At 60.0% G+C, this 57,671-nt stretch carries 40 protein-coding genes and 1 pseudogene (1 of these 41 running past the window's edge); 29 read left to right on the top strand and 12 right to left on the bottom strand.

Annotated elements, in window-relative coordinates:
• The 3 genes from HMPREF3149_RS11175 to HMPREF3149_RS11165 all read right to left on the bottom strand — a co-directional run.
• Nucleotides 1-289 carry the beginning of an ABC transporter ATP-binding protein gene (locus HMPREF3149_RS11175; protein WP_070538213.1) on the bottom strand. It extends 1,655 nt beyond the left edge of the window, so 289 of the gene's 1,944 nt are visible here — the first part of the coding sequence; it begins with the start codon at nt 287-289; its stop codon lies beyond the left edge, outside the window.
• Nucleotides 290-2,008, bottom strand: coding sequence for an ABC transporter ATP-binding protein (locus HMPREF3149_RS11170; protein ID WP_070538212.1), 1,719 nt, complete (start codon nt 2,006-2,008; stop codon nt 290-292). It abuts the gene before it with no gap.
• A 174-nt stretch (nt 2,009-2,182) separates the two neighbouring features.
• Nucleotides 2,183-2,599 carry a methylenetetrahydrofolate--tRNA-(uracil-5-)-methyltransferase gene (locus HMPREF3149_RS11165; protein WP_070538211.1) on the bottom strand — a complete coding sequence of 139 codons (417 nt, stop codon included), beginning with the start codon at nt 2,597-2,599 and terminating at the stop codon, nt 2,183-2,185.
• Nucleotides 2,600-2,761: 162 nt separating this feature from the next.
• Here HMPREF3149_RS11165 and HMPREF3149_RS11160 point away from each other — a divergent pair, with 162 nt between their 5' ends.
• From HMPREF3149_RS11160 to HMPREF3149_RS11150, 3 genes are read left to right on the top strand one after another with little or no spacing between them, the layout of a single operon-like run.
• Nucleotides 2,762-3,544 carry a phosphoadenylyl-sulfate reductase gene (locus HMPREF3149_RS11160; protein WP_070538209.1) on the top strand — a complete coding sequence of 261 codons (783 nt, stop codon included), beginning with the start codon at nt 2,762-2,764 and terminating at the stop codon, nt 3,542-3,544.
• Nucleotides 3,544-4,440 carry a sulfate adenylyltransferase subunit CysD gene (cysD, locus tag HMPREF3149_RS11155; protein WP_070538207.1) on the top strand — a complete coding sequence of 299 codons (897 nt, stop codon included), beginning with the start codon at nt 3,544-3,546 and terminating at the stop codon, nt 4,438-4,440. Before HMPREF3149_RS11160 ends, cysD begins: the two co-directional genes overlap by 1 nt.
• Nucleotides 4,440-5,732 (top strand): sulfate adenylyltransferase subunit 1, encoded by a 1,293-nt coding sequence (locus tag HMPREF3149_RS11150; protein ID WP_070538205.1) that lies wholly within the window; start codon nt 4,440-4,442, stop codon nt 5,730-5,732. The genes cysD and HMPREF3149_RS11150 overlap by 1 nt, the downstream gene beginning before the upstream one ends.
• A gap of 21 nt (nt 5,733-5,753) precedes the next feature.
• Here HMPREF3149_RS11150 and HMPREF3149_RS11145 read toward each other — a convergent pair whose 3' ends face one another.
• Both HMPREF3149_RS11145 and HMPREF3149_RS11140 read right to left on the bottom strand, forming a co-directional pair.
• Entirely contained in the window at nt 5,754-6,398 is a 645-nt protein-coding gene (locus HMPREF3149_RS11145) for an LppP/LprE family lipoprotein (protein WP_070538202.1), read from the bottom strand.
• A 59-nt stretch (nt 6,399-6,457) separates the two neighbouring features.
• A complete protein-coding gene (locus HMPREF3149_RS11140; protein ID WP_070538200.1) occupies nt 6,458-6,949 on the bottom strand; it encodes an LppP/LprE family lipoprotein in 492 nt (163 codons plus the stop codon).
• A gap of 110 nt (nt 6,950-7,059) precedes the next feature.
• Between HMPREF3149_RS11140 and HMPREF3149_RS11135 the strand changes: the two genes are divergently transcribed.
• Entirely contained in the window at nt 7,060-7,626 is a 567-nt protein-coding gene (locus HMPREF3149_RS11135; protein WP_070538198.1) for a nucleosidase, read from the top strand.
• A 126-nt stretch (nt 7,627-7,752) separates the two neighbouring features.
• Here the strand turns inward: HMPREF3149_RS11135 and HMPREF3149_RS11130 are convergent, their stop codons facing one another.
• The gene (locus HMPREF3149_RS11130; protein WP_070538196.1) at nt 7,753-9,048 is read right to left on the bottom strand and encodes an AI-2E family transporter; all 1,296 of its coding nucleotides are present in this window, start codon (nt 9,046-9,048) and stop codon (nt 7,753-7,755) included.
• A gap of 51 nt (nt 9,049-9,099) precedes the next feature.
• A complete protein-coding gene (locus HMPREF3149_RS11125; RefSeq protein WP_070538194.1) occupies nt 9,100-12,543 on the bottom strand; it encodes a bifunctional proline dehydrogenase/L-glutamate gamma-semialdehyde dehydrogenase in 3,444 nt (1,147 codons plus the stop codon).
• A gap of 849 nt (nt 12,544-13,392) precedes the next feature.
• On the opposite strand from HMPREF3149_RS11125, the gene HMPREF3149_RS13195 reads away from it, so the two are divergent.
• The 10 genes from HMPREF3149_RS13195 to HMPREF3149_RS11080 all read left to right on the top strand — a co-directional run bounded on the left by HMPREF3149_RS13195 (nt 13,393) and on the right by HMPREF3149_RS11080 (nt 24,414).
• A complete protein-coding gene (locus HMPREF3149_RS13195; protein WP_246820003.1) occupies nt 13,393-14,121 on the top strand; it encodes an LGFP repeat-containing protein in 729 nt (242 codons plus the stop codon).
• 29 nt (nt 14,122-14,150) lie between these two features.
• Nucleotides 14,151-14,894, top strand: a complete 744-nt coding sequence (locus tag HMPREF3149_RS13465; RefSeq protein ID WP_141741522.1) for a hypothetical protein — start codon at nt 14,151-14,153, stop codon at nt 14,892-14,894.
• Nucleotides 14,891-15,961: a hypothetical protein gene (locus HMPREF3149_RS11115; RefSeq protein WP_070538190.1), complete on the top strand. Its 1,071-nt coding sequence runs from the start codon at nt 14,891-14,893 to the stop codon at nt 15,959-15,961. The genes HMPREF3149_RS13465 and HMPREF3149_RS11115 overlap by 4 nt, the downstream gene beginning before the upstream one ends.
• A gap of 10 nt (nt 15,962-15,971) precedes the next feature.
• Nucleotides 15,972-17,012, top strand: coding sequence for a hypothetical protein (locus tag HMPREF3149_RS11110; protein ID WP_070538189.1), 1,041 nt, complete (start codon nt 15,972-15,974; stop codon nt 17,010-17,012).
• A 63-nt stretch (nt 17,013-17,075) separates the two neighbouring features.
• Complete coding sequence (locus HMPREF3149_RS11105; protein WP_070538187.1) at nt 17,076-17,744, top strand: hypothetical protein; 669 nt, start codon at nt 17,076-17,078, stop codon at nt 17,742-17,744.
• 499 nt (nt 17,745-18,243) lie between these two features.
• Nucleotides 18,244-20,088, top strand: coding sequence for a molecular chaperone DnaK (gene dnaK / locus HMPREF3149_RS11100; RefSeq protein ID WP_070538185.1), 1,845 nt, complete (start codon nt 18,244-18,246; stop codon nt 20,086-20,088).
• Nucleotides 20,089-20,091: 3 nt separating this feature from the next.
• Nucleotides 20,092-20,796 (top strand): nucleotide exchange factor GrpE, encoded by a 705-nt coding sequence (gene grpE, locus HMPREF3149_RS11095; protein WP_070538184.1) that lies wholly within the window; start codon nt 20,092-20,094, stop codon nt 20,794-20,796.
• A 92-nt stretch (nt 20,797-20,888) separates the two neighbouring features.
• Nucleotides 20,889-22,097 (top strand): molecular chaperone DnaJ, encoded by a 1,209-nt coding sequence (gene dnaJ, locus HMPREF3149_RS11090; protein ID WP_070538182.1) that lies wholly within the window; start codon nt 20,889-20,891, stop codon nt 22,095-22,097.
• Nucleotides 22,098-22,110: 13 nt separating this feature from the next.
• Nucleotides 22,111-22,527: a heat shock protein transcriptional repressor HspR gene (locus HMPREF3149_RS11085; RefSeq protein ID WP_042532502.1), complete on the top strand. Its 417-nt coding sequence runs from the start codon at nt 22,111-22,113 to the stop codon at nt 22,525-22,527.
• Nucleotides 22,528-22,893: 366 nt separating this feature from the next.
• Complete coding sequence (locus HMPREF3149_RS11080) at nt 22,894-24,414, top strand: acetaldehyde dehydrogenase ExaC (protein ID WP_042532500.1); 1,521 nt, start codon at nt 22,894-22,896, stop codon at nt 24,412-24,414.
• 28 nt (nt 24,415-24,442) lie between these two features.
• Here the strand turns inward: HMPREF3149_RS11080 and HMPREF3149_RS11075 are convergent, their stop codons facing one another.
• Both HMPREF3149_RS11075 and HMPREF3149_RS11070 read right to left on the bottom strand, forming a co-directional pair.
• Nucleotides 24,443-25,591, bottom strand: a complete 1,149-nt coding sequence (locus tag HMPREF3149_RS11075) for an alpha/beta hydrolase (RefSeq protein ID WP_070538181.1) — start codon at nt 25,589-25,591, stop codon at nt 24,443-24,445.
• Nucleotides 25,588-25,848, bottom strand: coding sequence for a hypothetical protein (locus tag HMPREF3149_RS11070; protein ID WP_042532496.1), 261 nt, complete (start codon nt 25,846-25,848; stop codon nt 25,588-25,590). Before HMPREF3149_RS11070 ends, HMPREF3149_RS11075 begins: the two co-directional genes overlap by 4 nt.
• A 102-nt stretch (nt 25,849-25,950) precedes the next feature.
• Between HMPREF3149_RS11070 and HMPREF3149_RS11065 the strand changes: the two genes are divergently transcribed.
• Nucleotides 25,951-26,760: a carbon-nitrogen hydrolase family protein gene (locus HMPREF3149_RS11065; RefSeq protein ID WP_070538179.1), complete on the top strand. Its 810-nt coding sequence runs from the start codon at nt 25,951-25,953 to the stop codon at nt 26,758-26,760.
• Between the two features lie 30 nt (nt 26,761-26,790).
• On the opposite strand, the gene HMPREF3149_RS11060 is transcribed toward HMPREF3149_RS11065, so the two are convergent.
• Complete coding sequence (locus HMPREF3149_RS11060; protein WP_070538177.1) at nt 26,791-27,987, bottom strand: FAD-binding oxidoreductase; 1,197 nt, start codon at nt 27,985-27,987, stop codon at nt 26,791-26,793.
• A 167-nt stretch (nt 27,988-28,154) separates the two neighbouring features.
• Here HMPREF3149_RS11060 and HMPREF3149_RS11055 point away from each other — a divergent pair, with 167 nt between their 5' ends.
• The 10 genes from HMPREF3149_RS11055 to HMPREF3149_RS11010 all read left to right on the top strand — a co-directional run bounded on the left by HMPREF3149_RS11055 (nt 28,155) and on the right by HMPREF3149_RS11010 (nt 41,667).
• Nucleotides 28,155-29,525 (top strand): sodium/glutamate symporter, encoded by a 1,371-nt coding sequence (locus HMPREF3149_RS11055; protein ID WP_042532490.1) that lies wholly within the window; start codon nt 28,155-28,157, stop codon nt 29,523-29,525.
• 357 nt (nt 29,526-29,882) lie between these two features.
• Nucleotides 29,883-31,259, top strand: a complete 1,377-nt coding sequence (locus HMPREF3149_RS11050; RefSeq protein WP_070538175.1) for a TetR/AcrR family transcriptional regulator — start codon at nt 29,883-29,885, stop codon at nt 31,257-31,259.
• Nucleotides 31,260-31,550: 291 nt separating this feature from the next.
• Entirely contained in the window at nt 31,551-34,109 is a 2,559-nt protein-coding gene (clpB, locus tag HMPREF3149_RS11045; protein WP_070538173.1) for an ATP-dependent chaperone ClpB, read from the top strand.
• 46 nt (nt 34,110-34,155) lie between these two features.
• Nucleotides 34,156-35,007 (top strand): sulfurtransferase, encoded by an 852-nt coding sequence (locus tag HMPREF3149_RS11040; protein ID WP_070538171.1) that lies wholly within the window; start codon nt 34,156-34,158, stop codon nt 35,005-35,007.
• Nucleotides 35,008-35,145: 138 nt separating this feature from the next.
• Nucleotides 35,146-36,342 (top strand): type III secretion system chaperone family protein, encoded by a 1,197-nt coding sequence (locus HMPREF3149_RS11035; RefSeq protein ID WP_070538169.1) that lies wholly within the window; start codon nt 35,146-35,148, stop codon nt 36,340-36,342.
• 174 nt (nt 36,343-36,516) lie between these two features.
• Nucleotides 36,517-37,062, top strand: coding sequence for an orotate phosphoribosyltransferase (gene pyrE, locus HMPREF3149_RS11030; RefSeq protein ID WP_042532479.1), 546 nt, complete (start codon nt 36,517-36,519; stop codon nt 37,060-37,062).
• Complete coding sequence (locus HMPREF3149_RS11025) at nt 37,055-37,774, top strand: TrmH family RNA methyltransferase (RefSeq protein WP_371440981.1); 720 nt, start codon at nt 37,055-37,057, stop codon at nt 37,772-37,774. The genes pyrE and HMPREF3149_RS11025 overlap by 8 nt, the downstream gene beginning before the upstream one ends.
• Nucleotides 37,775-37,837: 63 nt before the next feature.
• Nucleotides 37,838-39,034: a glycoside hydrolase family 76 protein gene (locus HMPREF3149_RS11020; RefSeq protein WP_042532475.1), complete on the top strand. Its 1,197-nt coding sequence runs from the start codon at nt 37,838-37,840 to the stop codon at nt 39,032-39,034.
• A 186-nt stretch (nt 39,035-39,220) separates the two neighbouring features.
• Nucleotides 39,221-40,255, top strand: a complete 1,035-nt coding sequence (fbaA, locus tag HMPREF3149_RS11015) for a class II fructose-bisphosphate aldolase (RefSeq protein ID WP_042532473.1) — start codon at nt 39,221-39,223, stop codon at nt 40,253-40,255.
• A 188-nt stretch (nt 40,256-40,443) separates the two neighbouring features.
• The gene (locus HMPREF3149_RS11010) at nt 40,444-41,667 is read left to right on the top strand and encodes an FUSC family protein (protein ID WP_070538165.1); all 1,224 of its coding nucleotides are present in this window, start codon (nt 40,444-40,446) and stop codon (nt 41,665-41,667) included.
• Between the two features lie 50 nt (nt 41,668-41,717).
• Here HMPREF3149_RS11010 and HMPREF3149_RS11005 read toward each other — a convergent pair whose 3' ends face one another.
• Together HMPREF3149_RS11005 and HMPREF3149_RS11000 are read right to left on the bottom strand one after the other, a co-directional pair.
• On the bottom strand, nt 41,718-42,809 hold the full coding sequence (locus HMPREF3149_RS11005) for an Abi family protein (protein ID WP_083280864.1): 1,092 nt from the start codon (nt 42,807-42,809) through the stop codon (nt 41,718-41,720).
• A gap of 248 nt (nt 42,810-43,057) precedes the next feature.
• Nucleotides 43,058-43,948, bottom strand: a complete 891-nt coding sequence (locus tag HMPREF3149_RS11000; RefSeq protein WP_070538163.1) for a hypothetical protein — start codon at nt 43,946-43,948, stop codon at nt 43,058-43,060.
• A 191-nt stretch (nt 43,949-44,139) separates the two neighbouring features.
• On the opposite strand from HMPREF3149_RS11000, the gene HMPREF3149_RS10995 reads away from it, so the two are divergent.
• From HMPREF3149_RS10995 to HMPREF3149_RS10980, 4 genes and pseudogenes are all read left to right on the top strand, one after another.
• Nucleotides 44,140-45,213: a hypothetical protein gene (locus HMPREF3149_RS10995; protein WP_246820002.1), complete on the top strand. Its 1,074-nt coding sequence runs from the start codon at nt 44,140-44,142 to the stop codon at nt 45,211-45,213.
• 158 nt (nt 45,214-45,371) lie between these two features.
• The gene (locus tag HMPREF3149_RS10990) at nt 45,372-46,664 is read left to right on the top strand and encodes an adenylosuccinate synthase (RefSeq protein ID WP_070538159.1); all 1,293 of its coding nucleotides are present in this window, start codon (nt 45,372-45,374) and stop codon (nt 46,662-46,664) included.
• Nucleotides 46,665-47,216: 552 nt separating this feature from the next.
• Complete coding sequence (locus HMPREF3149_RS10985) at nt 47,217-51,734, top strand: YPDG domain-containing protein (protein ID WP_070538157.1); 4,518 nt, start codon at nt 47,217-47,219, stop codon at nt 51,732-51,734.
• 546 nt (nt 51,735-52,280) lie between these two features.
• A pseudogene (locus HMPREF3149_RS10980) lies at nt 52,281-57,671 on the top strand (hypothetical protein); the annotation flags it as partial.

Genomic DNA, 57,671 nt, shown 5'->3' with positions numbered 1-57,671 from the left:
TGGCCTGCTCTTTGCTAATCCCAGCGGGCAGCTGGCGCGAAATGACGCCGGAGAAGATGACGTCGGTGGCCTTACCCATCACCTTCGGCGCGGCCACGGCGAGGAACACGCACACGATGTTCATCGCAGCAATCGCCCACAGCTGCACCTTGAACGGAGCAAGCAGGCCAAAGAGCCGTTTCGCAGAAGGCCAAAAGTTCTTCGCCTTGCGCGGAGCGTTTTCGCCGGTCTTCTGCTCAAACTCGGCGGTGGTCTCCTCGTTCAAGGTCTCGGCACCGTGCTCAGCCATTTATGCCACCTCCGCGGTCTGCTGGGATTCGACAATCTCGCGGTAGGTCTCAGACTCCTCGAGCAGCTGCGCATGCGTTCCGCGCGCGACGATGCGTCCAGCATCCATGACCAGAATCTGGTCCGCGTCCACAATCGAGCTCACGCGTTGCGCCACGATAATCGTCGTGGCGTGGGCGGTGTATTCGCGCATGGCCTCGCGCACGGCGGCGTCCGTCAACACGTCCAGCGCCGAGAAGGAATCATCGAACAGGTACACCAGCGGGCGCGCGACGAGCATGCGGGCAATCGACAGGCGCTGGCGCTGGCCGCCGGAGACGTTCGTGCCGCCCTGCGCGATGTGCATGTCGAGGTCCTCAACAAAGTCCGCCTGCGCGGTGCGCAGCGCCGCCCACAGTTCCTCGTCGGTGGCGTCCGGGGCGCCGAGGCGCAGGTTGGAGGCCACGGATCCGCTGAAGAGATACGGTTTCTGGGGCACGAGGCCCACGCGCTTGACGACGTCCCCCCGCTTCATCTCGGCCACATTTGTACCGTCGAGAAGCACCTGGCCCTCGGTGGGAAGGTAGAGGCGCGGGATGAGGGAGAGTGCCGTGGATTTGCCGGAGCCCGTCGCGCCGATGAGCGCGGTGGTGGTGCCGGGGGTGGCGGTGAAGGAGACGTCGCGAAGCACAGGCTCCTCGGCGCCGGCGTACTGGAAGGTGACGTTGCGCAGCTCCACCACGCCGTCGGAGCGTTCCGGGGTGATGGGAGTGGTGGGTTCGTCGATGGAGGGTGCGTGGTCGAGGACGTCGGTGATGCGGCGCGCGCAGATGATGGAGCGCGGCAGGATCATCGCCATGAAGGTACCCATCATGACGGCGGCGAGGATCTGCAGTAGGTACTGCAGGAAGGCCGTGAGCGAGCCGACTTCCACGAGGCCCTCATCCACGCGGTGGCCGCCAAACCACAGCACTGCGCCGGTGGCTACGTTGAGGATGACGGTGATGATGGGGAACATGAGAATGAACAGCTGACCCACCTTGAGGGAGAGGTCGGTGAGGTCGCGGTTGGCGGTGCGGAAGCGCTCCGCCTCGTGGTCCTCGCGGACGAAGGCGCGCACGACGCGGATGCCGGCGATTTGCTCGCGCAGGGTGCCGTTCATGGTGTCGAGCTTGCCCTGCCAGGCGCGGAAGAGCGGCATGAGCTTGACGATGAGCACCGAGATGGCCGCCAGCAGCACGACGACGGAGACAACGACGAGCCAGGACATGCCGGCGTCCTCGCGCATAGCCATGATGATGCCGCCGATGGACATGATGGGGGCGGTGACCATGAAGTTGAGGATCATCATGTAGACCATCTGAATTTGCTGGACATCGTTGGTGCCGCGGGTAATGAGCGTTGCGGTGCCGAAGTGGCTCATGTCCTCGGCGGAATAGCGGGTGACACGGCGAAAGACGTCCGAGCGCAGGTCGCGGCCTAGGCCCATCGCCGTGCGTGAGCCGAACCAGATCGCGGCAATGGCGGCGATGACCTGAACGAAGGCCACGCCCAGCATGATGCCGCCGGTGTGCCAGATGTAGTCGATGTCGACCTTGGCCACGCCCTGGTCGATGATCCTCGCGTTCAACGACGGCAGGTAGAGCGTTGCCGCGGTGGAAAGTGCCTGAAGGAGCAGGACCGCGATGACGTAACCGGTATAGGGCTTGGAGCGGGATAAAAGGATGCGAACGAGTTCCATGTGCCAGCGTTTCGTATGGAGGGTGTGGCCCGGCGGATTCCGCGCTGGGCCGCGAGGTGCATTGACCGCGCAATTTTATCCTCTGTGGTTGCGCGGGCGCCAGCCCGGCGCCTAGCTCGCACCTAGCTCGCGCCTAGCCCGCCCGTCTAATGCGCGGGCGCCAGCCCGCGCGCGTTAGAAGCAGACCGGGGCGCGCTGGGCGCGGGCGGTCACGGTTTCCCAATCCTCAATGTCGGCGGTGGGGCGGCACAGTCCCTCCCACGTCGTGATGGCCACGCCGCGGGCCATGAGCTCCAGCAGGACCATGTGGCGGTCGCCGGAGGCGGACAGCTGGTTGAGGTCCGTGTGGCTGATATCAGCATCGGGGCCAGAGCCAACGCGGACGTTGCCGATGAGCCTCAGGCGCGGCGTGGTTCCCTTCGGGCACGGCGAGGCCGCGGACTCAGCGCCGGATAGCCCGGCGAAGCGGCGCAGCAAGCCGAAGGGCGCGGGGCGCTCACAGTAGAGGTCCACACACAAGCCGGCCGCAATCAGCCGTTCCGCGGTGGAGAGCGCCGCCGGGCTATCGCCGACGATGGCTACACGCTGCATGAGAACCCCTTCAGTTCAGAAGAAATAGACTGTCTAGTCTGTAAATCTAGTCCGCTCTGTTCACTCCGGCCAAATTTTATTCTCTCCAGTGCCCAAGCTCACGGCAGTGAGACCCCCATGCAGGGCTGCGCGCCGTCCCCAACGGCCCTAAAGTGAAATGCCATGACCGAATCCATCAACCTGCTGGACGGCGGCGAGTACCGCGACCCCAGCATCAGCCCCGAGGGCACGCGGGACACAGCACCGCTCGACCCCGCGGTGGCTCAGCGCAACCAAGAACTCGTCGACGAGTGGGCCGATAAGCTTTACGACGCCTCCGCCGAGACCATCACCGAATGGGCCGCCGAGCACGCGCCGGGCCGCCTCGCCGTGACGATGTCCATGGAGAACACAGTTCTGGCGGAGCTCGCCCACCAAGCCAAACTCGACGCCGACCTGCTCTTCATTGACACGGGGTGGCACTTCGAGGAGACGTTGGGGGTGGCGGGGGACGTCGAGAAGCGCTATGCGGACCTGCCCCTGGTGAGGGTCCTGCCCATCCTGAGCCCCGAGGAACAGGACAAGGTGTACGGCCCGCGCCTCTATGCGCGTGACACTGCGGCCTATAACCGCATGCGCAAGGTCGAGCCGCTCAACATGGCCATGGACCCCTACGTTGGCTGGGTCACCGGGCTGCGCCGCGCCGATTCCGAGCACCGCGCCACCGCCCCGGCGCTGAGCCTGGACCGCACCGGCCGGCTGAAGATTTCCCCGATTATTACGTGGGACCTTGAGCAGACCGATCAGTACATCAAGGACCACGACCTCATCATCCACCCACTAACCCTCAAGGGCTACCGGTCCATCGGCTGCGCGCCGCTGACCTTCCCGGTAGGCGAGGGGGAGGACGCGCGCTCCGGGCGCGTCTTCGCTGACGGCAAGACAGAATGCGGGTTGCACGAATAATGACTCTTTCACCACACCTTAAAGACCTCGAGAACGAATCCATCCACATCCTGCGCGAAGTAGCCGGACAATTCGACAAGGTTGGCCTGCTCTTTTCCGGCGGCAAGGACTCCGTCGTGGTCTTCGAGCTGGCCCGCCGTGCCTTTGCGCCGGCGACGGTTCCTTTTGAGCTCATCCACGTCGATACCGGCCACAACTTCCCGGAGGTCATCGAGTTCCGCGACCGCCTCGTTGAGGAGTCCGGCGCGCGCCTACACGTAGCCCTGGTCCAAGACTGGATTGACCGCGGTGACCTGCAGGAGCGCCCTGACGGCACGCGTAACCCGCTGCAGTCCGTGCCGCTGGTGGAGACCATTGCCAACCGCGGCTACGACGCCGTCCTGGGTGGCGCGCGCCGTGACGAGGAGCGCGCCCGCGCCAAGGAGCGCATCTTCTCCATCCGCGACTCCTTCGGCGGCTGGGACCCGCGCCGCCAGCGCCCCGAACTGTGGGACCTCTACAACGGCGGCAAGATGGCCGGCGAGAACGTTCGCGTCTTCCCCATCTCCAACTGGACCGAGTCCGACATTTGGGAGTACATCGGCGCCCGCAACCTCGAGCTGCCCTCTATCTACTACTCCCACCAGCGCGAGGTGTTCAAGCGCAACGGCATGTGGCTGACCCCTGGTGAGTGGGGCGGGCCGCGCGAGGACGAAGAGTTGGAAACCCGCACCGTGCGCTACCGCACCGTGGGTGACATGTCCTGCACCGGTGCCGTGGAATCCACCGCCTCCACGACGGATGAAATCCTCGCCGAAATCTCTGTGTCTACCCTCTCCGAGCGCGGTGCCACCCGCGCCGATGACAAACTGTCCGAGTCCGCCATGGAGGACCGCAAGAAGGAAGGCTACTTCTGATGACGACTACCACCGCGCCGAATGTCGGCGCGCTTAAGCAGCGCGACACCCTCTGCCTGTGCACCGCCGGCTCCGTCGATGACGGCAAGTCCACCTTCGTCGGCCGCTTGCTCTATGACACCAAGTCCGTGCTGGCGGACCAGGTGGAATCCATGGAGCGCTCCTCCGCCGACCGCGGCTTTGACGGTATGGATCTTTCGCTGCTCGTCGACGGCCTGCGTGCCGAGCGCGAGCAGGGCATCACCATCGATGTGGCCTACCGCTACTTCGCCACGGACAAGCGCACCTTCATCCTGGCTGATACCCCGGGCCACGTGCAGTACACGCGCAACACGGTCACCGGTATGTCCACGTCCCAGGTGGTGGTGCTGCTTATCGACGCCCGCCATGGCGTCGTCGAACAAACCCGCCGCCACCTCAACGTCGCAGCGCTTCTGGGCGTGCGCCACGTGGTGCTGGGCGTGAACAAGATTGACCTCGTGGACTATGACGAGGCCACCTTCCGCGCCATCGAGTCCGAGTTCAACGAGATTGCCGCGCGCCTGGGTATTACTGACTCCGTGGCCGTCCCGATTTCGGCGCTCAAGGGCGACAACGTGGTGGAGCGCTCCTCCACCATGGACTGGTATGAGGGCCCGACGGTTCTCGAAGTCCTGGAGACCGTCCCCGTGGCTTCGGGGCGCGCCGATGACCTGGATTTCCGTTTCCCCATCCAGTACGTCATCCGTGAGCACGCTTCTGATTACCGCGGTTATGCCGGCCGCGTGAAGGCGGGTTCGGTTTCGGTGGGCGATACCGTCAGCGCCCCGGGTGGGCGCACCACGACCGTCACCGGCATTGATACCGCCGACGGCCCGCTTGCGGAGGGCGAATCCGCCACGGCGGGGGACTCGGTGGTGCTGTTGCTTGCCGACGACATCGACCTCGCCCGCGGTGACCTCCTCGCCGGATCCGAGCGCCCCGAGGCCGTGCGTGAATTTGCCGCCACCGCGGTGGTGCTCACGGAAAAGGATCTCACCCCGGGCCAGATGCTCAAGCTGCGCTACGGCTCTGACCTGGTCAAGGCCCGAATCGCGTCGGTGGACCGCATCCTGGACCTCGACGGCGTGGCTGACAACGAGGCTCCTGAGAAGGCCACGCTCAATGACATCGCCTACATCACCGTCCAGACCCAAGCGGAGCTGCCAGTTGAGGATTACGCCGCCCGCGGCGCGGTGGGCAACTTCCTGCTCATTGACGCCTCCAGCGGCAACACCGTGGCGGCGGGTTTCGTGGGACAGCGGCTGCGTTAGGGGCGGACGCGCGAAAAGCGCTTAGCCTACCGGCGGGACGTTGCCGCTCATGATGACCTTCTGCTGGGCATCGTCCCAGCGGAAACCGGCCTCCGTCGTTCCGGTGTGTCCCGCATTGGATTCACCCTCGCGCGGCCAGTGGTACGTCACAGCAATCTCATTGCCGCTGACCTGCTCGATGGTGGGGAAGAATCCGTAGGGCTCGGCGGTCGCGGTGCCAAGGTATTCGCCCTTGTGAAAGAGCATGATGTGGAACGGCGAGGAGGACGTTCCTCGCTCAATGGTGATGATTTGCCAGCTCAGGTCTGCGCAGGGATCGAAGTTCGCGAAATCCACCAGCGTCCAGTTGTTGTCCTTCCACGGTGGAATCGTGCCAATTCCTGATTCATAAGCGGCGTGGGCGTCGATATCCTGGCAGGATTCCGTGTCCTCTTCTTGTGCCGGGGACTCGGCAGGAAGCGTCGGTGAGGCGCCGGCGGCCGGGGACTCCTCCGCGGGGGCATCAGTACTTTCTGCGTTATCCGGGGTGTTGTCCGTCGCGCTGTTCTGGACGGTGGCGAACACGGGCGAGTCCGACGTGTCCTGCGCTGCGTCGTCGTTGGAGCAGGAAACGAGCGGGAGGCAGATAAGGGCAGCACCCATGAGAGCACAACTGCGCTTGAGCATTGATGTTCCTTCCTTAAATTGTGCGCCTCATCTACGGCGCACGACTGGCTCTATCTTATCTAGCCCATCGGCGGAACATCGCCGCTCATGATGACTTTCTGCTGGGCCTCGTCCCACCAGAAGTTCGCCTGCGACTGACCCGTCGGTGTGGCATTGGCATCGCCTTCTTGTGGCCAGTGGTAGGTCACGGAAATCTCGTTGCCATTGACCCGCTCCACGCTGGGGAAGAAGCTATAAGGCTCAGCGGTGGCGGTGCCGAGGTAGTGGCCGTAGTGGAAGAGCATGATGTGGTGCGGCGAGGAAGCCGTTGCGCCCTCGATGGAAATGGTCTGCCAGCTTAAGCTCGCGCAGGGATCGAAGTGGGAGGAATCAACCAGCGCCCAGTTGTGGGCATTCCACTGCGGAATCTGGGCGATGTTGTCGTTGAAAGCCGCCTGGGCGTTTCCTGCCTCGCAGACTACGGGGCTGGCCTGGGCTTCTGCAGGGCTGCTGCATGCCATAAGGGGGAGGCAGAGCAGTGCGGCTGCGGCGAATACTCGTGGGGTGAACATGGTGTTCTCCTTTCTGAGGTCTCGGTGTGGTTCCAGACCCTACAAGCGGCCAGGGCCCCGGACTAGAGCCGCGGAGAACATTCCTCGGGGCACCGGGTAGTCTCGCAGGCATGGAGAATGTCTTGTTTGTTGCCGCCGTTGACGCCGAAGCCTCCCACGTCCCGGAGGGAGCGCCGCTGCTCATTACGGGTATCGGCACGGTTCCGGCCGCGATTGAGCTCACCAACGCGCTGGCGTCCGCGCAGGTGCTGCCGGAGCGCGTCATCAACATTGGTACGGCGGGCGCGCTTGTCGACGATCACTCTGGCGTCTTCGAGATCTCCCACGTGAGAAAGCACGACTTCCACCTGGACGTGCTCAGCGATGTCTCGCGGTACCTCCTGCCGGAGGTCATCGAGTTGGAGACCTCCGGAAAGCTGCCGACGGCCACGCTGGCCACGGGTGATTCTTTTATCTCGGACACTAAGACCCGCACGCGGCTGGCGGAAGAGTCGCAGCTGTGTGACATGGAAGGCTACGCCATCGCGGCGGTGTGCAGAAAGTTTGGGGTGCCGTGCACGTTGCTCAAGCAGGTGTCGGACACCGCCAATGAGGAGTCTTATGGCACGTGGGCCTCTGTGCTGGACCGCGCGGCGGAGGAGCTGGCAGAGGCCTTCGACACGGTGTCCGCAGACTAGGCCCTACATATGGAAAGTGCCCTAGTTGCCACAACCATTGCTCCCGCCGCGGGTGGTGGGGGAGAAGTTTGGCAACTAGGGCAGTAGCACGGCCGAGAAAGCTCGAGCCATGCGCCGGTTGTGTGGCTAGCGGGCGCCGCTGGCCTCAAGGTGCTCGTAGAGCTCCATGACGGTGTCGTGGCCCTCTGACGTGGAAATCTTAATGTTCTTGGCTTCGATCTCACCGGCACGCAGGCTGGCCATTTCCTGGTGGTAACGGAAAACCACGGCAATCGTGGCGGCGACCGGCACGGCGAGGAAGGCACCGATGATGCCGGCGAGGGCGGAGCCTACGGTCACGGAGAGCAGCACCATGGCCGCATGCAGACCCATGGCCTTGGACTGGAGCATCGGCTGGAGGACGTTGCCCTCCACCTGCTGCACGATGACGATGAGCGCCAAGGCCAGTAGGGCCTTGGTGAGGCCGTCGGACACCAGCGCGATGATGACCGCGAGAGCGCCGGCGGTGACGGCGCCGATGACCGGGATGAAGCTGGCGAAGAAGGTGACCACGGCAATGACCAGGGCCAGGGGGACCTGGAGGGCCCAGAGGCCGAGGCCGATGAGGATGCCGTCGACGGCCGCGACGGCCGCCTGGGCCTGGATGAAACCGGACAGCGTATTCCACACGCGGGTCAGCAGCTCAGTGGCGTGCCAGCCGGCGGAGTAGCCGGTGTAGGTACGCAGCCAGGGCAGGAATTTGTCGCCATCCTTGAGGATGAAGAAGGCCACGAAGAGCATGATGACGATGGCCATGACGATGGAGCTGGCAATCGACACACCGGAAATCACGCCGGTGGCAATCTGGGAGGCTTGGCCCTTGAGGAAGGTGATGACGTCATTGATCACCTCCTGGACTTGCTCGGTGTCAATGTCGACAGGCAAGTCTTTGGCCATATCGCCCAGCTTGTTGAGGCCGTCCTCTGCCTGGCTCACCAGCGCGCCTCCCTGGGAGGATACGACTGGGGCCATCGCTGCGAAGACGCCGCCGATGATGGCCAAGAAGCCGAGCAGCGTGGTGATGGCAGCCAGCGCGCGGGGGAATTTCTTGCTCCGCAGCCACGCCGTGACCGGGTACAGGACGGTGCACACCAGGATGGCCAGGATGACCGGTAGTAGGCCTACCCAGATGAACTTCAGCAGGTAGCCAGCCAGGCCGACGCCTGCCACCACGATGATGAAGATCAAACACACCTTGGCCAGGGAGATGGCGTCGCGGCCGAGGACGCGGGACTTGTCGTCGGTTTCCGAGGGGTGGATGGTGGCATCTTCGCTAACTGGTGTCGCCGCAGCGCCCGAGGTGCGGGGCTGCGGCGCGGTGGTGGCCTCGTCGGCCAGGGAGTCAGTGCCCGGCAGGGCACCGTCGCCGTTGTTTTTACTCATGCGCTATATCTTTGCACACAAGATATCTGTGCACATAAGCAGAAGAAACGACTATGCGCGGATGCTGCCAACCTCACGGATGATGCCGAAGCGGTGCATGGTCACAGACACTGCCTGCTCGAGGAGGAAGGGGAGGAGCTCGCGGCGGCCGTCGGCAAGCACAGGCTGGTCCAGCACCACGGAGTTGGACTTCACTGCGGCCTCGTACACTCCTGGCTCCACCGAGCCGACCGTGCGCACGCGGCCGGACTCCAAGCCCGCAACCTCACGGGTGAAGGCCTCCAGCGCCACGCCATCCACGCCGAAGCCCAGCTCACGCAGCTCCGCAGCCTTCTCCGGGGCAGCGCTGAAGCGAACCGGGGAGTTGGTGCGGGTGGCAGCGAGGGCGAGACGGGCAATGTCACGTAGCGAGGCATCCGCCCCAATGCGCACCTGCAGTGGGGTGAGCGCCGGACGGTAGCGGAAGACGTTGGCCTCGCAGACCAGGCCAGCACGGTCGTGATTGCGGCCGAACTCCTGCTGCCAGGCCAGCTCGTCGAGCTCCGCAGCGCGCCACAGCCAGGCGGTGTCTTCATCAGACAGCGACAGGACATCGAAGGCGCGCAGCTGGGCAGCCACCGGCTGGGAAATGTCGACGTCGAAGGGGCGCAGCGGACCATCGGCCCACGTGCCGAACTGCGCCACGTAGTTCGGGCCGCCAGCCTTGGCACCCGGGCCCATGACGGACTGCTTCCAGCCGCCGAAGGACTGGCGCTGCACAATCGCGCCGGTGATGCCGCGGTTGACGTAGGCGTTGCCCACCTCAACACGGTCGAGCCAGAAATCAATCTCATCGTTATCCAGCGTGTGAATGCCGCCGGTGAGGCCGTAGCCGGTGGAGTTCTGCCACTCGATGGCCTCCTCCAGGGTCTCTGCGTGCATGATGCCCAGCACCGGACCGAAGCACTCATTGACGTGGAACCAGGAGCCCGGGCGCACGTTATCGCGGATACCCGGGGACCACAGAGTGCCCTCCTCGTTGAGCTTCTTCGGCTTGATGAGCCACTTTTCACCCGGCTCCAGCTGGGTAAGGCCGCGCAGGAGTTTCTCACCCGGGGCCTCGGCCAGGCCGTTCATCGTGGTGGTGATGTCGTGGCCGGGGCCGGGGATGAGGGTCTCGACGGCGTCGACAAGCTGCGAGCGCAGACGCTCCGACTCGCCCGCCGCACCGACGAAGATGACCAGCGAGGACGCCGAGCACTTCTGGCCGGAGTGGCCGAAGGCAGACAGGTAGAGATCCTGAATGGCCAGGTCCGGGTCCGCCGAGGGGGTGATAATGAGGGCGTTCTTACCGGAGGTCTCCGCCATGATGTTCATCTGCGGGTCCCAGGAGCGGAAGAGCTGGCCGGTAGCGGAGGCGCCGGTGAGGATGACGGCGTCGACATCCGCGTGGGAGATGAGCGCGCGGCCGGCATCAGACTCATCGGTGAAGACGAGCTGCACCAGGTCCGGGTCGAGGCCCTGGGATTCCAGCGCGGTGCGGAAGGCATCCACGACGAGCTTCGCACAGTGCACGACCTGTGGCGCAGGCTTGATGATGACGGCGGAACCAGCGGCGAGAGCTGCGGCAATACCGCCGGTGGGGATGGCCACGGGGAAGTTCCACGGCGGGGTCACCACGGTGACGCGATGCGGGGAGAACTCGGCGGCGTAGCCCTCAAGAAGGCGCGCGGACTGGGCGTAGTAGGTGCAGAAGTCGATGGCCTCAGAAATTTCAGGGTCGGTCTGCGTGACGGTCTTGTTGGCCTCATAAGCGGCCACGGAGATGAACTCGCCGCGTCGATTGGCCAGCTCATCGGCCACGGCCTCTAGGGCACGGGCGCGGTCCTCGGCGTCGCGTGCGCCCCAGTCTGCACCCAGTTCGGCGGCGCAGGCCACGTGCTTGTCGACGTCCCCCGCATCCGTCACCTGCTCCACGCCATGCGCGCCGGGGTCGGTGCCCAGAGCCTGGATGGCCCACTCGCGGTTGGGCTCCAGGGCCGGGTCGGTATCCGGCTCGTTGGCAAAACGTCCGGTGCGCGGAGCCTGGCGGCCGGCTGCGTGCGTGGCTTCCTCCAGGCGGTTCTGGGTACGGCGAGCACCGGCGAAGGTGTCCCAACGGTTGTCTACTGCCTTGCGGAAGACGGACTCCTGGTCCTTGAGCGCCTGCTCTTCCGGGGCGAAGAGGGCGTAGAGGAAGTTCTGCGGGGCGGCGTTCTCCTCCAAGCGGCGCACGAGATAGGACACGGCAACGTCGAAGTCCTCCATATGCACCACCGGGGTGTAGAGGATCTGGCGGCCCTCGAAGGCCTTGCGCACTGCGGCCTGCTGGGCCGGGGACATGCCCTGGAGCATCTCGGAGTCCATCATGGACAGCACGCCACGCTTCTTACCCAGCTGGTAGGCAAAAGCCGCGGTGTAGAGGTTGTGGGTGGCCACGCCGATGCGCACAGCACCATCGAACTCTGGGCGCAGGATGTAGTCGAGCAGGCGGTAGTAGTTAGCATCCACCTCATCCTTGGTGGAGTACGGCGCGGAGGGCCAGCCGTGGATTTCTCCCTGGACGTGCTCCATGGAGAGGTTGGCGCCCTTGACGATGCGAATCTTGATGTGCGCACCACCGTCAGCCACGCGCTGCTTGGCAAACTCCGCCAGGTGTGCCAAGGCGTCGAAGGTGTCCGGCAGGTAGGCCTGGAGCACGATGCCGGCCTCGAGGTTCATGAATTCCGGTTCGCTGAGGAGCTCGGTGAACAGGCGCACGGTGAGGTGGAGGTCGTGGTACTCCTCCATGTCCAGGTTGATGAAGACCTTGTCCGGGCGGCGCACGGCGGCTTCATACAGCGGGCGCAGGCGCTCCTTGAGGCGGACCAGCGATCCCTCGATGTCCCACGGGTTGAGCTGGGCCACCATGGAGGAGGCCTTGACAGACACGTACGTCACGCGCGGGTTCTGGATGAGCTTCAGGGTGCGCTCGGCGCGGGAGCGGGCTTCCTTATCACCAAGCACGGCCTCACCCAGCAGGTTGAGGTTGAGCTGCTCGCCGGACTCGGCAGCCTTGTCGAGGGTCTTGTTGAGAGCCTCGCCTTCGGCGTCTAAAACCAGGTGGCCCACCATCTGGCGCATACGCAGGCGCGCCAGTGGCATAACCAAGTTGGGAAGGATGGGGCCGAAGAAGCCGCCCAGGCCCACCAGCGAGCCGTTGATGAGGCCGAGGAAGGACGCGTCATAGGAGGTGGTCACGGACTTCAGCGCTTGGGCGGCCACCTTGTCATCTTCCGGGCGCATGACGCGGTCGACGAAGTCCATGGTGAAGGCCACGCCATCCGGGTTGCGCAGCAGGTCCGCGAGCTGCTCGGTGGCGGGGTCCTGCTCATCGGCGGTGGAAGCGAGCCAGGAGTGGGCTTGGGCCGCGGAGGCGTCGACAAGCGCGGCGTCAATATCGGTGGACTCGGGTACAGGGGTGTTGGCGTTCGTCATTGGGATTCCTTGTGTGTCGGTGCTGGTCAGGGCTGAATATTAAGCCCGGCGGACCGGCGGGCGGTCGCCATCACGACGTGTGCGGAGAACGGGAGAAATCATCGGATCCGTGTCCCTTTTCAATGAGTGCTGAGGTGTGACAACACTGGCGCGAAAGGTGTGTCACATCGAATGTGCGGACAGTATATGAAATCCCCATCACTTAAACCAGAACGGGGGTTGTGATGCGAGCGGGGGTGCTGGGGCGAAGCGCCGCAGCGGTCATACGCGTCCAGGTCCCACGGGTGCGTGGGCGCTGTGGGGTACGAAAATCAAGAAAGGAATGAGGAAAGCCCGTTTCTTATTGTACCGGCGGCCGATCGCTTAAACGACGAGTCCGCGTCTGAAAAATGCGCACTGCCTGCCGTTTCCTTTCTTATCCGATGGTGGGGCGACCTATGGCGCGCAGCCATCGAATGTGATACTGGTCAAAGTAGTTCAGAAAAGTAATCTTTCCACGATGGGGGCGGGGAGGGGGACCCCCTCGGGCGTGGGCACGATCCACTGTGGCGCACATTGGTCTAAATGTTGGGGGAGCCTTATGGCGTTGGCATGGATGTTGGCAGACAGGCACTTGGGCCATATGGGAGGCGACTGCCCAATATGTGCATAGTCGGATAAGTGGAAGCGTCTGGATGAACGCAGGCGATAAGTGATGGTGCATTTTTGGTCTATGGCTACTGTGGGGGTAGGCGAAATTGGACGAAAGGTCTCAAAATGAGGCTTGTTACCCCCGCATGCGGGGGGGGGAGACGGGGATTCTTTGCGGTCTGCCGCCTCGTTGAGGGTGGACTGGGTAATAATTACTGCGTGTTGAATATCTCTCTTAGGCGAGGATATCTTGCCTCTCTCATTGCTATTTTTTTCGTTATTGCTTGCGTAGCGACTGCACAGGCAGACGTCTTTCATCGCTATTGGATTCGCGGACCTATTTATGAGGCGTACGTCCGCCTCGGAGGTCATGGATTTTTCGGTGATGCTATTCGTAATGAAGCTCAGCTTCCTGATGGTGGCAAGTTTCAAGAGTTTCACAAGGACACATCGATCTATTGGCATCCTGATGCAGATAGTGGAATTGCGCATCAAATAGGAGGGGCCATTAGGGGGAAATGGGGTCAATTGGGGTGGGAAAAAGGACGCCTCGGTTATCCGGTAACTGATGAGTTGTCTCTGCCGAACCGAGAGGGAAAATTTAACCATTTTCAAAATGGTTCGATTTATTGGTCGCCAGAGACCGGGGCTCATGTTATCGACGGCCGCATTCGCGAAAAGCGCCCCGATTTACAATTCAGGGTTAATAAAAACATGGAAGATACAGGGGATGTGAACCTCGGCCTTTACAAAAACGGAATCTTTACTGAGTTTGATTCACGCTCGAGTAATCGAGCTTTTGGTCATGGAGGAAGCGCGCTCTTTGCTAATCCTGGCGGAACGGTTTTGCTGGTGGGGTTAGATTCTTCAATGCTGTCGAAGCAGGCGCAGGAGGCACTGAAAGATTATGCAGAACGAGTAGCGCAGGAGGCCAAAGCGAAAGGATGAGTGGAGCTGGAAATGGAAAGGACAATACAGTGAAGAAACCAGAGTATATATTTGAATGTGGTAAGGGAATCTACGACTATGTCACTTTTGTTGACTGTGATATTGAGGAGGCATGGGAGCATTGTATTTCGAGGTGTATCGGCGATCCGGAGATCTTGGCTCAACCTCTGCCGTTGCGTGATGGGGGCGTTGAAGCGTGGAAAAGGGATACTCGCGAGGAGCTAGAGAAAGCTCCTGAGCAAAGGGTAAAGCGAATCTTGACTGAAACGTCAGCTCCTGGTTGGTGTGCATTTGTAAGACCAGCCGTGGTGGGGGAGCCTACTCCTCGGTATGACCGGTATTCGCTGTGTTGTCCAAGTCCTGGGATCCATCTAACTCCCTGGGCGAGGTATATAACTGCACAGTATATTCGAGAAGAGGATACGAGAAAATCACGTTCAATCATGATTAACTACACGGATCGTCGGCGGGAGGTATTTTTTCAAGGTGGCATGATTGGTGACCAATTTGCGGCCGAGGTGCAGAGGGGGGTGGACAGTTTTCAAGACTCCCTCTGGGTTGACAACCCTAGGCGACGGGTGCCCTCATGGATTAATTGGGACCACGATATGAGCTTTGAGGGCAGAGGGTTTGCTCAGTTGAAAATTGAGCAGATTCGGCTCATGCTTGGCCGCCAAGGGATTGATTGCAGTGATGAAGAGTTGTTTTGTGGTCGCTTCCGTCAAGTAGGGGGATGGGATTTTAAGAAATCTTTGAAAGAGGCAGTGGAATGACGTTCAATTTTGGGCAACTCCCAGTCGGTAAAGATGTTTGTTTTGTGCGAACGACTATTGAAAATGTCGAGCAAGCATTTATGGAATATCCCTATGCCGGAACTCACCACATGACTGATGACTTTCAGTTAGGAAAGAAAGAGTGGGAATCGTTGTATGTTGGGGAGTCGACGGTGGATGATTGGTGTAGGTTGCTTCTTCCACAGAATTTTTTGCATTCCGTCATGTTCATTGATGTCGATCTTCCGGGATGGGTTGCCGTTGTTTTATGTGAGCCTTTCCCGCTTGGAGTGGATTGGGGCTATAAGATAGCCGATTTGGATATTCGTAGAAGTCGATCAGTTGGTATTCCGGATGACGGTGTGGTCGGCATTCAAATCGGAGGTTGGCCTGGTGCGCGGCGGCACCGCTCCCTCCTTGGACTCGATAAGGCCGACAGACTTTTTGTCACGGTTACGGGAATGGTTGATAAAGGATATGATCCACCTCCATTTGGTTATTACGATGATCTTACGGTTGCCAGGTGGACTTTTGAAGCGTGGGGGATGGAAAAGTATGAGGGCTTAGACTCCCCGGTGTGGCGGGATATGGATAGGGAGATGAAGCCTCCGGCTATAACCGAGGAGTTTAAAGGGCGGCGTGAAAGGATGTTCCACTATGAGGTCGCGGGACGGTCGGCACCGACGTCTGTATTTTTTGATAGCGATGTTGTATTTTTTGATAGCGATGGAAATCCAACGAATGGATACGGAGAAGAGGATAGCTACAATACCAAGCTTCTAGATGAGATACTGGACCGCGTTCCGTTCGATTATCGTGGTCATGAACGTTTCAATGAGTTCTTTTCTACTGCACACGTTGCGCGGTGGCTGCGTGAGGGTTATGGGATTCGCTGGGATGATCCGGAGTTCTATTCCGGTAAGACATTGGTATATGCGGCTGTGGAACCTGAGGTATCGAGCCTTGACGCCATCACAAGTCCTCGAATGCCAATCGAAGAGTTTCGCGCTCTGTGGAAGATCGATACGGATAAAGTAAATGACCTCATCTCACGTGGAAAATTCTAGGGGGACTGCCATGATTGATACTTTTGCAGCTACGCGCCCGGTTATTGCCGCGCTGAGCTATTTGGGCTATAAATTTATGATCGTGCCCGTTGATGATGAAGGCGGTGCCTATTTCCAAATCCCCACACCTTTGTCGACGGTGTACATTCGGCACGTACCGGGCACCGACATCATTATGGGTGACATCGTAGAGACTCAATTTCCGGAGTCAGCTATGCGAGCGGACTATGATCGTGTCGCGCAACAGCTTCGCGAACTGCCTTTTGCTGTCTTTTTCCTCGTGGATGAACAAACCCCCGCTGGAGTTAAGATAGCGCTGCGAGCCATGCTCCGTCTCGAGTCGGGGTGCACCTGGGAACAGGTGGTTTCTTTCGTACGAATGCTCGTCGAAGTGGGGGAGCACAGGTTTGCACAACTCCGCAAGGCTACGTGGGAGATATCTCCTCTGACGGAAGATGTATTCGATCTGGAGACAGCGGAGATTAATTCCGTCGTTAAACTGCCGGAAGAATTCCGCTCTCCGGCGTTCGGAATTTCACATGAACCAACATCTCCGGTGACAATGGCGCGGCTGCGCGAATACTTGGATGGAGCTGGGGCTGCGGTCAGCGTGATTAATGAGACCATGCTGCACGCAGAATTGGATGATGCCTATACCTTTTCCTGGGAAAGGTTCGCAGCACGCAACGGTGAGATAGAAACTCTGCGAATTTCGACAGCGGGCCCGCTCGCGGAGCCGACACGGCGAGGTTGGCTATCTAAACTATCGCGGCGTTCTGTGGCGTCGGCGGATGAGATTTTCGCTCGCCTGAAAGACAAGGACATCGCCCCAGTGGAAGAACGATTTGCCCAGTATGCCCCGGCAAGTCAACTTCATTGTGAAGGTGACCAGCTTCGCATTGCGCGTAGTCTCGATATCACCGAAGGTTGGGATGAAACGCAACTGGCGGTGGCGATGTATCGCGCGACGAATGAACTCTTGGAAAGTTGGCAGATTGCGCAGAAGTTGATGAGCCGTCACCTTGATGGCCGCAGTCTTGACTTGGCGTAACAACGTGGACGTGGCGAAGTAGGACGCCGCGACTTTATAGGACTCTGAGAATGGAGAAGCACTATGTCTATTGATTGGAAACAGTTTGGACTCCCGGATCCGATTGGAGAGCTGGCGCATGGGGGTCACACCATCTATACATTTGATTCGGGGTTGCCTGAGTATTCAGTGCTTGATGAGTTGCATGAGCAAGGATTGCACGGTGCCCTGTGGGCAATGTGGAACGAGAGTATTGATCCCGATGATGTCGAAGAAGAGGACCTTGCTCTGGTTGGTGGATTGAAGGAGTACAAGGAATTCATCGGGCACGAGGATGAGGCGCTCGCAGCGTTTGGCTTGAATCCTGACCTCTCGGTGCGCGCTGAGGCTGAGGTTGATGAGCCGTCTGTCTGGACTGATCCGGGGGATATTTGGGAAGAGGAAATTGCCAATTCTCAATTTGCGGTGGTGGAAGGATCGGTAGGACAGGCGGCAATGACTATGTCCTGTACAGCCTGTGCGAATGTTCTTCCACTGGGAGCCCTGGGACATGTGTTTGATGCTCTGGATACTCGTTTCGGTGTGCAATTGCTGGGACTTGGGGACCAAGAACTCCCAAATGTGATTGTCCGTTTCCCCAACGTTGACGGGCAGCGCGAAGACATTGTGGCGGCCTTGAGCGCTGTTGCCGATTGGTTCGATATCTATGAGGAGCCGAACGGGGCGCTGCAGGCAAACCTGTGCTGGGATTAATGCAGATTGGCGTTGAAGTGCGCGGGGTACTTGCGTCGGGAGGGCGGGGCGAGATGTTCCTAAAAGGTGGTAAGGCTCGCGCACGCATCTGTCGGGCGCTTCTCAGGGTGAAGAAGTGCCTACAGTCGTTGCACCTGACTTTCACAATTTGTCTTAGTCCGTGAAAGTCCGTTCAGCCTAACCTAACCCAGGGACACCGCGCTACTGAAAGTTAGGATGCATTGCCTGCCGTGTCTCGGGCGCGGAAATCGGGGTTTCGGGGAGGAAGCGTGTGCAGATTTTTCATAGGTTGACCAGCCATGTTGTGGGCGTGGATAAAAAACTTGAGTGCGTCGGGAACAACTTTTGGGGACTTGGCGTTGTAAGGGTTGAGTGACCGGCGCTCAGGTTTGGATGACTTTGAGTGCTGCTTCTGTTAGAGTCGCTGACTGGACGCGGCAGAAGTTGAGTCGCGCACTATCAACTTAAAACAAACCCCAACACGCAAGGAGAAAAGATTATGGGACGCGCAGTAGGAATTGACCTTGGTACCACCAACTCGGTTGTATCCGTGCTCGAAGGTGGCGAGGCAACCGTTATCGCTAACTCCGAGGGTTCCCGCACCACCCCGTCCGTCGTGGCTTTTGCCAAGAACGGCGAGATCCTCGTCGGTCAGTCCGCCAAGAACCAGGCGGTCACCAACGTTGACCGCACCATTCGCTCCGTCAAGCGCCACATTGGTACCGACTGGACCATCGATATCGATGACAAGAAGTACACCCCGCAGGAGATTTCCGCCCGCACGCTCATGAAGCTGAAGCGTGACGCCGAGGCTTACCTGGGCGAGGACGTGACCGACGCCGTCATTACCGTCCCGGCTTACTTCGAGGATTCCCAGCGCCAGGCCACCAAGGAGGCCGGCCAGATTGCAGGCCTGAACGTCCTGCGTATCGTGAACGAGCCGACCGCCGCCGCACTGGCTTATGGCCTGGAGAAGGGCGAGCAGGAGCAGACCATCCTGGTCTTCGACCTCGGTGGCGGTACCTTCGACGTCTCCCTGCTGGAGATTGGTGACGGCGTGGTTGAGGTCATGGCTACCGCTGGTGACAACCAGCTCGGTGGTGACGACTGGGACCAGCGCATCGTCGATTGGCTCGTCGATAAGTTCAAGGCTTCCCAGGGCGTTGACCTGACCAAGGATAAGCGCGCTGTCCAGCGTCTGCGTGAGGCTGCTGAGAAGGCCAAGATTGAGCTGTCCTCCTCCCAGTCCGCCAACATCAACCTGCCGTACATCACGGTCGATGCTGAGAAGAACCCGCTCTTCCTGGACGAGACCCTGTCCCGCACCGAGTTCCAGAAGATCACCCAGGATCTGCTGGACCGCACCAAGGCTCCGTTCAACCAGGTCATCAAGGACGCTGGCCTGTCCTTGTCCGAGGTTGACCACGTGGTCCTCGTCGGTGGTTCCACCCGTATGCCGGCCGTGTCCGACCTGGTGAAGGAACTCACCGGCAAGGAGCCGAACAAGGGCGTGAACCCGGATGAGGTCGTGGCCGTGGGTGCTGCCCTGCAGGCAGGTGTCCTGCGCGGTGAGGTTAAGGACGTGCTGCTTCTCGACGTCACCCCCCTCTCCCTCGGCATCGAGACCAAGGGTGGCGTGATGACCAAGCTCATCGAGCGCAACACCACCATCCCGACCAAGAAGTCTGAGACCTTCACCACCGCTGATGACAACCAGCCGTCCGTGCAGATTCAGGTCTTCCAGGGTGAGCGCGAGATGGCTTCCGCTAACAAGCTGCTCGGCTCCTTCGAGCTCGGTGGCATTGCCCCGGCACCGCGCGGTATCCCGCAGATTGAGGTCACCTTCGACATCGACGCCAACGGCATCGTCCACGTGACCGCCAAGGACAAGGCCACCGGTAAGGAAAACACCATCAAGATTCAGGATGGTTCCGGCCTGTCCCAGGAAGAGATCGACCGCATGGTCAAGGACGCTGAGGCACACGCCGAAGAGGACAAGAAGCGCCGCGAGGAGCAGGAGACCCGCAACCAGGCAGAGTCCACCTCCTACCAGACCCGCAAGTTCATGGATGAGAACTCCGACAAGCTGCCGGAGGACCTCAAGACCCGCGTGACCGAGGCTGCTGACGCCGTCGACGAGGCCCTCAAGGGCGATGACATCGAGGCCATCAAGTCGGCCGTCGAGAAGCTGGGCACCGAGTCCCAGGAGCTGGGCAAGGTCCTGTACGAGGCCCAGGCTGCTGAGGCAGGCGCCGAGGGTGCCGCTGCTGGTGAGGCTGCTGGTGACCCGAACGTCGTCGACGCCGAGGTTGTCGACGAGGACGACGAGAACAAGGAGAAGTAAACCATGACCTCCCCTCAGGACCCGGGCAACCCGGCCAACACCGACCCTGAGGCAACCTCCGCCGACGCCGCGGAGGCTGCCGCCGCCGAGGCCGCTGCTGCCGATGGTGCTGCTGACGAGGCCGCTGAGGCCCAGGCTGACGCCGCGACCGCAGGCACCGCTGAGGCTGAAGCCGCCGTGGATGATGCCGCACGCGACATCGCCGAGGAAGAAGCGGCTGACCCGGCTGCCGATGCTGCAGAGAATTCCCTGGAAGCTCAGCTGGCTGAGCGCACCGAGGACCTCCAGCGCCTCAATGCGGAGTACACCAACTACCGCCGCCGCACCGAGCGCGACCGCCAGGCCGTGATCGAGACCACCAAGGCCAAGGTCCTGGCAGATTTCCTGCCTATCCTTGATGACCTGGAACTCGCACGCCAGCACGGTGACCTCAACGAAGGCCCGCTCAAGGCCATCGCGGACAAGCTCAACGGCGTGCTCAGCAACAACCAGCTGGTGCCTTTCGGTGAGGAAGGCGATGCCTTCGACCCCGAGGTGCACGAGGCCGTTCAGGACCTCTCCACTGGTAATGAGCAGGCAGTGGGCACGGTGCTGCGCCCTGGCTACAAGGTAGGCGAGCGTGTTGTGCGTACCGCCATGGTGATTATCGCCGACCCTGCCGGCCAAGCAGAGTCTGCTTCTCCGGATAGCCCGGATAGCGCAGAATAATGGCAGATGGTGGCGTCAGGGTGTTTCTTCCTTGACGCCACTCTTCTTTTAGATACAACTTTTGAGATTCTCCTGAAAGGAGGAGATGCCCAGTGAATGCTAAGCCAGAATGGGCAGACAAGGATTACTACGCGGATCTGGGGGTCTCCTCGTCCGCTACCGCCGACGAGATTAAGCATGCTTACCGCAAGCTCGCCCGCGAGAATCACCCCGACGCCAACCCGGACAACCCGGAGGCGGCGGAGAAGTTCAAGCAGGTGGCTGAGGCGTACGACGTGCTGTCTGATGCGTCCGACCGCAAGGACTACGACCAGTTCAAGGCCATGATGCGCAGCGGCGGTGGCTTTGGGCGGAGAGGAGGCGCCGGATTTCCCGGCGGGTTTCGATCCCCGAACATGGGTGGACCGGGTGCGCAAGAATTCGACCTCTCCGACATCTTCGGAGGATCCCCTCGAGGAGCGTCTCAAGGCGGCGGTTTTGGGGATATCTTCGGTGGCGTTTTCAACCGCGGCGGTGGTGCTGGCCACACAGCTCGGCCGTCGCGGGGGGCCGACGTCGAAACGCAGATAACCCTCTCCTTCCGCGAGGCAGCCAAAGGCACCACGATCCCGCTGCAGCTCAGCGGCGAGGCGCCGTGCACCACCTGCCACGGTTCGGGCTCGAAGACCGGGAAGCTGTCGACGTGTAAGACCTGCGATGGAACCGGTTTCACCTCTGAGCAACGCGGTACCTTCGGCCTCTCGGCGCCGTGTACCGACTGCGGTGGCACCGGCCAGCGCGCGGAGGATCCGTGCCCGGATTGCTCCGGCTCGGGAACCGTGCACCGCACGCGCTCCATCACGGTGCGCATCCCCGCCGGTGTTATCGACGGGCAGAAGGTGCGCCTTGCTGGCCAAGGCGAGGCAGGCCCCAACGGCACGCCGTCTGGTGACCTCTTTGTGGCCGTGACCGTGAAACCCGACGAGGTCTTCACGCGTGAGGGCGATGACCTGCACGTGACCGTCCCGGTCTCCTTCGCGGAGCTGGCCTTGGGGGACACCATCACGGTGCCCACCCTGGATTCGCCGGTACGCGTCAAGGTGCCTGCTGGTACCCCGGATGGCCGTACCTTGCGTGTCAAGGGCCGCGGTGTGCCGAAGCGCTCCGGCAAGGCTGGTGACCTTATGGTGAGTGTCCAGGTCGCTGTGCCCACCAATCTGGATGCCGCTGCCTCCTCGGCGCTGCGCAGCTATGCGCAGGCGGAGAAGGATTCCGGCTTTGACCCGCGCAAGGGTTGGGCCGGAAACCCGGTAAAGCGCTAGAGGGAGGTGTGTGATGAATAAAGACGCAACAGGCCGAAGCGACTCTGCGAAGCCGAAGGCGATGTACGTCATTTCCGTCGCAGCGGAGCTGTCTGGCATGCATGCCCAGACTTTGCGCACCTATGACCGCATGGGGCTGGTGTCCCCAGCTCGTACCTCCGGTGGCGGACGTCGCTACTCCGAAAGCGATATCGAGCTGCTGCGCAAGATCCAGGCCCTCTCGCAGGATGATGGCGTGAATCTGGCCGGCATCAAGTCCATCATCGAGCTGACAGCGGAGCGTGACCGCCTCGCCGCCGAGCGCGACGAGCTCCAAGCCGAGGTCGAGCGCCTCCGCAGCGAGTCCCGGCCGTCCCGTGGCGAGCTCGTGCACGTGCCGCGCTCCACCTCCGTGGTGATGTGGAAACCGCGCCGCGGCCGCCGCAGCTAGGCACCTTCACCCCCTCCTTGATGGAGGGGGTTCTACTGTTTTCGGCCTTTCCCAGTCTCGGCCGGCCCTGCCCGGCCACCCGTTTGGGCCTGGCCTGCGTGCCTGCTGCGCTCCCAGGGGCCCTAACTGACGCAGATCCTGCCCCACATTGCTCTGGGGTCCAGATCCCCGTCAGTTAGGGCCCTTCTTCTAGGCCAACTTCTGCGCTAGTTGCCCAGTGCCAAAAGCTTTCTTGTAGAAAAACGTGAGTTTGGCAGAATATATCGCTACACTCGCATTCAATGGTGTGTTGCCCGTCACTTTCTATGAATTTTGTGCGGGCGGCCGCCGTGATGGAAAAGAACCCACAAGAAAGGCACTACGCGCATGACTTTGTATGCAAACCCCGGAACTGACAATGCCATCGTCTCCTTCCGCGAGCGCTATGACAACTACATCGGCGGCGAGTGGGTTGCGCCCGTCGATGGCGAGTATATGGACAACATCACCCCGGTCACCGGTGAGGTCTTCTGCCAGGTAGCCCGCGGTAAGGAAGCAGACATTAACTTGGCTATCGACGCCGCCGAGAAAGCCTTCGAGACCTTCGGCAAGACCACTCCGGCAGAACGTGCTCTTTTGCTGCACCGCATTGCGGACCGCATCGAGGAGAACCTGGAGAAGATTGCTGTCGCGGAGACCTGGGAGAACGGCAAGGCTGTGCGTGAGACCCTCGCCGCTGACATCCCACTGGCCGTGGATCACTTCCGTTACTTCGCCGGCGCCATCCGTGCCCAAGAAGGCCGTCTTTCCCAGATTGACCAGGACACCGTGGCGTATCACTTCCACGAGCCGCTGGGCGTCGTGGGGCAGATTATTCCGTGGAATTTCCCACTGCTCATGGCCGCATGGAAGATTGCCCCGGCCCTGGCTGCGGGCAACACCATCGTGATGAAGCCGGCGGAGCAGACGCCTGCGTCCATCCTGCTGCTCATCGAGATTATTGAGGACCTCCTGCCCAAGGGCGTGCTCAACATCGTTAATGGTGTTGGCGACGAAGCCGGTGCGGCATTGTCCGGTTCTGACCGCATTGCCAAGATTGCCTTTACCGGCTCCACCCCGGTGGGCAAGATCATCAACAAGACCGCTGCTGACAAGGTCATTCCGGTCACCCTGGAGCTGGGCGGAAAGTCACCGTCCATCTTCTTCGCTGACATCATGGATAAGGACGATGACTACCTAGAGAAGTGCGTCGAGGGCTTTGTCATGTTCGCCCTCAACCAGGGCGAGGTCTGCACTTGCCCGTCGCGTGCGCTTATCCATGAGGACATCGCGGACAAGTTCCTTGAGCTGGCCGTGGAACGCGTAAAGAAGATCAAGATTGGGCATCCGCTCGATACCGAGACCATGATGGGTGCCCAGGCCTCACAGGAGCAGATGGACAAAATTACGGAGTACCTCGAGGTGGGCCCGAAGGAAGGTGCGGAAACCCTCGTCGGCGGCCACGTGAACAAGGTGGAGGGCCTGGAGAACGGCTACTACATCGAGCCCACCGTGTTTAAGGGCACCAACGATATGCGTATCTTCCGCGAGGAGATCTTCGGCCCGGTGCTCTCCGTGGCCACGTTCAAGGACTTCGAGGAAGCTATTCAGATTGCTAACGACACCAACTTCGGCCTCGGTGCCGGTGTGTGGTCGCGCCACCAGAACACCTGCTACCGTGCTGGCCGCGAAATTCAGGCCGGCCGCGTGTGGATTAACCACTACCACGTGTACCCCGCTCACAGTGCCTTCGGTGGCTACAAGGAGTCCGGCATCGGACGTGAGAACCACCTTATGATGCTGGGGCACTACCAGGAGACCAAGAATATGCTCGTGTCGTACTCAGAGGAGCACGCCGGCCTATTCTAAAACGCACTGCGCAGCGGCTAGGTAAGTCCTAACGGCGCTGAGCAATAGAGCCTAGACCCCGCAGGAATGCGGGGTCTTTCCAATAGGTGCCGTGGTCGCCCGGTAAGCCGTTCGCGCCGGGGAGGGGAGAAGCACCGAAGTTGGGGGAGGACGGACTAGGCCCGTGGATGCCGCCGAGGGGACCGGTGGTCAGAGCAATGGGATCATCGGCATTGGTGGCACTCCACACACGGCCGTGGAGCTGGTCCGCGCTCGTGGTGGAAGCGCCAGGGCTGCCGACGAGCACGATGTCATCAGCAACCTTCTCCTCGTGGGCGGCCTTGCCCACGACGACCGAGCCATAGGAATAACCGATCAGCATGTGCTGCGCCCGAGGGAAGCGAGCGCGGAGTGCACGTTGAAAGCGAGTGAGCTCCGCCGCCCCGCGCCGGGCCGGCTCCTCGTGCACGGCGCGCGACAAGGAGGAAGGGGCGGAATAACCGAGCCACGCCACCGTGGGCCCACCGGTGGCATGGGCAATGGAGCGAGCACGCTCAAGCGAGGTTGGCCAACCTGCGGGATCGGAGGAACCTACACCGCCCACGAAGGTGCTGACGTTTAACACCTGCGCGGGCTGAGTGGCTAGTCCGGAGGGGTCGATAAGAGCCACGAGGCGCCCGGGACTGGTTTCCAGAATGGTCATATCTGGATTCGCGGCGGCGAGCATGCGGACCTCGTCGCTGGCGAGGGTGAGTTGCACCTGATGGAGCTCGGCAAAGGAGAGATCAGCATAATCGTCGAGGCGGGTTGGGGGAGCGGACATCTCCGGTGTGCACAGGGCGTGGAGTTGGCGGGCGCAGGCCCAATCGAGGGCGTCGGCAAGCGCATCGAGCTGGCCCATGAGACTACTGCGTGGATGGGTAAGAGGGGAAGCACTGAGGCGGGCGCGAAGGTTCTCAATCTTCTCCTGGAGGGGAGCGTAGAGCGACACGATCTGGGCGGCCATACGCATCTGCTGGGCGGGGCTGAGAAGGCTATCCGTGCCGCGGCGAAGAGCGGAGCGGGCAGCATCGCCAGCGGCGCCAGAGATAGCTAGAGCCACCCAATGATGGTGGGACTCATCGATATAATTATCCAGCTCACGGGATAAAGCGGAGAGTTCAGACGAGGTGGCATAGAGGGTCTGCGCGGTGCTCATCGGAAACCTTCCAAACGGGCGGACAGCTCGGAATCGATATCGTTGGCCGCCACCACGAAACGCTCAAGGTCCTCTAAGTGGGCCATGCGCGCGGCGTCGCTGGAGCGGCGAGAAGATTCCCACTGGGAAGCTAAACGCGCGAGCGCCGCAGCGGTGCGGGGCGGGGCATCTAAAGCTGTGGGGCCGGGTGGCGGGCGGTGGTCATAGAGGTTGCGGATCTGGGTGAGGGCAGCATGGTCAATGTCGAGGTGGTTCATAGCATCGAGACTGCGCCAGGTGTCCTATCGCCGTAAAGAGCGGCAACCGCGAATCCACGAAATCTGTGGATAACTAGTCCGGGCTCGTCTACCGTAGGCCGCATGAAGGTAGCAGCAGTACAGTTCACCAGCACCGGAGACGTGGAGGAGAACCTGGCCGTAGCGCTGGGGAAAATCCAGGAGGCGGCGGAGAATGGCGCCCAGCTCATTGTCTTGCCGGAGGCCACCACGCAGAGCTTTGACTCCGGGCGTCTAGACACGCATGCGGAGGGCTTCGACGGTCACGTGGTGACTGCGGTGCGGGCGCTGGCGGAAGAGCTCGGCGTGTACGTGGTGCTGGGCATGTTTGCTCCCGCCGATACTGTCGAGCGCGGTGAGAAGACCATCAACCGCGTCACCAACGTGGCGCTCATTGCCGGCCCAGGTGTGCTGGGAGGCTACGAGAAGATGCATACCTACGACGCCTTCAATTACCGCGAATCCGATACCGTTCGCGCGGGCGATTCACTTGTGACCTTCGAGGTTGAGGGCATCACCGTTGGCGTGGCCATTTGCTATGACATTCGCTTCCCCGAGCAGTTCAAGGAGCTGGCCCGCCAGGGCGCGCAGCTCATCGTGGTGCCCACGAGCTGGGCGGACGGTGAGGGCAAGCTAGACCAGTGGCGTCTGCTCACCGCTGCTCGCGCCTTGGATTCCACCAGCTATATTCTTGCTGCGGGCCAGGCGCGCCCCGGCGGGGAGGCGAAGGCCGGGGAAGACTCAGGGCCGACCGGTATCGGGCACTCGGTGCTCGTGGCCCCCGACGGCACCCGCGTGGCCGAAGCCGGTTATGAGCCTGAAATCCTCTACGGCGAGGTTGACCCGGACACCGTGGCCTCGGTGCGGGAATCCCTCCCAGTGCTTGACGCCTAAGCGCTTCGAGCGCTTAGGCGCTTTGAGCGCTTAGGTCCACTGGGATTTCTTCCACGCCGCCCAGGCCTCCCAATCACCGCCCCAGCCATCGAGCTCGGCTGCCGACGCCGTCCATTCACTACCGCGCTGCCAGCCTTCCGTGATGATGGATTCCGGCTTTACCCCGCCCTTGAGTAGCGCGGCCTGGGCCACCTCCACGCGGTCAGCCGCGCCGATGAGCACGAAGCGCCGGTTGGTGCCGTGGGCTAGGACCGGGTCCATGGGCTCTGCAGCGACGATGGGGGAGAAACCCGCTGCCGGGGCGGTTGCGCCAAGCAGCCACGGATCGGTCGCATCGCGAACAATGTGCTGAATCTTTAGGGAGGGCACCAACGCTTGCAGGTTCGCCCGAAACTCTGTGTCATAGTGCTTGCCCGGGGTAGGTGCGACGACGACCACGCGCAGGCCCGAGGGGAGGTCGGGGAGGGCGTCGAGAAGCAAGGCGCGCGCACCGGCCCACCCAGTGCCGAAGGCGATGAGGGTCGTGGAAGGGCCGAGACGCACCGGATCACCCGTAGGGGCGCCGAGCGTCCACCAATCGCCCGGTTGGGCCTTCGCCAACATGGATGAGGCCTCACCAGCCAGGGCCACGTGGAAGGTCAGCTGGCCTGAGGGATCGGCCGGAGCGGCAGGGGTGAGCAGGCGCCACGTGCCTGGGGTGAGCTGCGACGTGACTGGCACAGACTGTCCCGCGCGGTACTCCACTGGCACACCTGACTCGAGCCGCACTACGGCCGTGCGCCGATTCGGCTTCTCGACGGCCACGACTTGGGCGCTATGGGCAGGAGCAACACCGGAGACGTCGGCAAGCGCGGCGGCCTCCTGCATGAGCGAACAGATACGAGAAATGGTGCGCGTGGCCACGCTGTACTGATGCGGCGTGAGCCCCAGCACGCTGAGGCCGTGGATAAGCGAAGCCTCAAACTGGGGATAGATCTCCGGTGGGAAACCATGCCGGCGGTGCTCGCGGCCCAAGCGTCCTAGGCGTTCGGCCACATCGGGGGGAATCCTGCCCTCCTCGAGGTTCTCCAACACCCACGCCAAGGCCGGCGCCATCGAGGGATGGGTGTCTTTCATAGAGAGAGCAAAAATCTGGCGGGCCTGCGCCACGGTGGCGAAAAAGTGACCGTGTACTGCGTCGCGGTACTCCTCGGCGTGATTGCGCAGATGCTCACCCAGTTCCCTCATGCCCGCCCATCATAGTCGCCGGGGGTAGCCATTAATTACCCACGGATTATAAGCAGGGGTGGCATAGCGGGCATGTGGTTGTAGTGTAATCTACGGTTCATTTCCCGGAAGAGGGTGACTCTTATCTCTATGACGCCGCCATGAGCGGCACGGAAGGAAGATTTCGCATGGAAGAATTCTCTGCGTATACGATCATGGTCGATGTCGGCTGGATCTCGTTGCTCATGGTCATCGGCAACGTACTGCGCCACAAGATCAAGTTCGTATTCCAGGATCTGCTCCTGCCCGCCCCCATCACCGCGGGCCTCCTCGGCCTCATCCTTGGCCCCAACGTCCTGGGCTGGGTAGGCCTGTCCGATAATCTCGGCAGCTACACGTCGCTGCTTATCGCGGTGGTCTTTGCTTCTATGGCCTACTCCATGGAGATGGGCGGCAACATGGGCAAGGGTGCTCGCAACATGTGGGGTTATTCCACCATGATGTTCACCGGCCAGTGGGGCTTGTTTATTGTGCTGGGTCTGCTCCTGTTCAAGCCCACCTTCGATACCCCGGACTGGTTTGGCATGATGCTGCCTGTGGGCTTCACCGGTGGCTTCGGTACCGCAGCAGCCGTGGGCGGCGCCCTGGAGGGCGTGGGCGCAGATGCCGCTTCCTCCCTGGGCTTTACGTCCGCAACGGTGGGCACGCTGGCCGCCATTGTCGGCGGCATTGTGGCTGGTAACTGGGGAATCCGCAAAGGCAAGGTGTCGCATGTGCCGAAGGAGCTTCCGGAGGAACTGCGCCGCGGATACATCTCCCGCCTTGAGGACCGCCCGTCGGTGGGCCGTGCGACAACCAACCCCTCCGCCATTGAGCCCATCACCCTCCACGTCGGCTTCATTGCGCTGACCGTCATGACCGCCTACGGCATCAACCAAGGCATCGCGTCCCTCTGGGAGAACGTTTCTATCCCACTGTTTGCCATGTCCATGGTCGTGGGCCTTATCTTCCGCGCCATCATGAACATGGTGGGCGCCAAGGACTACTTGGACAAGGACACCGTGAGCTCCGTGTCCGGCGCTGCTACCGACTACCTCATCGCCTTCGGCGTGGCGGCCATCGTGCCGGCAGCTGTCGCGGCCTACTGGCAGGCACTCCTCCTCCTCTTCGTTCTGGGTACCATCTACTGCGCGTTCTTCCTTATCTGGTTCCCGGCGGAGTTCTTCGGCGAGCGCTGGATCGAGCGCGGCATCTTTGGTTGGGGCTGGGCCACCGCTACCGTGGCCACCGGTATCGCCATCCTCAAGATCGTGGACCCGAAGCTGAAGTCCGGCACTCTTTCGGAGTATGGCATGGCCTACATCGGCTTCGGACCCTTTGAGATCTCCTGGACCATCCTCGCCCCGATGGCCGTCATGTATGGCTTCACCGCAGGCTTCGGTTGGGTCTCCTTGGGCATTGCGGTGGTCATCTACCTCGTGTTCAAGTTCACTGGCATGATGCCGCCGCGTGGCACCATCTTCAAGGAGGGCATCGGACACGTCGGCGAACGCAAGTAATCTCGCGCTATTCTAGCCCCGGCTGCGGCCGGGGCTTTTATTGTCTAAATATTTTTATGGTGGATTGCGGACTTCGAAGCGGTATTGCCAATTAAGTGCATGCGATCGTAGAAAGGCGAATCTGCGAAACTCTGACGAGGAAAAAGCTGAAGTTATTATATTTTTCCGGGGATGTTTATGGTGTGAAGACTTGGGGTAGGATGTTGTGGTGGCGTCACTGTCCCGCGGCAGTGTGATGTTGAAACTAACTGTCGCCTGCACATTGCTGTTTATATATTATTCGGGCTAAAATCTGAGAAGCTGTTAACCTAGTCCTATCCCTCCTCTTACCCATCGGGCTCAAGCTTAGGAAAATGCATGAAGTATCTATTTGCGGATTCGCCTCGTGAGGCCATCCTCGAGGCGGCGGTCCATGTTGCTGCTGCTCATGGTGATGACGCTGTCACAGTGGAGTCGGTGGCCAAATATGCCGGTCTACAGCCCTCTGATGTTACTGCTGTATTTTCCGATCGTGCCGAGATTGTTTCCGCTATCTACGAGTACTTGTCCCAGCGCAAGGTGTCGTTTCTCAAGGAAACCCTTGAAACTAATCCTGGCTACGCCGATCTTTTCACCAAGCTCACGACGTTTACTGAGGCGTACTACGAATATGCCGAGCGTGAGCCGGAACTATTCCGCTACCTCTTCGAGCAAAAAGCCTGCGTTTTGGAGGATGAATGGCGGACCATCTGTGAGGGAAAACCATCCAACAATATGGCGCTCGATCTTGTCTACGAGAACATGGTGGCCATCGCCGAGCATGCGGGGCTTGAGGTGGGACCGGATGTGTGTCCGCCGACGTTGGCAAAGTTGAGCGTAGCCAGCTGGGCCACTGTCCATGGCATGGCCCACCTCAGTGTGCTGGGAGTCCTGCGCCATCAGCATTCGGTAGTCCGCCGTTTCAACCTGCGTGAAGTGGGCAAGGCGCTTATCGGCACCCTTTTTCAAGCCGCGGATACCTGCGAGACGCCGGATATGAGGGCACCTATGGAGGAGTACCGTGAGCGCCTGCGTCAGTATGATTCGGGCCGCGATAATATTCCGGATATTTCTGCCATTGAGGATCTCACTGCGCTACCTGCTGACGAGGCTCGCGTTGCCATCATGGAACGCGCTATTCAGCTAGCCGGCAAGAATGGCATGCACGCTGTGACCATTGAGAACGTTGCTGAGTACTTTAACGTGTCCGATGTTTTCGTGGCCTCCCTTGCAGATAATGACTTTGTTCTGCGGGAGCGCGTCGAGCAGGAAACGGACCGTGAACTTGAGAGTCGAATTCTGTATCTCCTTGACCAGCTCCCGGAGGATGCTCCTGCGCGCGAGAAGCTTCTGTGCATTGCGGTGGCGTACTTTGCGTACGCGATTTCGGAACCGGAACGCTACAGCGCATGTATTGCAGCGGCGTCTGGCTCCGTTGTCCCGCTCAGTGAGGATGGTGAGGAGCAAACCCAGATGGGCGAGTCCTTTGCTCTGCTCATGCGCTTCACGCGTGAAGCGCTGCGGGAGGCCGGCCACGAGCCGGAAGATCGCTTGGTCTATATCAAGAACTTCACCCTGTGGGCTGGTGCTGATGGCATGTGCCACCTAGCTTCTGTGGGCGAGTTCCGCACTATCGATATTGAAGAGAAGTGGTCCATCTACTACGCCGTGGTGGGTATCGTCTTCGCTTCCTTTGCGTACAGCCTGCGCAGCTAAACGCCCCGCAACTCTGATGTCCGCGCGCCTGTGGCACGCGGATTTTTTATGCCCATCCTGCCTCCACCGGCGGCATCCAAGAAAGTTGAGCGCACCAGTATCAACCAGGGGCTGAAAAGTTTTCCAAAAAAGATCTACTTGAGTGGAACAGACTCAAGTTCTTTGGCGTTATAGTCGGTGAAGCTTCCTTTTCCTCCCCATACCGCACGGGCCGACACTGCACGGGCCACCATCGTACGAGTTGTGGGAAGGGGAGGGGAAGGACTGAGAAACACAAGGAGAAAACTAATCATGAGTTCGTTCAACCCCACCACTAAGACACAGGAGGCGCTGCAGCAGGCGCTGCAGGTAGCCTCCACCAACGGCAACCCGGATATCCGTCCGGCACACCTTTTAGCAGCAATCCTCGAGCAGAAGGATGGCATTGCCGCCCCAGTGCTCAAGGCCACCGGCGTGGATCCGGAGACCGTCCTGAAGGAGGCCCGCCAGCTCGTTGATGCCCTGCCCAAGGCAGAGGGCGCCAACATGGCGAACCCAAACTTTAACCGCGACGCACTCAACGTCTTAACCCGTGCCCAGGAGCTGGCCGGGGAGCTCGGTGATGAGTACGTCTCCACCGAGGTTCTCCTAGCCGCCATTGCGGGTTCACAGTCGGATGCTGCGGAGCTTTTGACCTCTCGTGGCGCTACCTATGATGCGCTCAAGGGTGCTTTCCCCTCCGTGCGTGGTGCTGCGAAGGTGACCTCGGAAAACCCCGAGGATCAGTTCCAGGCCCTTGAGAAGTACGCGACCGACCTGACTGCCCGCGCCCGTGAGGGCAAAATTGACCCGGTTATTGGCCGTGATCAGGAAATCCGCCGCGTGGTGCAGGTGCTCAGCCGCCGCACGAAGAACAACCCGGTCCTCATCGGTGAGCCGGGCGTGGGTAAGACCGCCATTGTGGAGGGCCTCGCCCGCCGCATCGTGGCCGGTGACGTTCCGGAGTCACTCAAGGGCAAGACCCTGCTGAGCCTAGACCTGGGCTCCATGGTTGCTGGCGCGAAGTACCGCGGTGAGTTCGAGGAGCGCCTTAAAGCCGTTCTCGATGAGATTAAGGCTTCTGAGGGCCAGATCATCACCTTCATCGATGAGCTGCACACCATCGTTGGTGCCGGTGCCTCCGGCGATGGCTCGATGGACGCCGGCAACATGATTAAGCCTATGCTGGCCCGCGGTGAACTCCGCCTCGTCGGTGCCACTACGCTGGATGAATACCGCAAATACATCGAGAAGGACGCCGCTCTGGAGCGCCGCTTCCAGCAGGTCTATGCCGCCGAGCCTTCCGTTGAGGACACCATCGGTATCCTCCGTGGCCTCAAGGAGCGCTACGAGGTGCACCACGGCGTGCGCATCCAGGACTCCGCCCTGGTCTCTGCTGCGGAATTGTCGCACCGCTACATCACCAACCGCTTCCTGCCGGACAAGGCCATTGACTTGGTTGATGAGGCCGGTTCCCGCCTGCGGATGGAAATTGATTCCTCCCCGCAAGAAATCGATGAGCTTGAGCGCATTGTCCGCCGCCTCGAAATTGAGGAACTTGCGCTGAAGAAGGAGTCCGACGCTGCCTCGAAGGACCGTCTGACCAGTCTCCAGCAGGAACTAGCAGATGAGCGCGAGAAGCTCGGTGAGCTCAAAGCCCGCTGGGCCAATGAGAAGAAGGCCATCGATGATGTCCAGGATCTCAAGGAAGAGCTCGATGACCTGCGCCGCCAGGCAGAAATTGCGGAGCGTGATGGCGACCTAGCCCTCGCCTCTGAGATTAACTACGGCAAGATGCCCCCACTGGAGAAGGAGCTGGCCGCCGCCGAGGAGAAGGCCTCCGCGCAGCGCAACACCATGCTGAGTGAGGAGGTCACCCCGGACACCATCGCGGAGGTCGTCTCCGCATGGACCGGTATTCCCGCCGGCAAGATGCTGCAGGGAGAGACTGAGAAGCTGCTCAACATGGAATCCGTCCTGGGCAACCGCGTCGTGGGCCAGAAGGAGGCAGTAACTGCGGTCTCGGATGCTGTGCGCCGCGCCCGCGCTGGTGTGGCGGATCCAAACCGCCCGACTGGTTCCTTCCTCTTCCTCGGCCCGACGGGTGTGGGTAAGACGGAGCTGGCGAAGGCCCTGGCGGACTTCCTCTTCGACGATGAGTCCGCGATGGTCCGTATCGACATGTCCGAGTTCGGTGAGAAGCACTCCGTCGCGCGCCTCGTCGGTGCCCCTCCGGGATACGTAGGCTACGACGCCGGCGGGCAGCTCACGGAGGCGGTGCGTCGCCGCCCCTACACGCTGGTGCTTTTCGACGAAGTGGAGAAGGCCCACCCCGATGTCTTCGACGTCCTCCTGCAAGTCCTTGATGAGGGCCGCCTGACCGACGGCCAAGGCCGCACCGTGGACTTCCGCAACACCGTCATCATCCTCACCTCCAACCTAGGTGCCGGCGGCACCAAGGAAGAGGTCATGGAGGCGGTCAAGCGCAACTTCAAGCCGGAGTTCATCAACCGCCTCGATGATGTTGTCATGTTTGAGCCGCTCACCGCGGACCTGCTCTCTGGCATCGTGGACATCCAGCTCAAGGGCCTCACGGACCGCTTGTCTGGTCGCCGCCTGACGCTTCAGGTGTCTGACGCTGCCAAGCTGTGGTTGGCTGAGCGCGGCTATGACCCCGCTTACGGTGCCCGCCCGCTGCGCCGCCTCATCCAGCAGGCCATCGGTGATCAGTTGGCGAAGAAGTTGCTGGCCGGGGACATCGTGGATGGTGACACCGTGCACGTTGACGTGGCCGATGGCGGCGAACGCCTCGACCTGGCTGCGCGCCGCTAAACCCGCCGCCGCGCGCCATTGAGCTCATGCCCTTATCATCAGGGGCATGAGCATTTTGGTCTCCCCACACGAGCTTCGTGACAAGATTTACCGCGGCGACAAGACAACTATCCTTTCTTCCCTCTGGGCTCCTGGTGAAGGCGAGGCCTTCAACCAATTCTCCTCCCTCCACGTGCCCACCGCCCAGTACGCGGACGCCGCTTCCGCCTTCGTGGGCCTGCCCGGCTCCACGGCGGGACGCAACCCCCTCCCGAAGCCGGAAAAGATGCAGGAGTGGATTAACCACTGGGGTCTGCGTGAGGATTACGAAGTCGTGGTCTACGACGAGGGCCGTGGCCTCTTTGCAGGCCGCGCTTGGTGGACGCTGCGGTGGGCGGGCGTGCAGAACGTCCGCATCCTTGACGGCGGCCTGTCCAACTGGCGTGCCCAGGGGCTGCCCACGATGACCGGCCCGGGCAACCTCGGCATGACCTCCACCATCACGGTTCAGCCAGGCTCCATGCCCACGGTCACCATCGATGAGGTTAAGGAACATACGGGCCTGCTTCTCGACGCCCGCACGCGCAACCGCTTCGCCGGCCGCCGCGAGAACCTCGACCTTAAGGCCGGCCATATCCCGGGCGCAGTGAACCTGCCGGAGCGCCTCTTCCACACGGATGGTGTGACCGTGTGGCGCTCGCCGGAGGAGATCCTCGATATCCTGGGGCAGCACGGCGTGACCAAGGAGAACACCGACGGAGCCATCATCTATTCCGGCTCCGGTAACCACTCCTCCCTGGCCATTGCCCTCCTCGAGTACGTGGGCTTTACCGGTCTGCGCCACTTCGTGGGCGGCTGGTCCCAGTGGTCCGCGAACCCGAAGAACCCCGTCGAGCGCGGCGACCGCGACCACGTTTAATCGCACCACCCTCAGCCCCGCGCCCACCACAGTGCCCCGCTCGGCCCGCTCGCCTTAGCGATTCTGTGCTGCCAAACCAGTACGTGACCAGCGTGCCAGCACGGATCGGGCGCGCCGGGCTATTAGAGTCGGTCAGTGATGCCTTTCGTACTCTTAATCCTCGCCATCGCCGCACTTGCGGCGGGCGTAGCGCTGCTCTGGTGGGACCAGCGCCAGCGCACCACACCCCCCACGGTCGACGCCGCAGACTCCACCATCGAGCCCGAGCTAGAGCCCCAGCCGGAACCTGTGCCAGAGCCCGAGTACGAACCAGCCCCCGAACCGGAAGCAGCTCCCGAGCCAACACCCGAGCCAACACCCGAGCCAGCCCCCGCCACCCCGGACTCAGATCCGGCTGAAGAGGCCACTGACGACGCCACCGACGACGCCACCGAAGAGCCACTCCCGGCACCCCGCTTTGCTGAGCGTGCGGAGCGGGCCAAGCACTTGGTGCCTGGCAGCGCTCGCCGTGAGCGCAAGGCCTTTGGTCAGCAGCGCGGCTGGGACTATGCCAAGCATGACTCCTACCTGGCTGATGAATGGACGCGCGGCGCCGCCGCTCGTGGCCAGGAGCCCAAGGACATCGTCGCCGGGACCGTCCGCGGCCATGAAACACTGCTCTTTGACATGGGAGCTATTCCGGTCATGGCCATGCGCACCGGCGCGGCTTCCGACATCGTGGTGGATATGCGCCGGGTTGGGGAGACGGTGGACAACCCCTCCGAGGATTTGGTGCACGTGTGCACCGAGGAAGGCTTCGATATCTATGCGTCCGAGGCCGGCGTGGGACAACGGCTTATTGATGACCGCGTGATCCACGCCCTGCAGACCCTGCCGGCCGCAGTGACGGCCGTGTGGATGGAAGGGGAGTGGGTCCTCGCCCAAACCACCAAGCAGGCGCGCAGCTCTGAGTGGGAGGAGCTTCTTGAACCGCTCGCCCTCCTCGCGGATTCCGCCCGGGTACTTCCACCGCGCTCTGAGGCGACCCAGGTCCTGCGTGTGGAGGAGCTCGACCCAAGCCGCGACATCCCGGAACCCCCGCAACCTGAGCCCACTGGCCCCACGGCGGTCCCGGACCGTGATGCTTCCCTTGGTGCTCCCAACATCCAGCGCCCCACCGAGCCTGTGGTGATGCCAAGCCGCACGGCAAGTGAAGCTCGCGGCACCATCGACCACACCAGCTTGGGCGCAGACGAGGTCGATGCTATTGCCGATGGCCACGAACACCCCACCCACGAACACAATCAAGCGCGACTGCCGCGCCGCCTTGACGGCGGCTCCTCTATTTTCGACTAGACGCATCGCCAGCAGCGGCTGCCGGCTCTGGCCGCCGGCCCCGGCTGCTGGCGGCCAGCTTTGATTGCCTACCTCGGCTGGTGAGGGCCTCGCGTGCGGGAGAGGGTAGACTACAGGGCGGATTTTTAAAGGCCACAAAAGGCTAGGAACAAGCCACACACAAAGGAGCGCGCGATGAGCCTGGATCAGCAGAAGAAGCAACGCCTAGCAGAACTGGTAAAGGAGCTGGCCGTTGTTCACGGCAAGGTCACGCTGTCCTCTGGCAAGGAGGCCGACTACTACGTTGACCTGCGCCGCGCCACTCTGCAGCATGAGGCTTCGCGTCTCATCGGCTCCCTGCTGCGCGAGCTCACCGCCGATTGGGACTTTGCCGCTGCCGGCGGCCTGACCATGGGCGCGGACCCGGTTGCGCTGTCCATCATGCATGCAGATGGCCGCGACATCGATGCTTTCGTCGTCCGCAAGGAAGCCAAGAAGCACGGCATGCAACGCCAGATTGAGGGTTTCAACGTGGAGGGCCAGAAGGTTCTCGTCGTTGAGGACACCACCACCACTGGTAACTCTCCGCTCACCGCGGTTAAGGCTCTGCGCAAGGCCGGTGCTGAGGTCGTCGGCGTGGCCACCGTGGTGGATCGCAACACCGACGCCGGTGCCGCGATTGCCGCCGAGGGACTGGAGTACCGCTACCTGCTGGGCCTTGAGGACCTCGACCTTGCCTAACCCCGGCGACGCCGCGAATCCCAGCGAGTCTGCACACCAGGCAGACCCAGCCGATGTCACGGACGCTAAAGGCCCCACCGAGTGGAACGAAGGCCGCCACGGCGTCGGCCCCTGGGAAGGTCCGCTGCCAGAAGGTCCCGAAGCAGAGAAGTATGACCCAGAGCTGCTTGCTGAAGGTGACCGCCGCAACGTCGTTGACGCCTACCGTTACTGGACGCGCGAGGCCATCCGTGAGGATATCGACACCCGCCGTCATGCGCTGCACATCGCTATCGAGAACTTTGAAAACGATGCCAATATCGGCACAGTGGTTCGCACGGCGAATGCCTTCGCGGTCGACACGGTGCACATCGTTGGCCGCCGTCGCTGGAACCGCCGTGGCGCCATGGTGACAGATAGGTACCAGCATCTGATGCACCACGCGGATGTCAGCGAGTTGATGGCCTGGGCCGCGGACCAGGGACTCACGGTCGTGGCCATCGATAACACCCCCGGGTGTGTGCCTTTGGAAACCGCAGAGCTTCCGGAGCGCTGCCTTCTCCTCTTCGGGCAGGAAGGCCCCGGGGTCAGCCCCGAGGCCCAAGACGCCGCACTCATGACCTGTTCAATCGCCCAATTTGGATCTACACGCTCCATCAACGCGGGTGTGGCCGCGGGGATTGCTATGCATGCCTGGATCCGCCAGCATGCAGACTTGTCAAAAGCATGGTGAGACCCCGCCCACTATGTTTACATGAGAGGTAACACATTCACACGCTAGGATGATGAGACAAACGTGTTAGAAAAATGGGCCCACCGCGCTGACCTCGCGGAGACAGCCATCAATGAGCGCCACGCGCACGCCGTGTGGGGCCTGCCGCGTACCAACCTTGCCGTGGTGAGCTGGCCGCCCACCACCAAGGAATCGCTCTTCGTCCATTGGCACTACTGGTGGCAGGCTCACTACTTGGACTGCCAAGTCGACGCCGCACTGCGCAAGAACACCAAGATGCGCCGCACACTTATCGCGAACACCATTCGTGGCATCCACGTGCGAAACCTGCGCGCGTTGACGAAGAACCGCTACTACGATGACAAGGCCTGGATGGCCCTGGCTATGGCCCGCGCCGGCGAGCTGAAGAAGCTGCGCCCGCACAAAAAGCTCGGCACTCTGCAGGGCAATATCCACGCGGGCCTTGACGCCCAGGAGGGCGTGCTGCCGTGGCGTGAGGGCGAAACCTTCCTCAACGTGCCCTCCAATGGCCCCGGCGCCATCATGCTGGCCCGCATGGGCCGCTTGGAGGAAGCCCGCCATATCGTGGACTGGATCTATGACCATCTCATTGATGATGACGGCTTCGTCATGGATGGCATCCGTATGCGCATGGATGGCCGCGAGATCGTTCGTGCCATCCACCCTTATTGCCAGGGTGTGGTTCTCGGCGCATGCCTGGAAATCGTCCTCGCCTTGCGTAAGAAGTCTGGGCTGACCTCCCTGGAGACCATCGACACCATCCACGAGGCGGAGCTGGCCAAAGACATGATGGACTACACCACCCGCATTCGCAGCCTCGTACAGGCGGTGGCCACGGGTATGGCTACCCACACTGGTGTCATCGATTGGAATACTGGCGATGGCGATGGCGGGCTTTTCAAGGGCATCCTCGCGCGCTATCTCGCTGATGTTGCCGTGCGCCTGCCCGGTGATTCACCTGCCAACCGTGCGACGAAGAAGCTGGCTGCTCGCCTAGTCATGTGCTCCGCGGAGTCCGTGTGGGAGCACCGACTCGAAGTAGACGGGCTGCCCATTTTCGGCTCCGACTGGACCGCTGATGCCAAGCTGCCCCACAACTATGGTTTCGGGCCGTCAAGCTTGGGGCAGAAGGTCGGGATTATCCGCGTGGCTGAGCGGGACTTGTCCGTTCAGTTGTCCGGGTGGATGCTCCTGGAAGCCTGCACCCGGATTGTGAAGCACAAGTCAAAATCTAAGTAGGTAAGAAAAACTACCTGGCTGTGGCGTACATTCATCTGCGTGCGCCACCCCCTTTAAGTGAGATCACAGTGCATCTCACGGCGCAAATCAACAATAGTAGGCATACTTGGGTGTTGGAACGTGTTGTTTCGCTCGACAATGGAGCAACACGGCTTACTGCACAGCAACTCCAAAGGATGGATCTACATGCCAATCGCAACCCCTGAGGTCTATAACCAGATGCTCGATACCGCCAAGAAGGGCGGCTTCGCATTCCCGGCCATCAACTGCACCTCCTCCGAAACCATCAACGCAGCACTCCGCGGCTTCGCCGAGGCTGAGTCCGACGGCATCATCCAGTTCTCCACCGGCGGCGCCGAGTTCGGTTCCGGCCTGTCCGTGAAGAACAAGGTTGCTGGTGCTCAGGCCCTCGCTGCCTTCGCTAACGAGGCGGCTAAGCACTACGGCGTCAACATCGCCCTGCACACCGACCACTGCCAGAAGGAAGTTCTGGATGACTACGTGCGCCCGCTGATGGCCATCTCCCAGGAGCGCGTTGACCGCGGCGAGCTCCCGCTCTTCCAATCCCACATGTGGGATGGTTCCGCTATCCCGATCGATGAGAACCTGGAGATTGCCCAGGAGCTCCTAGAGAAGGCAAACAAGGCCAACATCATCCTTGAGGTTGAGATTGGTGTCGTTGGCGGCGAGGAGGACGGTGTCCAGGCTAAGGCTGGCGCTAACCTCTACACCTCCCCGGAGGACTTTGAGAAGACCATCGATGCCCTCGGCACCGGTGAGAAGGGCCGCTACCTGCTGGCCGCTACCTTCGGCAACGTCCACGGCGTGTACAAGCCGGGCAACGTGAAGCTGCGCCCGGAGGTTCTCGACGAGGGCCAGAAGGTTGCCATCAAGAAGCTCGGCCTTGAGGACGGCGCGAAGCCGTTCGACTTCGTCTTCCACGGCGGCTCCGGCTCCGAGAAGGAAAAGATCGAGGAGGCTCTGCGTTACGGCGTCATCAAGATGAACGTTGACACCGATACCCAGTACGCCTTCACCAACCCGGTCGCTCGCCACATGTTCTCCAACTACGATGGCGTCTTCAAGATCGACGGCGAGGTGGGCAACAAGAAGGTCTACGACCCGCGCTCCTACATGAAGAAGGCCGAGCAGGCTATGGCTGACCGCGTGGTTGAGGCCTGCACCGACCTGCACTCTGTGGGCAAGACCGTGTCCAAGTAACGGCCGGAGGGCTCGGTGCCTGGCAGAATCCCATCGAGGGAGCACGCCCTACACTCACGCCCTCGCAAGAATTGAGCACGATAGCTGCCGAACCCTTGAGGTTCGAATGGCTATCGTGCTTATTTTTTGCATTCCGCTTTCTTCACCCATGCCACTCCTTTATCTAGGTCGCGTAAAATACGGGAACCATGGGAACGCAAGAGTCATCGTCGAATACGTCGAGTACCGTCACGCGCGTTCGCAGGACTACCCGCGAGCAGCTGCGGCTGGTGGACAAGTCTCTCAAATCGCGCTTCACGCGTGTGCGCAACCGTCTTGTCTTCATGCTGCAGAGCACCCTGGGGGCTGGCTTGGCCTTCTACGTCGCGCATGATTTCTTTGGTCACGAGCAGCCCTTCTTCGCGCCGATGGCCGTCATCATCATTTTGGGGCTCTCCGGAAGTGATCGCATCAATCGCGCGGTGGACATGGCTATCGGTGGCGTCATCGGCGTTCTCGTGGGCACATTGCTCGTGGATGCGCTCGGCACCGGCCCGATTCACATGACCATCATTATTGGGCTGGCGCTCATCATTGGCTCTTTCGTCACCGGCTCGCAGCTGGTGTCCAATCAGATCGTCATTGCCGCCATCCTTATCGCGACCATCCTTCCCCCGGAAGAAATGGGTGGCGTTTCCCGCGCAATTGACGCCATCATCGGCGCGGTCATTGGTTTGACGATGATTATGTTGATCCCTACGTCACCCCTTCGCGCGGGCCGCTCGGAGGTGTCCAAGGTCTTGGGCATCACGTCGTCGGTTCTCAACGATGTGTCCAAAGGTTTGGAAGATGACGATCCGGACCGCATTCTTGAAGCACGTGATGCCGTCCGCGGCACGCAGGGCGATATCAACAACATGCTGAGCGCCACAAAGGGCGGTGCCGAAACCGCCCGCCTTTCGCCCTTCCTGTGGGGCTCGCAGCGCAACGTCCGTTCTCTCGAGCGTGTCCTTACCCCGGTCGATAACGTTGTTCGCGGCACCCGTGTGCTGTCGCGTCGCGCGCTTGTTCTGTCTGAGGACGGTGACAAGGCCACTACTGAGCAGATTGAGCTTATCGACGCCCTCTCGGACATCATGATGGAACTGTCCGGCCTCTACAGTCACCAATCCGCACGTGAGCGCCGCGTGGATGAGGCCCATGCCATCCCGGACATCGTTCACCGCCTACGCCAGCTCGCTGCGCGTTCCTCAATGGATATCGCGGGGGAGAACCCAGTGCTCTCCGCGTACTCGGTCTTGGCCCAGACGCGCTCCATCATTGTGGACTTGCTCATGATTTGCGGCATGTCCCGCGAGTCCGCCGTAGCCCAGCTTGCGCCTACCTCACAGCACCCGGCCTACCCGCCGGAGGTGCTGGAGGACGAAGATTAAGGATGACTAGGGCCGCAACTTTAGCAGTGCGAATTCGGAAATCATTCGGACTACTTGTTCGGTGAAGGCAAATCAGATGTGACTTTGGCAGCCAACAGAGAACTACTCTGAAAGTACCGATGCCTCTTCACAAAAGCTGAGCCGCGTCCACTTTCCTCATGCATGATTTCCTGCCCACCAGCGGTAGTGAGGGTCGAGGGATGCTCGGGTTCACTAAGGTGATAAACCTTATAGGTTTTCTCTGGAGGATAGCTTCTAACGAATTGATCTGAGAGGGCGTAGCTCATAATCTTCCCGAGACGATTTTCCTCGGGGTCGGATGATTTCTTAAGCTCGTTTGAGGTCTTCTTGTTCCAGTTAGAAGCGATTTCGATGTCTAAAACCCTTGGAAAGATTCCGATGATTTTCTGGCTGAAATAGAAACCTATGTAATCTACTTGTGCAAGTGGCGTGGAGGCTTCCAGAACCACGGCACCTACCCTTTGATAGAAGGTGAAAAGGGAGTCGTCCGCGTGCCCCAAGATCGCGGTATTGAGCTTTGGCGTGCGATTTGTGGCTAGCTCCGTGACGCGTTCGAGGTTTTCTAACCATAGTCTTGCATCTTGGTCTATCCAACTGGCAAGTCTTAAAATTTTCTTTAGCTCTACCGTTGGGTCCACGTTGAGAAGTGAGTCCTGATGAGCACACCGATTTCGTAGGACATTGAGGTCTGTCAACAGGGTTGCAACTATTTTCCTGCTACCTTGGCCCGGAAATGCATTTCGAAGGTATTTTCTCCAGATTTCCTCATTGGCATCGGACTTCGTGGAAAGTAGTGAAGCCCAGTACCCCATGTTCAGATGCGCGATGATGTCGTCCTTGGTGACAGGGCGTTTGTATTTCTTAGCTAACTTCGTGGAGAGTGCTGAAATATCGAAAGAATCTTGGTTCCAGCCGAAGTCAAATGGGTGAGCTTCGGCAATTGAATCGCTCATGGCATTCCGGAGCAAGACTTCTGTGTGATGAATGACTTCAGACAATGCAGCTGCGATTTGGGCGTTGAGTTCATATAGTTTCCATGCTTCCTCCGGTGTGCCACATTCTTGGAGGTATGGAGCGAATCTGGCATCGGATACCCAAGAAACTTTTCGCGTTAGTGGCATGGGCTTGTTCCTTCGGCAGTCGAGAGTGGTAAAGTCTTCCGCATACCGCCTAGGCGCATTGCACAATGCGCATGCGGTGAGGATTCGGTTTCGAGCCTAGTACCGTAAAGGTAATGCTGGCCGGATCCTCTTTTCGTTTTACCCTCAAACTCGGGCTCGAGAATTGGGCCTAAACGACATTTCGTGCTGGCTCCCACATTAGTGGCCCCAGTACTGAGCCAGATTGATCGGATTATTTAGCAGGATAATTAAGGCCGCACTATCTGCAGGTCGCGCAGGTGACGGTAGAACGTCACGCGTTTGACTGGGCGCGGTGCGCGGACTCCATCGACGCTGATGCTTAGCGACGGCCCCCCTGCCTGCACCGCCCTTCCTCTGACTACGCTGGCTGGGTCGAGTTGCCCTGGCTGCACGTGCTTGCGCAGCCGGCCGAACACCCCTCGTCGTGGCGAGGCATCTGCCGCAAAGCTCGATACTGCCCTCGCCGCCACGATGCCCGGGGCATCCGTCATGGGCACGAGGCGCGCACCGAAGACATTCTTCTCGCGGTCTGCGCGCAGCAGCACTGCGTCATCAACGATGATCTCGCCCGTGATCTCCTCATCCGTCCACTCGGCAATAGTGGCCGCACCCGCTACGGCAAGTCCTGCGTCATTGCGAATGAGCGGTACAGGTTTAACCGGTGCACTCAACGCAAACGAGAGCGCGTCTTCAGCGGATGTAGGCAGTCCCCAATTCATCGCTGCCGTCGATGTCTCATCGGTTGGCACGAAGCCTACCTCAGCCCACAGGTAATCAGCCCGCATCATCCGGGTGAGCACGGCGCTCAGCGCCGCGTCGCTACCTACGACGACTACGCGCAGCGGTTCACGCAGGAATCGTGCTTGCGGCGCGGGGCCAGGCGCACCAAGGTGGCTCACATCCGGCTGCGCGGCAATCTCATCGAGGGACGGTGTTGGATCCTCCGGGAGAAAGTCCTTTGCCAGGGCATCGAGCTCTTTGAGCTCGGATCGCGAGGGAAGCTCGCTCACGCGCAGGTGGCGGACTTTAATGCCACGTTCTTCAGTGAGGCTGGGTATGAGGGAGCCTGCCGGGCTACTTGCGAGTTGGCCGCCGCAGTCAAGAAGGGCACAGAACATACAAGAATCATAGAAGCGTCATCACTAAAGCAGTAATGGGAGGTGGGGCGGTGTGCAAAAGAACGGGGAGTCATGCCCAGATCTGTCGTGTGTGTCACAAGCTCTGAGTAGTTTTGCGGGTAGCTCCACGAGCTTTCATATATCTAAGAGTTCTCTTGAACACTGGGAGGTTTCTCACCTTGTCCGCTCGCATGACCACTCTGGTACTTGTCTCCACCGCCGGCTTGATGCTGAGCTCCTGCTCATTGGGCTGGACTACCACTCTCGATGAAGAACCGGCCTTCACCACGGCAGCGGCAATGACGCTGGCGGAATCGAATTCAGAGTCTGAAACGAGTTCCAGCTCCCCAACCTCGAGCACCACTACCTCCTCGCACACGACCGCTAGTTGCGGCGAAGACAAGAAGCTGAAGGATACCGAAATCGGCAAGGTTCTTGAGAAGAAGATCTCCTATGTGAAGGATTCTACGAAGAAACTCGAAAACATCCGCGTTGAAGAGGATGAATTCGACGCCTGTCAGTTCCTCAGCTATGTAGTCCTTACCGGCAAGTTGGATGGGGAACAAGTCAAGGTACCTGTGTTCTTTGTTAATGGTGAGGTATATGACGAGGAGGCAGTCTTCATCACCACGGGCTCCCTGACAATTACCAAGGATGGTGATGGATACGCCTACACGGCTGACGGCGCAGAGGGGATTAGTGGCGTCGAGGGAACTGTAGGCAAGCGACCAGGAACCGAAGCACCGTCCATGCACTCGACGTTTGACGGCTCTATAGAGGAGGTTCTTTTCCTAGATATGAGCTCGGAACCAACTGCTTCTGCCGACTTGGCCGAGGATGAGGAAGACCTGCGGGGTGAAAACCTCTTCTACATTAGGGCTGGATCCTGGGGCATGGCATGCGGTATCGATGAGGAAGCCAAGTCCATCGATTGCGCGCATGATGGCGGTGGCTGGAGAGTCGAAGGCGGAAAGGCAGACATGATGGGTGACATGGAGTTTGGCCTTGTCAGCCTTTTGCCTCTGGAAGGAAACTACACCTTCAGTCAGCTAGGTGATAAAACCGTGCCTACGCATGGCAAGAGGATCGATGAGAACGGCCTGTACCGCATTGGACAAGGTGATATTGAAGGTCAGATTGCAGTGGTGGATGGTGACGTCGTCATCAGTACACCCACCACCGGACGCCTCCTGTTTACCGCGGATACCGTCGTCATCGACAGCGGAGAAGACAACGACTCCGCTGCAGGGGTCGAAGCGGCCTAGTTCTTTACGGGGCGGTGAGCTTCCGCTCATAATGGAGACTCATGGATAGACGGTGATGGTCGAGCATCAACAAACCTGCCGTTAAGTCACCACCGTGACACTGGGACGGGTAAAGTGGGTGCGTATTTGACTTCAATTACTAGGAAGTGACTCCAAACATGGCAGCGATCGTCATTGTCGGCGCCCAGTGGGGCGACGAAGGCAAGGGCAAGGCCACCGATATTCTCGGCGGCAAGGTCGATTACGTAGTCAAGCCCAACGGCGGTAATAACGCCGGCCACACCGTCGTGGTCGGCGGTGAGAAGTATGAGCTTAAGCTCCTTCCGGCCGGTATTCTCTCCGAAAACGCCACCCCAGTGCTTGGCAACGGTGTGGTGATTAACCTCGAAGCCCTCTTTGATGAGATTGATGGCTTGGAGGCCCGTGGTGCCAACGCCTCGCGTCTGCGCATCTCCGCCAACGCTCACCTTGTTGCGCCTTACCACCAGACGCTGGACCGCGTGCAGGAGCGCTTCCTGGGCAAGCGTGCCATCGGCACCACCGGCCGCGGCATCGGCCCAGCGTATGCTGACAAGGTGGCTCGCATCGGCATCCGTGTCCAGGACATCTTCGATGAGTCCATTCTGCGCCAGAAGGTGGAATCCGCACTTGACATCAAGAACCAGATGCTGGTGAAGATGTACAACCGCAAGGCCATTGACCCAGACCAGATCGTGGAGTACTTCCTGGGCTACCGCGAGCGTCTTCGCCCCATGGTCATTGAAGCCGAGCTGGAGCTCAATCAAGCCCTCGATAACGGTAAGCACGTCCTCATGGAGGGTGGCCAGGCCACCATGCTGGACGTGGACCACGGTACCTACCCGTTCGTGACCTCCTCGAACCCCACCGCCGGCGGTGCTTCTGTCGGTTCCGGCATTGGCCCAACCCGCATCACGACCTCCCTGGGCATTATTAAGGCCTACACCACCCGCGTGGGTGCCGGCCCGTTCCCCACCGAGCTTTTCGATAAGTGGGGCGAGTACCTGCAGACCACCGGCGGCGAAATCGGCGTCAACACCGGTCGTAAGCGCCGTTGTGGCTGGTATGACTCTGTTGTTGCCCGTTACGCCACTCGCGTCAATGGTTTCACGGATTACTTCCTCACCAAGCTGGACGTGCTGACCGGTATCGGAGAGATTCCGATTTGCGTGGCTTACGACGTCGACGGCAAGCGCTACGACGAAATGCCCCTGACCCAGTCTGAGTTCCACCACGCCGAGCCCATCTTTGAGACCATGCCAGCTTGGGATGAGGACATCACAGGCTGCCAGACCTTCGAAGAACTCCCGCAGAAGGCCCAGGATTACGTCCTGCGCTTGGAGGAGCTCTCCGGCTGCCGCATTTCCTACATCGGCGTGGGGCCTGGCCGTGACCAGACCATTGTTCGCCATGATGTTATGGAGGATCAGTAGTTCGGACATGTGGTCCGCATAAGTACTACTTATTTATTTACCGCCCCGCTTCCTGGATGGAGCGCTGTCAGTGCTCGAGCGCTGAAGCTATGCCCCGGAGCCGGGGCGGTTTTCTTATGAATTGGTCCAGTCGTGTGCAGTGAAAATGCCCTGCTTGTCGACGTACCCCCTCACCCCGTCCCGTACAAAACACCCCCAGGTGAGTTAAATTTCTGTGGCTGATGTTACGGGTGTGAAAGTGTGACATATTACACTTAGGTGACGGCGTGTCATGCGCGGGGGCTATACCTGCAGGTTGCGGGTGTTTGCATGACGATAACTATGAAACTTTTTCTTCTATGGAATTTTAAGGTTGCTGTGCGGTTTTCCAAATGTCTAAAAGCGGATAGCATCTTAAGGGAGTTAACTTACTGATCCCTGGATTCTCTGACCTCTGTCCGGGTAATAGAAAGTGAGTCGCTCTCGGTTGCGTAAGCCGGATTCCCTACTTGCGCGGTCACGTGTCCCTAACGTGATCACCTCTAATAAGTCTTAAGGAAAGGACTTCTTGGCATGACTAAGAAGAACGCCCGAGCAGCATTTGCAGCTCGCCGCCGCGGCACCACTATTGCCGCGGCAGCCCTGTCTGTTGCGCTTGTTGCTCCGTTTGTACACCCGATTGCTGCACCGCAGAACGCTGCGGTTGCACAGGCTCAGGACACCGTAGCGGCGCCGGATGTGGACGGAGCCGTCAACGTCGACGCAATCGCGGACGGTACCATCACTTCCGGTACGCAGCTTTCGGCTGCCCAGACCGTCGCCAAGGACGTTGTTTCTGGCCGCGTCAACTTGATGTCGCCGAAGAACTCCGCCATTTTGTCGACGAAGTATGACGGTTTCAAGGGTGCACCGGACGGCACGAAGGTCTACTTCCAGTGGAAGGATGTAGATGGTGCGGAGTCGCCGATTTATTCTGCTGAGACACACACACTCGATGGTGTCCTCGGTGCGAGCGGTCCAGGCATGTTCGCCCTCAAGATTCCGACGTGGACTGATGCGAACGATAAGGAGCGCCAGTACAAGGCTCTGACGGCGCAGCGGATCCGTGTCTGGTCTGATACGCCGGTCAGTGAAGAGACTGGAAATGAACGTGAAATCGTTCGTGTCGCACCGGGCTATACCCCGTATGCGTACGGCAAGGGCTCCGGCGATGGCCTCGGCGAGTTCCCGGGTGCTGTTGGCACGAACGGCAACATGCAGGGTCTTGGTGTTTGGCTTGCGGAGTTGCCCACGAACCCGAACAAATACTGGATGGGCGACAAGAAGCCAGAGCCGGGCCTGCCGCTGCCGGATGGCCTGAAGGTGATCAAGGCTAACTCGGAGGTTCGTGGTATCGATGATTGGTATGACTACTCTGGCCGCGTATGGCTAGAGACTGGTGATGAGCGTCAGCTTCTCACGGGGTCTACCGGAACTGGTGAGCCGTCTGGCGTTGGCTACAAGGTGTATGCTGCGACGCTCACGGAGGAAGGTCGTCAGGCGAATGCTGAGATCAAGAAGCTCCCGGCTGAGGAGCGCGCGCTGGCTACCAAGCAGATGCTTGATCAGCACCCAGAGTATGTCGAGTCGGTCCGTTACACGGAGACTGATGAGAACGGTGATTACACCATCCGTGTGCCGAAGGATGAGTACCACCCCCACGATACGTTCATGTGGGTCGAAAATCGAGATGGTGAGAAAATCGTAGGCTATGGCCAGTGGCAGCAGCCTGTTTTCCACTCAGTGGATAACTACTCGGCGACGTGGGCGCCATCAGGCAACCCTACAGAGCACACGGCCCTTCCGGTGCGTGGTGCTCGTTTCTACAACATCCACTTCGCTGGGGTTCCTGACCGTCGCGTTGACTTGGATATCACCGATTTCGATACCACCGACCACCCAGCTAAGCATGGTGATGTCGCTCACGTGAAACTCTCTGGTGACCTGCCGCTGCTGCCGAACAAGATCGAGTGGCGCAAGAACGGTAAGCCGACCGGCAAGACTTGTGACATTGAGCTTCTCAATGACCTGAAGGACTGTGGCTCCTTCACCGTCCCGGATGATGCTAAGGCTGGCGACATCTACTCCGCGGTACTTGTCTCTGGCGCACAGGACGTTGCTTCTGACTCGTTCATCATCGACAAGGATCCGACCCCGAAGGACAACGACAAGTTCGAGCCTGAGTATGAGGATGGTTCTGGTAAGCCGGGCGATGATGTGAAGGTTCCGGCTCCTGAGTTCAAGGACCAGGGCGGCAAGGAGACCAAGGCTCCTGAGGGCACCACGTTCAAGCCGGGTGACAAGGCTCCGGATGGTGTGACGGTTGATCCGAACACCGGTGAGATCACTGTTCCGGTTCCGGAGGATAAGAAGCCGGGTGACAAGATCACTGTTCCGGTTGAGGTGACCTACCCGGATGGTTCCAAGGACACCGTTGACGTTACTGTCACGGTTGAAGAGGCTGACAAGCCGGAGGTTCCGGGTGCTGGAGTGAACGTGGATGCTGTTCCGGATAAGAAGGTTCAGCGTGGTGAAGAGGTCGACATCCCGGTTAAGGCTTCTAAGGGTGCTGAGGTTTCTGTAGAGAATCTGCCGGACTTTTTGAAGTACGACGATGCTAAGAAGGCAATTGTTGGTACTGTTCCTGCGGATGCTGAGCTGAAGACCTGGGAGGATATCAAGGTCACGGCTAAGAAGGATGATGCTACCGACTCCGATACCTTCAATCTGACTGTCACCGAGCGCATGATCGCGGATCCGGACACTGATGGCGACGGTATCCCGGATTCTCAGGATCCGGATATCGACGGCGATGGCGTCAATAACAAGGACGAAAACGCTGCTGGCACTGATCCGAAGAACCCGGATACCGACGGTAATGGCACCAATGATGGTGACGAAGACACCGACGGTGACGGTAAGCCAAACAAGGAAGAGTCCAAGCCGAACGAGGATAAGATCACCGATAAGGACGGCGACAAGATCCCGGACATCATCGATAAGGATGATGAGGATGGTCCGGAGGGCGACAAGGACGACGATGGTATCGCCAATAAGGATGATGCCGATGCCGACGGCGATGGTGTGAACAATACCGATGAGAAGGAAATCGGTACTGATCCGCTGAACCCGGATACTGATGACAACGGCACTAAGGATGGCGACGAGGACTTTGACAAGGACGGTAAGTCCAACGCTGATGAGTCTGATGTTCCGTCTGATGGTCGTGCTGAGGATAAGGACGGCGACGGCCTTGCTGACCCGGATGTCACTGATAATGGTGTAAACGGTGATGGTGATGAACCGAACGGTATTCCGGATATCCGTGAGACCGATGAGGGCGAAACCAAGCCGAAGGATACCGATGGTGACGGTATCCCGGATTCTGAGGATCCGGATATCGATGGTGATGGTGTCAACAACTCGGATGAGAAGGCTGCCGGTACCGATCCTTATAAGAAGGACACCGATGGTGACGGCGTCGAGGATGGTGACGAGGACACCGATGGTGACGGCAAGCCGAACAAGGACGAGTCCAACCCGGATGAGGACAAGACCACCGATAAGGATGGCGACGGTATCCCGGACATCATCGATAAGGATGATGAGGATGGTCCGAAGGGGGACAAGGACGGCGACGGCATTATCAACTCTGAGGACCCGGATGCTGATGGCGACGGTGTGTCCAATGATGATGAGAAGGAAGCCGGCCTTGATCCACTGAACCCGGATACCGATGGTGACGGCACCAATGATGGTGACGAGGACACTGACGGTGACGGCAAGAAGAACCGTGATGAGTCTGAGGTTCCTGAGGGCTCGGTTGAAGACAAGGACGGCGACGGCCTTGGTGACACCGGTGTTACTGATAAGGATCCGGAGGATGGCAAGGCCGACATCACCGATGGCAAGGACAAATCGGACGATGATAACCCAGTAGTTCCGGGCAAGCCGGGTGACGACGGTAAGAAGGATTCCGATGGTGATGGTCTGCCCGATGACAAGGAGAAGGAGCTTGGTACCGATCCGAATAAGGCTGACACTGACGGTGATGGCATCAAGGATGGTGCTGAGGTAGACGGTTCTGAGAACCCGTTCGATAAGGACGGAAACAAGGTCAAGCCGGGCGAGAAGGGTGCTCCGACGGATCCGAAGAAGGCCGATACCGATGGTGACGGCACCAATGATGGTGACGAGGTCACCGGTGACAAGAACAACGGTGAGCCGACCGATCCGAACGACCCGAACTCCAAGCCGAAGAAGCCGAAGAAGCCGATGATTCCGGGTCTTCCGTGGGGTCCGTCCTGGCCGGTTCCGCCGACCAAGCCGGGCGATGACAACAAGGGCAAGGACTCCGATGGTGATGGTCTGACTGACGATCAGGAAAAGGAGCTTGGTACCGACCCGAATAAGGCTGACACCGATGGTGACGGCATCAAGGATGGTGCTGAGGTAGACGGTTCTGAGAACCCGTTCGATAAGGACGGCAACAAGGTTGCTGACGGTAAGGACGGTGCTCCGACGGATCCGACCAACCCTGACTCTGATGGTGACGGCACCAATGATGGTGACGAGGTCTCCGGTTCTAAGAACGACGGTAAGCCGACCGACCCGAACGATGCTGACTCCAAGCCTGCTCAGCCTTCTGAGCCGGGTGACAAGCCGGGTGAAGAGCCGGGCGAGGATGGCTTGTCCTCCAACCTGTCTGACCGTTGCATCAACACTGGTCTGGGTATTGGTATCCCGCTGCTGTTCCTGATTCCGGTTGGTCTGGCTTCCCAGATGAACATTCCGGGTCTGTCGGACTTTGTTGCTCCGATTAACAAGCAGATTCAGGATCTGAACACCCGTCTGCAGATGCAGACCAACACCTTCAATGGCCCGCTGGCCAAGCAGATGGCTGGTATTGATGCTCAGCTCAAGCGCTTTGGTGTCAACGCTAACCAGGCTGCTGGTGCTGTAGCGCTCATCTCCGCTGGTGCTCTGGCTATCGGCCTGCTGGCTGATGCCTGTGTCCCGGGCGCTGACGAAGAGGGCTCTTCCTCCAACTAACTAAGAGGTTAAAGAGCGTGTTCTCTAAGTCGCTGGCCCCCATGCTGGCGGCCTAGAGTCCTAAGAGGTCTGGTTTAAGCGATTAGCCCACTGTTCTCACTCCCTAAAGGGGTGAGTATGGTGGGCTTTCGTGATCGGGGGGGGGCGTCGGCAAGCATGCTGTGGATGTGGTGGGTGTGGCTCCTGTGGAATGCAGCAACAACCTACAAAAAGTTGTCACCGGTGGAAAATATTTTCTGTGACAAAGTCCACAGAATCACCGCTTAATGTTGACGGCATAAGCTTATCCAGCTTGTTAGCTCAATTCTAAAAATATAGACACGTTGTTACTGCTTAAAACTCTGCACCCAACATCGGGGTATCTTGCTGCGGCTTTAGTCAGTAGTATCTGGGGTGGACTACTTGCTGGCCTTCGGATTTTCTGACCTCTGTCCGAGGGAGAGAGGCGAGTTGCTCTCGGTTGTGTAAGCCGTCCTATCTACTTGCACGGCCACGTGCCCTTGGCGTGGCCAACTCTTCACAGTCTCTCAGAAAGGACTTCTTGGTATGTCTAAGAAGCATTTGCGGGTTACATCAAGTGCTCGCCGTCGCGGCACTTCCTTCGCGGCTGCTGCCCTGTCCGTAGCTCTCATTGCCCCGTTCGTTCACCCCGTCGCAGCGCCGCACAGCGCTGCCGTTGCCGCCGCTGCCGAAATTACAGATGCAGAAGGTAATTACATCCCGGCGGACACTGGCCGCGTTTTCGACAACGGTGTTGACGATGGCGTGCTCTATGTCGGCCTCGTTCCCGAGTTCACCGATGCACAGCAAAATAACCCGCAGTATGTCCTCAAGGTTCCGCATTTGAGGAAGGCGATTTGGAATGGCGGTAAGACCCCGAAGGGGGATACGGACGCGAACGGTCAGTTCATCCGGTTCCGTGATGAGGCCCTCTACTCCCAGATCGCTCGCATCGAGTTGGTTGGTATTAACGGCGACGCGCAGGGCTCGTTTACCAAGCGCGATCCGAAGGGCTCTGAGTGGGGCCTGAAGTTTAATGATTCGAGGAACTTTCCGGGCGCCTCTGGCGTGCCGTATGCGTCCTATATTCAGATCTTCTTGAAGGACGGCAAGAAGATTGAAGACCTTGGCCTTCCAGCAGAAGGTTCGCAGGTGGACTACTACTGGGTTCGCAGGGACGGCCGAATCTTCAACAACTCTGTGCAACACGTCAACATCGTTGGCGAGAATCAGCTTGCGGGGGAAAACGGCGTTCCCTCAAGCACTTTCGAGGGCCCCGGAGAGGATGTGTACCACAACGGTATCTCCAAGCAGCTGAAGTATGACCAAGAGAGCGGGTCAATTAAGTCCACCACCACCGCCACGATGGCGGGCAGGAATTTCGGTGGCAACAGCTACTGGAACTGGATTCTTAACGAGAACATCAGCCCGGATATAGCGAAGCACATTACCGACGTCACGGTCTACAAGTCTGACATGGAAGGCAATCCGCTTCCGAATGCGAAGAAGTGGAAGATGGACTTCGACAAGGAGACAGGGCTCGCGACCACCGCTACGCGTCCTGAGCTGTCCTATCTCCCACACGAGCCTGGCATTGACGGGAAAACCAAGGACCAAGTGTGGTCCAATATGGACAGCATCGTGGGTATCGTGGCTAACGCCACCGGTAGCTACACCATTGAGTACCAGCTCGAAGAAGGCGCTGAAAACCTCTCCAACTCTCCGTACGGCAAGCGCATAGACACCACGTCCTGGATCTCGGTGGACTTTACTGACAAATGGCCGAAGCTACTTCCCAATGCAGAGAAGCAAGACGGCGGCGCTGAGCCGAAGCTACTGAAGCAGACGCTCAAGTCTGATTACCTCAACATCGCGGATTCCGATGGCGACGGCCTGACGGATGATTATGAGCGTGAATTAGGCACTGACCCGTCGGCTGCAGATACCGACGGCGACGGAGTGCGAGATGACGTTGAGGTCCTGACAGACAAGACCGATCCGCTTGATCCCAAGTCCTTCAAGCCCGCTGCCCCGCAACCGTCTGAGAAGACCGTCCTGCCTCAGCCGGAATCTCTGTCCGGCACGATTACGCGTGAGCAGGATAAGGACTCCCAGGGCAAGGACATCCCGCTGCTCGATGTCACTAACGCCGACGCCGCACCGGTTAAGATCGTGGCAGTTCCCAAAGAGAAGCTGAACGAAGACGCAGACGGCAATCTCACTTTCGATGCTGCTGATGCTGTCGACGTTGCAACGCTTGGCGACGCCGCCGCAATTCAAAAGGGCGAGTTCAAATCCGGCAAGCTTGAACTGCAAGACGGTACGGAGTACACCCTCGTTGCGGAGTCCCCGAATGGAGAGCGCACCAAGGGTGGCGCCTTCAAGGCGACCTCGGATGCCCCGACGGAAGCGACAGAGCCCCCGTCCATCGAGCCAGTGAAGGCCGATGACAGCAAGGTCACCGTGAAGGCCCCTGCCGGCAGTGAGGTGAAGGTCACCCTGCCTTCCGGCACCGAAGTTACCGCAACTGAGGATCCGGACAACCCTGGCACCTTCACGGCAGATATTCCTGTGGGTGAAGAGCTTAAGGCTGACGATGAGATCACGGCTATTGCAACTGAGGCCGGTAAGAAGCCGTCTGAACCGGCAACCGCAACTGTCGCAGCTGCTGAAGCGCCGGAGCCGGAGACTCCTGAGGCCGACAAGACTTACGGTGTTGACTACCCAGCACTAGAGAACCTTGCCGTGGACGGCGAGAACGCCACTGCTACGGTTTCTCCTAAGCTGACCCTCAACGGTGAACCCGTGGATACCCTGCCTGCCGACGCCACTTTCGAGGCCGATACCTCCAATGCTCCTGAGGGCACGAAGGTCACCTTCGATGAGAATGGTGCTGCAACCATCACCGTTCCGAAGCAGGAGCCCGGTGCTCCAGCCAAGGTCTTTGAGCTGCCGGTCACCGCTACTATCGATGGCAAGGAATACACCGACACCATCGTTGTTCAGGTCCCGGCTGGCGACGAAAAGCCGGCTCCGAAGGACCTGGTAGTTGACAAGATCAAGGGCCAAGAGACTTGGTCCGATGAGGCCATTGACCCGATTCAGGTTTCTGCCAAGACCTCTGACGATGCGGAGCTGTCCAACCCCACGTACGAGCTCGTTGGTGCACCTGCAGGCATCTCCATCGATGAGAACGGCAAGATCACCGGTACCCCGGCCTATGACAAGGACACCGCTGACATCGTGACCGAGAACGGCAACGCTGTCTACAACGTCACCGTCAAGGTCACCGATGGTGACAGCACCGGTACCCAGACCTTCCCGCTCGTGGTCAAGGACGCCACCGCGGACTCCGATAAGGATGGTCTGACGGACAAGGAAGAAGCCGAAAAGGGCACCGACCCGAAGAAGGCCGACACTGATGGTGATGGTCTGACCGACAAGGAAGAGGTTGACGGCTCCAAGAACAACGGCGAGCCGACCGATCCGACCAATGCTGACAGCGACGCTGACGGTGTCAATGACGGCGACGAGGTCAACAACACGGATGCCGAAGGCAACCCTGCCCCCACCGATCCGAATGATGCGAATGATAAGCCGGCAGGGCCGCAGGTAGCTGTCGACGAGTCCTCTAAGACCACGGTGGAGCCGACTGATGATGAGCAGTCGACCGGTGTGAAGGTGGAGAACCCGAGGGGTAAGACCACTGTCACCGCTAAGGATGAAGACGGTAAGGGTGTCCCGGCCAAGATTGACCCGGAGACCGGTGAAGTTCTCGTTACTCCTGGTGAGGGGGTTGATGGCCCGATTACCGTGACTGTTGAGGATCCGTCCCTGGACCAGCCCGCTACTGCTGAGGTTGCGGTTAATGGCCACGAGAAGGGCCGGGATGATAACAACTCCGAGCCTGCGAAGGACTCTGATGGTGATGGTGTCTCTGATGACCAGGAGGTCGAGGACGGTACTGACCCGAACAAGGCTGATTCCGATGGTGACGGCCTGAGCGACGGTGAGGAGAAGGAGCTCGGTACTGATCCGACCAAGGCCGATTCTGATGGCGACGGCGTCAACGATGCTGATGAAGTCACCGATGGCACTGATCCGCTGAAGGCCGACTCTGATGGTGATGGCCTGAATGACGGTGAGGAGAAGGAGAAGGGTACTGATCCTCTCAAGGCTGATACCGACGGTGATGGCCTGAGCGATAAGCAGGAGCTGGACGGTTCCGAGAACGGTAAGTACGACAATGAGCCGACGGATCCGAAGGAGGCTGACTCTGATGAGGATGGTCTGACTGACCGTACTGAGATTGAGATCGGTACCAACCCGAACGTGGCCGACACCGATGGTGATGGCGCCAACGATGGTGCCGAGGTGACAGCCGGCACCAACCCGACCGTGAAGGATGAGACTCCTGAGGAGCCTGCCAAGGACTCCGATGGCGATGGTGTTACCGATGAGCAGGAAGCAGCTGACGGTACTGATCCGAACAAGGCCGATTCCGATGGCGATGGCTTGAGCGACGGTGAGGAGAAGGAGCGCGGTACCGATCCGACCAAGGCTGACTCTGATGGCGACGGTGTCGATGACGCCCAGGAGATTGAGGACGGCACCGACCCGCTGAAGGCTGACTCTGATGATGATGGCCTGAATGACGGGGAGGAAAAGGAGAAGGGTACTGATCCTCTTAAGGCTGATACTGATGGTGATGGTCTGAGTGATAAGGAAGAGCTCGACGGTTCTAAGAACACTAAGTACGACAACAAGCCGACGGATCCGACTAAGGCGGATTCCGATGGTGATGGTCTGACTGACCGTACTGAGATTGAGATCGGTACCGACCCGAACGTGGCGGATACCGACGGCGACGGCACCAACGACGGTGACGAGGTCAAGGCTGGTACTAATCCGACTGTGAAGGATGAGACTCCGGAGGAGCCTGCCAAGGATTCTGATGGTGATGGTGTTTCCGATGGGCAGGAGGATAAGGACGGTACTGATCCGACTAAGGCCGATTCCGATGGTGATGGCCTGACTGATGGTGAGGAGAAGGAACACGGTACCGATCCGAATAAGGCTGATTCTGATGACGACGGAGTCGAGGATGGCCAGGAGGTCACCGATGGCACTGACCCGCTGAAGGCTGATACCGATAATGATGGCCTGAACGACGGTGAAGAAAAGGAACTTGGCTCTGATCCGACTAAGTCCGATTCTGATGGTGATGGCCTGAGCGACTCTGAGGAAAAGGAGAAGGGCACCGATCCGACTAAGGCTGACACTGATGGTGATGGTCTGAGTGATAAGGAAGAGCTCGACGGTTCTAAGAACACTAAGTACGACAACAAGCCGACGGATCCGACTAAGGCGGATTCCGATGGTGATGGTCTGACTGACCGTACTGAGATTGAGATCGGTACCGACCCGAACGTGGCGGATACCGACGGCGACGGCACCAACGACGGTGACGAAGTCAAGGCCGGCACCAACCCGACCGCTAAGGACGAGCCTGCTCCCGAGCAGCCGAAGGTCTCCATTGATGGTGCTGATAAGCCGAACACCGTTGAGCCGACTGATGATGAGCAGTCGACCGGCGTAAAGGTGGAGAACCCGACTGGTAAAACCACGGTGACCGCCAAGGATGAAGATGGCAAGGGCGTTCCGGCCAAGATTGATCCAGAAACCGGCGAGATTCTTGTTACTCCGGGCGAAGGTGTCGATGGTCCGATTACCGTGACCGTCGAGGATCCCTCTTTGGATGAACCGGTAAAGGCTGAGGTTCCAGTTGACGGCCATGAGAAGGGCAAGGACGACAACAACTCCGAGAGCACCGGCGGCACCCCAACCGACCCGACCGATCCAACTGACCCATCTTCTTCTGAGAAGGATTCTGATGATGATGGTGTCTCCGATGAGCAGGAAGCCAAGGACGGTACT

This window comes from Corynebacterium sp. HMSC05E07, from assembly GCF_001807225.1.
GTDB classification, from domain to species: domain Bacteria; phylum Actinomycetota; class Actinomycetes; order Mycobacteriales; family Mycobacteriaceae; genus Corynebacterium; species Corynebacterium singulare.
This window is presented reverse-complemented; position numbering and strand designations above follow the sequence as displayed.

Coding starts and splice junctions, on each gene's coding strand:
- HMPREF3149_RS11080 (WP_042532500.1), top strand. CDS start 22,894: ATGACTTTGTATGCAAACCCCGGAACTGACAATGCCATCGTCTCCTTC.
- HMPREF3149_RS11055 (WP_042532490.1), top strand. CDS start 28,155: ATGGAAGAATTCTCTGCGTATACGATCATGGTCGATGTCGGCTGGATC.
- HMPREF3149_RS11170 (WP_070538212.1), bottom strand. CDS start 2,008: ATGGAACTCGTTCGCATCCTTTTATCCCGCTCCAAGCCCTATACCGGT.
- pyrE (WP_042532479.1), top strand. CDS start 36,517: ATGAGCCTGGATCAGCAGAAGAAGCAACGCCTAGCAGAACTGGTAAAG.
- HMPREF3149_RS10990 (WP_070538159.1), top strand. CDS start 45,372: ATGGCAGCGATCGTCATTGTCGGCGCCCAGTGGGGCGACGAAGGCAAG.
- HMPREF3149_RS11075 (WP_070538181.1), bottom strand. CDS start 25,591: ATGAGCACCGCGCAGACCCTCTATGCCACCTCGTCTGAACTCTCCGCT.
- HMPREF3149_RS11145 (WP_070538202.1), bottom strand. CDS start 6,398: ATGCTCAAGCGCAGTTGTGCTCTCATGGGTGCTGCCCTTATCTGCCTC.
- HMPREF3149_RS11160 (WP_070538209.1), top strand. CDS start 2,762: ATGACCGAATCCATCAACCTGCTGGACGGCGGCGAGTACCGCGACCCC.
- HMPREF3149_RS10985 (WP_070538157.1), top strand. CDS start 47,217: ATGACTAAGAAGAACGCCCGAGCAGCATTTGCAGCTCGCCGCCGCGGC.
- HMPREF3149_RS11125 (WP_070538194.1), bottom strand. CDS start 12,543: ATGACGAACGCCAACACCCCTGTACCCGAGTCCACCGATATTGACGCC.
- HMPREF3149_RS11010 (WP_070538165.1), top strand. CDS start 40,444: ATGGGAACGCAAGAGTCATCGTCGAATACGTCGAGTACCGTCACGCGC.
- HMPREF3149_RS11070 (WP_042532496.1), bottom strand. CDS start 25,848: ATGAACCACCTCGACATTGACCATGCTGCCCTCACCCAGATCCGCAAC.
- HMPREF3149_RS11140 (WP_070538200.1), bottom strand. CDS start 6,949: ATGTTCACCCCACGAGTATTCGCCGCAGCCGCACTGCTCTGCCTCCCC.
- HMPREF3149_RS11040 (WP_070538171.1), top strand. CDS start 34,156: ATGAGCATTTTGGTCTCCCCACACGAGCTTCGTGACAAGATTTACCGC.
- HMPREF3149_RS11130 (WP_070538196.1), bottom strand. CDS start 9,048: ATGAGTAAAAACAACGGCGACGGTGCCCTGCCGGGCACTGACTCCCTG.
- HMPREF3149_RS11110 (WP_070538189.1), top strand. CDS start 15,972: ATGATTGATACTTTTGCAGCTACGCGCCCGGTTATTGCCGCGCTGAGC.
- HMPREF3149_RS11165 (WP_070538211.1), bottom strand. CDS start 2,599: ATGCAGCGTGTAGCCATCGTCGGCGATAGCCCGGCGGCGCTCTCCACC.
- dnaK (WP_070538185.1), top strand. CDS start 18,244: ATGGGACGCGCAGTAGGAATTGACCTTGGTACCACCAACTCGGTTGTA.
- HMPREF3149_RS11005 (WP_083280864.1), bottom strand. CDS start 42,809: ATGCCACTAACGCGAAAAGTTTCTTGGGTATCCGATGCCAGATTCGCT.
- HMPREF3149_RS11135 (WP_070538198.1), top strand. CDS start 7,060: ATGGAGAATGTCTTGTTTGTTGCCGCCGTTGACGCCGAAGCCTCCCAC.
- HMPREF3149_RS10995 (WP_246820002.1), top strand. CDS start 44,140: ATGACCACTCTGGTACTTGTCTCCACCGCCGGCTTGATGCTGAGCTCC.
- HMPREF3149_RS11050 (WP_070538175.1), top strand. CDS start 29,883: ATGAAGTATCTATTTGCGGATTCGCCTCGTGAGGCCATCCTCGAGGCG.
- cysD (WP_070538207.1), top strand. CDS start 3,544: ATGACTCTTTCACCACACCTTAAAGACCTCGAGAACGAATCCATCCAC.
- HMPREF3149_RS11060 (WP_070538177.1), bottom strand. CDS start 27,987: ATGAGGGAACTGGGTGAGCATCTGCGCAATCACGCCGAGGAGTACCGC.
- HMPREF3149_RS11105 (WP_070538187.1), top strand. CDS start 17,076: ATGTCTATTGATTGGAAACAGTTTGGACTCCCGGATCCGATTGGAGAG.
- HMPREF3149_RS11035 (WP_070538169.1), top strand. CDS start 35,146: ATGCCTTTCGTACTCTTAATCCTCGCCATCGCCGCACTTGCGGCGGGC.
- clpB (WP_070538173.1), top strand. CDS start 31,551: ATGAGTTCGTTCAACCCCACCACTAAGACACAGGAGGCGCTGCAGCAG.
- HMPREF3149_RS11115 (WP_070538190.1), top strand. CDS start 14,891: ATGACGTTCAATTTTGGGCAACTCCCAGTCGGTAAAGATGTTTGTTTT.
- HMPREF3149_RS11000 (WP_070538163.1), bottom strand. CDS start 43,948: ATGTTCTGTGCCCTTCTTGACTGCGGCGGCCAACTCGCAAGTAGCCCG.
- HMPREF3149_RS11150 (WP_070538205.1), top strand. CDS start 4,440: ATGACGACTACCACCGCGCCGAATGTCGGCGCGCTTAAGCAGCGCGAC.
- HMPREF3149_RS11085 (WP_042532502.1), top strand. CDS start 22,111: ATGAATAAAGACGCAACAGGCCGAAGCGACTCTGCGAAGCCGAAGGCG.
- grpE (WP_070538184.1), top strand. CDS start 20,092: ATGACCTCCCCTCAGGACCCGGGCAACCCGGCCAACACCGACCCTGAG.
- HMPREF3149_RS11065 (WP_070538179.1), top strand. CDS start 25,951: ATGAAGGTAGCAGCAGTACAGTTCACCAGCACCGGAGACGTGGAGGAG.
- fbaA (WP_042532473.1), top strand. CDS start 39,221: ATGCCAATCGCAACCCCTGAGGTCTATAACCAGATGCTCGATACCGCC.